Below are 41,830 nucleotides of genomic sequence, written 5' to 3' on the forward strand. Positions count from 1 at the left end.
GCCCGGCCCCCCCCCCCCACCACACGGCCGCGCCGGCCCCGGGGGTCAGACTCTACCTGGCCCCTCACCCCCCCCGCCCCGGACCCATTACAAACCCCCGGCGCGCGCCCGCTCGTGATTGTCAATCGAACACGGAGAGCCGGGGAAAACAGGTGAGCGAGAGCAAGGCGGACCAGCCCAACGAGACGGCGAAGCCGCGCCGCAGACAGGCACGCGGCGAGCGCCGGATCCAGCAGCTGCTCGACGCCGCCGCCAGCGTCTTCTGCCGCGCCGGCTACACCTCCGCGAGCACCAACGCCATCGCCCGCGAGGCCGGGGTCTCCCCCGGCACGCTGTACCAGTTCTTCCCGAACAAGGAGGCCATCGCCGTCGAGCTCGGCGAGCGCCTCAACCGCCGGATGCTGGAGACCCACGGGGTGGCCTTCACCCTGCGGAACGCCTCGCTGCCGCTGCGCGAACTGATCGATGCGGTCCTCGATCCGATGATCGAGTTCAACTGCGCGAATCCCGCCTTCCTGACCCTGCTCCAGTCCTCCGACGCGCCGGGCCACTTCCTCGAGGAGCACGCCACCCTGCACGACTCGATCCAAGACCGCATCGACGAGCTGATCGGCGTCCGCAACCCCGACCTCTCCCCCGAGCGCCGCACCCACACCGCGAACATGGCGTTCGCCGTGTTCAAGGCCGGACTGGTGCTGATCCTCGGCCATGAGGGCGCGGAACGCGAGGCGTACGTCGCGGAGTTGAAGACCGCCCTGTACGGCTACCTCGCCCCGGCGCTCGGCACCGAGGGAGTCCCCGCCCAGCCCTGACCCCCGCGCCGCACCCCGCCACCCGCCCTTCCCCCCCCCCTGGCCGCGGTGGGGTGCGCGCGGGTGCGCCGCACCCGTCACCGACCGGCGCACCACCGGCTTCCATCCATACCCCCTAGGGGTATAGAGTGGGTATTGCCAGGAGACGCTGAGGCATTCCGGCGCCTCCTGCGCACCGACCGTCACGCCCACCCCACACAGGAGAACCCCATGAGCTCCGAGGCAGTCACCACCGTCTACAAGGTGACCGGTATGACCTGCGGCCACTGCGAAGGCGCCGTCACCGAGGAGATCGGCGGCCTCGACGGCGTCACCTCCGTCAAGGCCGTGGCGTCCACCGGCCAGGTCACCGTGGTCTCGGCCGGCCCGCTGGACGACGAGAGCGTCCGCGCCGCCGTGGACGAGGCGGGCTACGAGCTCGCCGGCCGGGCCTGAGAGCCCCCACCAAACCCCCGCCGGACCGTGCCGCCCTGCTCATACAGTCGCCGTACGGCCCGGCCCTCCTCCCAGGAGACCAGACATGACCAGCACGGCACCCCCCGCCGGGTCCGCCGCCGAGATCACGGCGACGGCCGGTGGGCCCTCGCAGGTCGAGCTCGCCATCGGCGGGATGACCTGTGCGTCCTGCGCCGCCCGCGTCGAGAAGAAGCTCAATCGTCTCGACGGCGTCACCGCCACGGTGAACTACGCCACCGAGAAGGCCAAGGTGACCTACGACGAGGGGATCGAGGTCGCCGACCTGATCGCCACCGTCGTCAAAACCGGGTACACCGCCGAGGAACCGCGCCCCGCCGTGCCCGAGCCCCGCGCCCCCGAGGGCGCCGCCGCACCGGAGGCCGACCCGCGCGGCGAGGCCGCGCCGGACCTCCTGCGCCACCGCATGCTCGTCTCCATCGCGCTGTCCCTGCCCGTCGTGGTGCTGGCGATGGTGCCGTCCCTGCAGTTCGACAACTGGCAGTGGCTCTCGCTCACCCTCGCCGCGCCGGTCGTCGTCTGGGGCGGCGCGCCCTTCCACAAGGCCGCCTGGACGAACGCCCGGCACGGCGCGGCCACCATGGACACCCTCGTCTCCATCGGCACCCTGGCGGCCCTCGGCTGGTCCGTCTGGGCGCTGTTCTTCGGCCACGCGGGCATGCCCGGGATGCGGCACGGCTTCGACCTCACCGTCTCCCGCACCGACGGATCGTCCTCGATCTACCTGGAGGCGGCGGCCGGAGTGACCGCGCTGATCCTCCTCGGCCGCTATCTGGAGGCGAAGTCCAAGCGGCGGGCGGGCGCGGCGCTGCGCGCGCTGCTGGAGCTCGGCGCCAAGGACGTGGCCGTGCTGCGCGGAGGACGAGAGGTACGCATCCCCGTCGGCGAGCTGGCCGTCGGCGACCGCTTCGTGGTGCGCCCCGGCGAGAAGATCGCCACCGACGGCACGGTGGTCGAGGGCTCCTCCGCCGTGGACGCCTCGATGCTGACCGGCGAGTCGGTGCCGGTGGACGTGGGGGTCGGCGACGCGGTGGCGGGCGCGACCGTCAACGCGTCGGGCCGGATCGTGGTCGAGGCCACCCGGGTCGGCGCGGACACCCAGCTGTCCCGCATGGCCAAGCTGGTCGAGGACGCGCAGAACGGCAAGGCCGAGGTGCAGCGGCTCGCCGACCGGGTCTCGGGGATCTTCGTACCGATCGTGCTGCTGATCGCCGTCGGCACCCTGCTGGGCTGGCTGCTCACCACGGGCGACACGGCCGCCGCCTTCACCGCGGCTGTCGCCGTCCTGATCATCGCCTGCCCCTGCGCCCTGGGCCTGGCCACCCCGACCGCGCTCATGGTCGGCACCGGCCGCGGCGCCCAGCTGGGCATCCTGATCAAGGGGCCCGAGGTACTGGAGTCCACGCGCCGGGTGGACACCGTCGTCCTGGACAAGACCGGCACGGTGACGGCCGGGCAGATGCGGCTGCGCGGGGCCATCACGGCGCCCGGCGTGGACGAGCGGGAGCTGCTACGGCTCGCGGGCGCCCTGGAGCACGCCTCCGAGCACCCGATCGCGCGGGCCATCGCGGACGGCGCGGCCGAGCGGATCGGCGACCTCCCGACGCCCGCGGACTTCCGCTCCGAGCCCGGCCTCGGCGTCCAGGGCACGGTGGACGGCCACGCGGTGCTGGTGGGCCGCGAGAAGCTGCTGGGCGCCTGGGCCATCGAGCTGCCCGAGGACCTCGCGACCGCCAAGACGGCGGCCGAGTCCGAGGGACGGACGGCGGTCGCGGTGGCCTGGGACGGCGAGGCACGCGGCGTCCTCCTGGTGGCCGACGCCATCAAGGAGACCAGCGCCGAGGCGGTCGCCCAGCTGCGGGCGCTCGGCCTCGCCCCGATCCTGCTCACCGGCGACAACCGGCTGGTCGCCGAGGCGGTGGCCCGCGAGGTCGGCATCGACGACGTCATCGCCGAGGTGCTGCCGCAGGACAAGGTGGACGTGGTGAAGCGGCTGCGGGAAGAGGGCCGTACGGTCGCCATGGTGGGCGACGGGGTCAACGACGCGGCCGCCCTCGCCACCGCCGACCTGGGACTCGCGATGGGCACGGGCACGGACGCGGCCATCGAATCCGGGGATCTGACCCTGGTCCGGGGCGATCTGCGGGTGGCGGCGGACGCGATCCGGCTGGCGCGCCGGACCCTCGGCACCATCAAGGGCAATCTCTTCTGGGCCTTCGGCTACAACGTCGCCGCGCTGCCGCTCGCGGCGGCCGGACTGCTGAACCCGATGATCGCGGGAGCGGCGATGGCGTTCTCGTCCGTCTTCGTGGTGACGAACAGTCTGCGACTGCGGACCTTCACAGCATCCACATAGATTCACCAAGTCCCCATAAGCCGCACAACACCCATACGGCGGAGCCTCGATCTTCAAATCGAGGCTCTTGCCCTTTTATAGCCCTTATGGCAAGAGACGCAGATCACAGACAACCCAACGTAACCATTGAGGGGGGTCGCGAGTCTAATGGGACGGTGGGGATACGTCTTGGGGGACGGATCCTGCTACGCGTAGCCGGGACGACGTACTCGGGGAGCTTTGAGCGGCCCTCCCGTAGGTGCGCGTCCCGGCAGATCGCGTCACCATACGGCCCGCAAGGGCCCGTGGACACCCGGCCGGATCCCGTGGGGGGAATCCGCTCCGGGGCAAGGGAAGCGCCCCGCTCCGACCCGTGGGGGGATCGGCAGCGGGGCGCTTCTCGCTTGTTTTTTTGAGGCTCGGTTCGCCTCCGGGGCGCAAAAGTCTCCCCCAGCTACCGCTGGGAGGTGCCCCCAGCCGGAAGACCCGGGGAGCCGGAAGCTCTACGGCGACCGACTCAGCTCACACGAGTGCCCCCGACCCAAGCGGGACGGGGGCACCCGGAGACCGGAGAAACGAGGGTCAGCGCTCTTCGACCGGGACGAAGTCGCGCTCCACCACACCCGTGTAGATCTGGCGGGGGCGGCCGATGCGGGAGCCCGGCTCTTTGATCATCTCGTGCCACTGGGCAATCCAGCCCGGCAGCCGGCCGAGCGCGAAGAGCACGGTGAACATCTCGGTCGGGAAGCCCATCGCCCGGTAGATCAGACCGGTGTAGAAGTCCACGTTCGGGTAGAGCTTGCGCTCCACGAAGTAGTCGTCCGCGAGCGCGTGCTCCTCCAGCTTGAGCGCGATGTCGAGCAGCTCGTCGGACTTGCCGAGCGCGGAGAGGACATCGTGCGCCGCCGACTTGATGATCTTCGCCCGGGGGTCGAAGTTCTTGTAGACGCGGTGCCCGAAGCCCATGAGCTTCACGCCGTCTTCCTTGTTCTTCACCTTGCGGATGAAGGTGTCGACGTCGCCGCCCGAGGCCTGGATGCCCTCGAGCATCTCCAGCACGGACTGGTTGGCGCCGCCATGCAGGGGGCCCCACAGGGCGTTGATGCCCGCCGAGATGGAGGCGAACATATTGGCCTGCGAGGAGCCGACCAGCCGGACCGTGGAGGTCGAACAGTTCTGCTCGTGGTCGGCGTGCAGAATCAGCAGCTTGTCGAGCGCGGAGACCACGGTCGGGTCGAGGTCGTACTCCTGCGCGGGGACCGAGAAGGTCATCCGGAGGAAGTTCTCGACATAGCCGAGGTCATTGCGCGGGTAGACAAAGGGGTGGCCGACCGACTTCTTGTACGCATACGCGGCAATGGTCGGCAACTTGGCCAGCAGCCGGATCGTCGAGAGGTTGCGCTGCTTCTCGTCGAAGGGGTTGTGGCTGTCCTGGTAGAACGTCGACAGCGCGCTGACCACGGAGGACAGCATCGCCATCGGGTGGGCGTCCCGCGGGAAGCCGTCGTAGAACCGCTTGACGTCCTCGTGCAGCAGCGTGTGGCGAGTGATCTCCCCACGGAATGCCGCCAGTTCATCGACGGTCGGCAGCTCCCCGTTGATCAGCAGGAAGGCCGTCTCCAGGAAGGAGGCGCGCTCCGCCAGCTGCTCGATGGGGTAGCCGCGGTAACGCAGAATGCCCTGCTCACCGTCCAGATAGGTGATCGCGGATTTGTACGCGGCGGTGTTGCCGTAACCGGAGTCCAGGGTCACCAGACCGGTCTGGGCGCGCAGCTTGCCAATATCGAAGCCCTTGTCGCCGACGGTGCTGTCGACCACCGGGTAGGTGTACTCGCCGTCCCCGTACCGCAGTACTACAGAGTTGTCGCTCACGTCATCCCTCACCGACGTCTGGTTCTCTTCTTCGAGGTGCCCTGACTCCCCCCACCTTCCCCTACTCGGGTAGCGAATGTGCACTCGGGGTCGGCCGAAGGGCCTTTTGGCGGCACTCAGTGCCGCCTACACGGCCATCCTGCCCCGTTCGTCATCGTTCGGAAACCCATCTGACACGCTCGACTGTCACATCGCCGCCGAGTCGGTGATCCAGCGCGGTGCAGCGCCTGCCCGCCGAGACGGTGCGCACCGCCTGCCCCAGCGCGCGGCGCGAGCCGACCAGCACCACAAGGCGCTTGGCACGGGTCACGGCCGTGTACAGGAGGTTGCGCTGCAGCATCATCCAGGCCCCGGTGGTCACCGGGATCACGACGGCCGGGTACTCACTGCCCTGTGACCGGTGGATGGTCACCGCATAGGCATGAGCCAGCTCGTCCAGCTCGTCGAAGTCGTACGGTACCTCCTCGTCCTCGTCCGTCCGCACGGTCAGCCGCTGCTCATCGGTGTCGAGTGAGGTGACGACGCCAACCGTGCCGTTGAAGACCCCGTTGACCCCTTTCTCGTAATTGTTACGGATCTGGGTCACCTTGTCGCCGACGCGGAAGACCCGGCCTCCGAGGCGGCGCTCCGGGAGGTCCGGGCGGGCCGGGGTGATGGCCTGCTGAAGCAGTCCGTTGAGCGTGCCCGCACCCGCCGGGCCGCGGTGCATCGGGGCCAGAACCTGCACGTCACGGCGGGGGTCGAGGCCGAACTTCGCGGGGATGCGGCGGGCCGCGACATCGACCGTGAGCCGCCCGGCCTCCTCGGTGTCGTCCTCGACGAAGAGGAAGAAGTCGGACAGGCCCTGGGTGACCGGCGGCACCCCCTCGTTGATCCGGTGGGCGTTGGTGACCACTCCGGACTGCTGAGCCTGGCGGAAGATCCGGGTCAGCCGCACCGCCGGGACGGGGCTGCCGGGGGCCAGCAGATCGCGCAGCACCTCCCCGGCGCCCACGCTGGGCAGCTGGTCCACATCGCCGACGAAGAGCAGATGGGCACCGGGCGGGACGGCCTTGACCAGCTTGTTGGCCAGCAGCAGATCGAGCATGGACGCCTCGTCGACCACCACCAGGTCCGCGTCGAGCGGGCGGTCCCTGTCGTACGCCGCGTCCCCGCCGGGCTTGAGCTCCAGCAGGCGGTGGACGGTGGACGCCTCGGCGCCGGTCAGCTCGGACAGCCGCTTGGCGGCCCGGCCGGTGGGCGCCGCGAGCACCACCTTGGCCTTCTTGGCGCGGGCCAGCTCCACCACGGACCGCACGGTGAAGGACTTGCCGCAGCCCGGCCCGCCGGTGAGCACCGCGACCTTCTCGGTCAGCGCGAGCCGCACCGCCTGGCTCTGCTCGGGGGCGAGGTCGGCGCCGGTGCGGCCGGCCAGCCAGCCGAGCGCCTTGTCCCAGTCCACGTCCCGGAAGGCGGGCAGCCGGTCCTCCTCGGTGCGCAGCAGCCGCAGCACCTGGCCGGCGAGGGAGATCTCAGCGCGGTGGAAGGGCACCAGATAGACGGCGGAGACCGGCTCACCGTCCTCCGGGCCCGGGACCGGCTCGCGCACCACGCCCTCGTCCTCGGCCGCGAGCTCGCCCAGGCAGTCGATGACCAGGCCGGTGTCCACCTGGAGCAACTTGACCGCGTCCGCGATGAGTCGCTCCTCGGGGAGATAGCAGTGGCCCTGGTCGGCGGACTGGGACAGCGCGTACTGCAGACCGGCCTTCACCCGGTCGGGGCTGTCATGGGGGATGCCGACCGACTGGGCGATCTTGTCGGCGGTGAGGAAGCCGATGCCCCAGACGTCGGCCGCCAGCCGGTACGGCTCGTTCTTCACGACCGAAATCGAGGCGTCGCCGTACTTCTTGTAGATCCGCACCGCGATGGAGGTGGAGACGCCGACCCCCTGGAGGAAGACCATCACCTCCTTGATGGCCTTCTGCTCCTCCCAGGCGGCGGCGATCATCTTGGTGCGCTTGGGGCCGAGGCCGGGGACCTCGACCAGCCGCTTGGGCTCCTGTTCGATGACGTCGAGGGTGTCGACGCCGAAGTGCTCGGTGATCCGGTCGGCGATCCGGGGGCCGATGCCCTTGATCAGTCCGGAGCCGAGATAGCGCCGGATGCCCTGGACCGTGGCGGGGAGGACGGTCTGGTAGTTCTCGACCGTGAACTGTTTGCCATATTGCGGATGGGAACCCCAGCGGCCCTCCATCCGCAGCGACTCGCCCGGTTGGGCGCCCAGCAGCGAGCCGACGACGGTGAGCAGATCGCCGGAGCCACGGCCGGTGTCGACCCGCGCGACCGTATAGCCGTTCTCCTCATTGGCGTAGGTGATCCGCTCCAGGACCCCTTCCACCACCGCGAGTTTGAGCATGCCCCGACCGTACCGCCGGGAGCCGACAGGCGGTTCGGGCCTGTGGACAACGCCCGTGGGGAAGGAACGCGGGCGTGTGTCCGGTAGCGGAATATCACGATCCGGTTTCACCGGGGGCTGACCCCTTGCCTCCGTCTATGTAATCGATTCCAATCGCATGTAATCGATTCCACAAGGAGGTGGACGATGCCGGCCATCAAGGATGTGGCGCGGTGTGCCGGGGTCTCCGTGGCGACGGTCTCACGGGTGCTCAATGACCACCCCTCCGTCCGCGCGGACACCCGCGAACGGGTGCTCGCCGCGGTCGCCGACCTCGGTTATCGCCCCAACGCGGTGGCCCGCTCACTGCGCACCGATCAGACCCGGACCCTGGGCCTGGTCATCAGCGATGTGCTGAATCCCTTCTTCACCGAGCTGGCCCGTTCGGTCGAGGACGCCGCCCGCGAGCTGGACTACAGCGTGGTCATCGGCAACGCCGACGAGCGGCCCGACCTCCAGGACCACCATGTGCGTACCCTCATGGACCGCCGCATAGACGGACTGCTGGTCAGCCCCACCGACGGCGGCTCCCCGATGATGCTGGCCGCCGCCCGCGCCGGCACCCCCATGGTCTTCGTCGACCGCTGGATCGAGGGCGAGGGCCTGGACCGGGTGCCGGTGATCCGCACCGACGGGCGGGCAGCCATCCGCGCTCTGGTGGCCCATCTGTGCGCCCTCGGCCACCGCCGGGTCGCGATCATCGCGGGCCCCGCGGCCACCACGACCGGCCGCGAGCGAGTGGACGCCTTCCGCTCCGCGCTGCGCGAGTTCGGCCTGGAGCTGCGCGAGGACCACATCGGCCAGGGCGACTTCCAGGCGGACAGCGGCCGCCGGGTGACCGCCCGCTTCCTCGATCTGCCGCACCCCCCGGACGCGATCTTCGCCGCGGACAACCTGATGGCGCTCGGCGCGATGGACGAGATCCGCGCGCGGGGCCTGCGGGTGCCGGACGACGTGGCGCTCGCCGCGTTCGACGACATCCCCTGGTTCGTCCACACCGATCCGCCGATCACCGCCATCGCCCAGCCGACCGGGTCGCTCGGCCGTGTCGCCGTGACGGCACTGATCGATCTCGTCGAGGGGCGGCCCGCCGAGTCGGTGACCCTGTCCGCCCGTCTGGTCACCCGCCGCTCGTGCGGCGAGCCCGAAGGGAGCAAGCCATGACTTCCGAGCACGAGCCGTCCTCTCCCGGTGCCGCCGACGCGGCGGCGTCGGCGGCGTCGAACCCGGGCCCCACGCCCTCGGACGCCAAGGCCGGGGGCACGGGCGGCGCCGGGGCGGAGCTGCTGCGCATGGAGGGGGTCCGTAAGACCTTCCCCGGGGTGATCGCGCTGGACGGGGTGGACTTCGATCTGCGCCGGGGCGAAGTGCATGTGCTCCTGGGCGAGAACGGCGCGGGCAAGTCCACGCTGATCAAGATGGTCTCCGGCGCCCACCGCCCCGATGGCGGGCGGATCCTGGTCGACGGCGAGCCGGTGCGGATCAACAGCGCGCAGGACGCCGAGCGGCTCGGGATCGCCACCATCTACCAGGAGTTCAACCTCGTCCCGGACCTCACCGTGGCCGAGAACATCTTCCTGGGCCGTCAGCCGCGCCGCTTCGGCATGATCGACCGCAAGGCCATGGACGCGCGGGCCGCCGAGCTGCTGGCCCGCGTGGGGGTGGACGTCTCGCCCCGGACCCGCGTCCGCGACCTCGGCATCGCCCGGCTGCAGATGGTGGAGATCGCCAAGGCGCTGAGCCTGGAGGCCCGCGTCCTGATCATGGACGAGCCGACCGCCGTGCTCACCACCGAGGAGGTCGACAAGCTCTTCCGGATCGTGCGCACCCTGCGCGCGGACGGGGTGGGCGTCGTCTTCATCACCCACCACCTGGAGGAGATCTCCGCCCTGGGCGACCGGGTCACCGTGCTGCGCGACGGCCGCAGCGTCACCCAGGTCCCGGCGAGCACCGACCAGGACGAGCTGGTGCGGCTGATGGTGGGCCGCTCCATCGAGCAGCAGTACCCGCGCGAGCGCGGGGACGCCGGCGAGCCGCTGCTGAAGGTCCGGGGGCTCACCCGGAACGGCAGCTTCCGGGACATCGGCTTCGAGGTGCGGGCCGGGGAGGTGGTGGGCCTGGCCGGACTGGTCGGCGCGGGCCGTACGGAGGTCGTCCGGGCCCTGTTCGGCGCCGACCCGTACGACTCCGGCTCCGTCGAGGTGCTCGGCCGTCCGCTGCCCGGCCATGACGTGGTGGCCGCCATGCGGGCCGGGATCGGCCTCGTCCCCGAGGACCGTAAGGGCCAGGGCCTGGTCCTGGACGGCTCCGTGCAGGAGAACCTGGGCCTGGTCACGCTGCGCGCCGCCACCCGCGCCGGACTGGTCGACCGGGCCGCCCAGCGGCGCTCGGCGGCCGGTGTCGCCGAGCGGCTGACGGTCCGGATGGCCGGTCTCGACCAGCGGGTACGCACCCTCTCCGGCGGCAACCAGCAGAAGGTCGTCATCGGCAAGTGGCTGCTCGCCGACAGCAAGGTGCTGATCCTCGACGAGCCGACCCGCGGGATCGACGTGGGCGCCAAGGTCGAGATCTACCAGCTCATCAACGAACTCACCGCGTCCGGCCACGCCGTGCTGATGATCTCCAGCGATCTGCCCGAGGTGCTGGGGATGAGCGACCGGGTCCTGGTCATGGCCCAGGGCCGGATCGCGGGCGAGCTGACCGCGCGGGAAGCGACCCAGGACGCCGTGATGGCCCTGGCAGTGAAGGACGTCAAGGACGCCGACGAAGGGGTCGGCGGCAAGGAAAAGGAGGGCTCCCGTGGCCACTGACACGATTGACGCCACGAAGGACCCCGGGAGCTCGTCGGCACTGCGCCGCGTGCTGCTCGACAACGGCGCCCTGAGCGCCCTGGTGCTGCTGGTGGCCGCCATGGCGCTGCTGTCCGGCGACTTCCTCACCACCGACAATCTCCTCAACGTCGGTGTCCAGGCGGCGGTCACCGCGATCCTCGCCTTCGGCGTCACCTTCGTCATCGTCTCCGCGGGCATCGATCTGTCGGTCGGCTCGGTGGCCGCGCTGTCCGCCACCGTGCTCGCCTGGTCCGCGACCTCACAGGGGCTGCCGGTCTGGTTCGCGGTGCTCCTGGCGCTCACCACCGGTGTCGCCTGCGGTCTGGTCAGCGGGGCGCTGGTCTCCTTCGGGAAGCTGCCGCCGTTCATCGCCACGCTCGCGATGCTGTCGATCGGCCGCGGCCTGGCCCTGGTGATCTCCCAGGGCAGCCCGATAGCCGTCCCCGACTCGGTGTCCGGCCTCGGGGACACCCTCGGCGGCTGGCTGCCCGTCCCGGTGATCGTGATGGTCGTGATGGGCCTGATCACCGCGGGTGTGCTGGGCCGTACGTACCCGGGCCGGGCGATGTACGCGATCGGCGGCAACGAGGAGGCGGCCCGGCTCTCCGGGATCCGGGTGACCCGCCAGAAGCTGGTCATCTACGCCCTCTCCGGCGGTTTCGCGGCCGTCGCGGGCATCGTGCTCGCCTCCCGGCTGTCCTCCGCGCAGCCCCAGGCGGCGGTCGGCTACGAGCTCGACGCGATCGCCGCGGTGGTCATCGGCGGCGCCAGCCTGTCCGGTGGCGTCGGTAAGGCGTCCGGCACGCTCATCGGCGCGCTGATCCTCGCGGTGCTGCGCAACGGGCTCAACCTGCTGGAGGTGTCCGCCTTCTGGCAGCAGGTCGTCATCGGTGTCGTCATCGCGCTCGCGGTGCTGATGGACACGGTGCGCCGGCGCGCCGGGGCCGGACCGGGCGCGCCCGGGGCCGCGGCGGGCGGACCGTCCGGTGGCGGCCGTAAGAAGGCCGTCAACGCGGGCAAGTTCGCGCTGGCCGCCGTGGTCGTCGCCGCCATCGCCTTCGGCGCCTCCATGTGGCGCTCCGGCTCCTCCGGGGGCGCGGACACCAAGGTCGGCCTTTCGGTCTCCACCCTCAACAACCCCTTCTTCGTACAGCTGAAGGCGGGCGCCCAGGAGGAGGCCAAGCGCGCCGGGATCAGCCTTACGGTCACCGACGCCCAGAACGACGCCTCCCAGCAGGCCAATCAGATCCAGAACTTCACCAGCCAGAACATGAAGTCGATCATCATCAACCCGGTCGACTCCGATGCCGCGGGCCCGTCCGTCCGGGCCGCCGGCAAGGCGGGCATCCCGGTACTCGCCGCCGACCGCGGCGTCAACAAGGCGAAGATCGCGACCCTGGTGGCCTCCGACAACATCACGGGCGGCAAGCTGGCCGCGAAGACGCTCGCCGAGCGGCTCGGAAAGAAGGGCACGATCCTCGTGCTGCAGGGCACCCCCGGCACCTCGGCCTCGCGTGAGCGCGGTAAGGGCTTCGCGGAGGGCCTCAAGGCGTACCCGGACATCAAGGTCGTCGGCAAGCAGACCGCCGACTTCGACCGGGCCAAGGGACTGGATGTGACCACCAATCTGCTCCAGGGCCACCCGGGCATCGACGGGATCTTCGCCGAGAACGACGAGATGGCGCTCGGCGCGGTCAAGGCGCTCGGGTCCAAGGCGGGCAAGTCCGTCGCGGTCGTCGGCTTCGACGGCACCCCGGACGGACTGAAGGCCGTCGAGAACGGCACCCTCGCGGCGACCGTCGCCCAGCAGCCGAAGGAGTTGGGCCGGATGGTGGTGGAGAACGCCGTCAAGGCCGCCAAGGGGCAGAAGATCGACGGCACGGTGAAGGTGCCGGTGAAGGTCGTCACTGCGAATTGACATCCTCCCCTCCCTGAAGGGAGGGAATTCCTGGCTCAGGCTGCCTCCGGGAGCAGCGCTCCCGGAGGTCTTACGCCCTCGTCACCAGCCGGGTTGAGACCAGCCCGGACCAGCATCACGCGCGCGGAGTTCTTATCCCGAGGGGAGACGGCTCCGCACGCGGTGCAGGTGTAGGTACGTTCCGAAAGAGGAAGTGCGTGCTTGGTTCTCGCTCCGCACGACGCGCAGTCCATCGTGGTGTGCGCGGGATGCACGAGGCGGACGTCCCGCCCGTGCTTGCGGCCCATCTCAACCAGGGCCGTTTTGGTGGCGCCGATCGCCGCGTCCGCGGCTTTGCGGGCCATGGAGGTCTTCGCGAGGAATTTCGGCCGGAAGTCCTCGACGGCGATCGCGTCGTGGCCCCGGACGACTTTCTTGGCCCTTCCCCAAGCTCTCGGCTCCGCTCGAGCAGGGGAGACCCCATTGCGGGCGGTGTCCTGCCGCTGCCGGGCGATCTTCGCGTAGACCTTGGCGCGCGACTTTTTGGCTTCGCGGTGGCCCTTCGAGGACGCCTGTCCTTTCTTCGGTTTGCGGCGGGCGACCGTCCGGTCATACCGCGACAGCTTGGCCTGGGCTTTCCGCCCATGCTGTGGGTGGGGGAGGTCGTGGGTGTCGCTGGTGGTGGCGGTCTCCTTGACACCCCAGTCCACGCCGAGGACACGGCCCGTCTCCGGCAGGGGCTGCACCTCGGTGGCGACGACGAACGACGCATACCAGTGCCCGATGCTGTCTCGGTACACCCGTACCGACGAGGGAGCGGACGGGAGTTCGCGCGACCACACCACGGTCAACTCAATGCCGCACGCGAGGTGGAGACGGCCGTCTTTCAGCCGGAACCCGCGCGTCGTGTAGTTCAGCGTGGGCAGCGCTTCGCGCTTCTTCTTCGGCCGGGGCATGCCCGCGCGCTGCCGCATGGGCAGTCGCTTCCCGATGTCCTTCAGGGCTTTGGAGCGGGACTTGGCGAAGTCGCGGATGATCTGCTGCTGCGGCACCGACGCGCCTTCACGCAGCCATGGCAGCTTGGCACGGGCTTCGGTCAGCATCGTGTCGAGCTGGGCCGGGCCGCACGTCAGCTTGTCGTCGGGGTGCGCGCGGTTGTGGGCGTGCACGGCGCGGGACTTGGCGACACATTCGTTCCAGATCCAGCGGCAACGGTCCCACTCTGCGAGCAGGGCTGTGCGGGCGGTCGACGACACGCGAAGTCGGTAGGTGTACCGGGCGTACCCGACGCCCTCCGATACCTGTGGTGTCGCCATGTCACCATTTCTACCACTACAGTTATGGATATAGATCAAAAATGCGCATCACGCTCAGGCTGCCCGCCGACCTGCATGAGTGGCTGGTCTCCGAAGCCAAGTCCGCCCGCAGGTCCCTCAACTCCGAGATCCTGCACCGGCTTGAGGTCGGACGCGGCGACGACTCGCCAGACGACCAATCGCTCTGAAGGCGATTGCTCTTTCCTTCCCCTGCTCCGCAGGAGTCCGATTCCTCCCCCGCCTGAAGGCCGGGGCATCCTCGGAGGACTCAGGTGACAAACGAAAGGACGTGCGGATGCACGACTACGACCTGCTGGTCGTGGGGTCGGCCAATGCCGATCTGGTGATCGGAGTCGACCGCCGCCCCGGGGCCGGGGAGACGGTCCTCGGGTCCGACCTGGTGGTCCACCCGGGTGGCAAGGGCGCCAACCAGGCCGTCGCCGCCGCCCGGCTGGGGGCCCGGACGGCCCTGCTGGCCCGGGTCGGCGACGACGACTACGGCCGGCTGCTGCTGGACGCGCAGCGGTCGGCCGGGGTCGACACGGTGGGCGTGCTGGTCGGCGGCGCGCCTACCGGGGTCGCGCTGATCACGGTGGACCCCTCGGGCGACAACAGCATCGTGGTCTCCCAGGGGGCCAACGCCCGGCTGACCCCCGGCGACGTCCGGGCCGCGGCGAGCCTGCTGGCCGCGGCGCGGGTGGTCTCGGTGCAGCTGGAGATCCCCCTCGAGTCGGTCGCCGAGGTGGTCCGTACGGCGGCCGCGGGCTTCGGCGGCCGCCCCGGGCCGCGGGTGGTGCTCAACCCCTCGCCGGTCGCGCCGCTGCCCACCGATGTGCTGGCCGTCTGTGACCCCCTGGTGGTCAACGAGCACGAGGCGCGGTTCCTGCTGAGCGACGATCAGGTGGGCTCCTCCGACAACCCCGAGGAGTGGGCCGACGCCCTGCTCTCGCGCGGTCCGCGCTCGGTCGTGGTGACCCTGGGCGGCGAGGGCGCGCTGGTCGCCGACGGCGACCGTACGGTGCTCGTGCCCAGCCCCGCGGTGACGGCCGTGGACACCACGGGCGCCGGGGACGCCTTCACCGGCGCGCTCGCCTGGCGCCTCGGCGTCGGCGACGACCTGGTGACGGCGGTGCGGTTCGCGGTACGCGTGGGCGCGGCCGCGGTGACCCGCGCCGGGGCGCAGGCGTCCTTCCCGAGCGCCGAGGAGGTGGCCGCCCTGTGAAGCGGTCCGGGATCCTGAACCGCCATCTGAGCGCGGGCATCGCCCTGTTGGGTCACACCGACACGGTGATGGTGTGCGACGCGGGCCTGCCGATACCGGACGGGCCGTTCGTGGTGGACCTCGCCTTCACGGCCGGGGTGCCGTCCTTCGAGCGGGTGCTCACCGGGCTGCTGGACGAGCTGGTGGTCGAAGGGGCCACGGCGGCGCGCGAGGTGCGCGACCACAACCCCGGGGCGACCGCCCTGCTCGACCGCCTCTTCCCGGCTCCCGCGCTGGATCTGGTCCCGCACGAGGAGCTGAAGACGCTGACGGCGGGGGCGCGGCTGGTGGTGCGTACGGGCGAGGCGCGGCCGTACGCGAACGTGCTGCTGCGGTGCGGGGTGCCGTTCTGAGGGTGTGATATTTCGAGGGGCCCGGCCGTGGTCCGGGCCCCTCGTTTTCCCCTCCCAAGGCTTCCTCTCGAATCCCCCCCGGATCCCCCCAGGAAGCCCGATGCCAGGTACGACCCGCCAAGGGCCGGAACGGTTGCACGGTCAACCGCGAAAGATTTTTGCGGGGCGCGACAACCTCGGGTGGGGCCGCACGTCTGGTGGGTTGAAGGCGGGCTCCGGAACGGGTCCTCAGGTCCTCGTGGCCCTCGGATCCTCGGCGCGCGCCTCGCCCATCAGCGTTCGCTCAATTCTTTCGGGAGTCGTTCCGTATGCAGCACGTCCGCGCCAAGAAGCCGAACCGCCGTCTGCGCCCCTGGATCGTGGGGTCGGCCGCAGGAGTCGCCCTGATCGTGGGTGGGGGCATCGCCGCCCAGGCGGCCACCTCCGACCACTCCCGCCCGGCCAAGCCGGCCCCGACGGCGACCTCGAAGCCGGAGCCGACCAAGCCGCCCACCAGCAAGCCGGAGCCCACCAAGCCGCCGACCGGCAAGCCCGAGCCCACCAAGCCCCCCACGAGCAAGCCCGAGCCCACCAAGCCGCCCACCAGCAAGCCCGAGCCCACCAAGCCGCCCACCAGCAAGCCCGAGCCCACCAAGCCGCCCACCAGCAAGCCCGAGCCCACCAAGCCGCCCACCACGACCAGCCGCTAGCCCGACCACGGGTGGGGCGGGGCCGGATCCGGAGCCGGTCCCGCCGCACCGATGAGGTGAACGAGGACGATGCAGCTCACTCTTGTCCTGCCCTGGTGGGCCCGGCTGCTCCGCCGTGCCCGGACGACCGCCTCGACACCGCCGGTGGAGACACCGCGCGCCGGGCGGCGGCTACGGGCGCTGCGGTCGGTGGGTGGCCGGGGCGACGGGGAGCCCGGCCCCACGCTGGCCGATCTGTACCAGGCCCGGCGGCTGGACATGATCCGGCTGGCGGTCTTCCTCGTGGACGACCTGCACACCGCCGAGGATGTCGTCCAGGACGCCTTCGCCGCCGTCTGCCGCCGCCACGGCTCAAAGCTGGACAGTCTCCAGGACGCCCACGCCTATCTGCACACCGCCGTGGTCAACGCCGCCCGCTCGGTGCTGCGCCGACGGCGTACGGCGCGCGCGTACACCCCGCCGTACCAGGGGCCGGGGGCGCCCGTGGACGAGCCGCTGCTGCTCGCCGAGGAGCACCGCCAGGTCCTCGACGCGGGGGGGGGGGGGGCCCCCCCCCCCCCCCCGGGGGGGGGTGGGGGGGGCCTGGTGTGCGCGGGGCCGAGCGCCGAAGAGCCGCGGGTCGCGGGGGCCGCCCCGCGGGGGCTCGCGGGGGCCCACCCCCTGGCCCGCTAGGGGTGGGGGCGCCCCCCCCCGCCCACGCGCGAGGTGCTGGTGCTGCGCTACTGGTCGGAGCTGACCGAGGCCCAGATAGCCGAGGCGCTGGGGGTCTCCCGAGGCACCGTGAAGTCGACCGCGAGCCGTGCGCTCGTCACCCTGGAGAAGCTGCTGGAGGCGGCCCGATGAGCACTCCCTCCCCCACCGAGGAACGGCTGCGCGCCGCGCTCGACGCCCGCGCGCGGCTCATCGACGCCCACGACCTGTCCCCCCACCGGCCTCCCACCGGCCCGGCCTGGGGCACGCGGCGGATCCGGCGGGTCGTGTCCGCCGTCGCCGTGACGGTGGCGGCAGCGGCGGCCGTGGCCTTCCTGCTGCTGTCCGGCTCCCCGGAACGCCCACACCCAACCCCGCCCGCACGGGACCCCCGCACCTCCCCTCCGGCCAGCTCGGTCCCGTCGACGCACGGCTCGCCCACGTCCAAGCCCTCCCCAACCTCCCCGCCCGCCACCCCGCCCGCGACCTCGACCTCCGTCCCCACCCAGCCCTGATCCGGCCCAACGCCGGTGTGGAGGGCGTCAAACGATGGGTGCTCTTCGCCCTGTGGTGTCGGTGGCTACAGAGTCCAGCGGTGGACCCGCCCGTCCGGTGCCGTGTACCTCACGGTCTGCTCGGCGCGGGTGGCCTCGATGGTGAACCACTCGCGGCGGGGCCGATTGAGTTCTTGCCACAGCTTGTGGGCGGCCTCGATCGGTTCCCACAGGTTGCGCGGCCCGCTGTTGATGACCATCGGCGGCCCGTCAGGCATGTCGTCGACGCGCGTCGCCGAGCCGTCGGCTGGGTCGTACAGAGTGGTGACGTGTAGCCCGTTGTCGTTCTTCCCGTAGGTGCGGATGAGGTCGGGGTCCATGTGGAGCTGGGCGAAGAACGAGAACGTCCAGTCGTCGAGGATGCGGGCCGAGAGGTCGGTGTCCCCACCGGGACCCTCCCGGACGACGGGCACCTGTGTGGGTGTCCCCGTGTCACTCTTGAGCGGCATGAACGCGGCGGGCGTGTGCAGGATGTAGCCGACAGCGGCGCCGTCCGCAAGCTTCGTGAGGCGGGCGACCATCCCACCGGCGAGCGGGCCCTTGATGGGGACGACCATGATGCCGCCGGGGCGCAACCGCGCCAGCCACGCGGGCGGGATGCGGCGTACGGACGCCGTGGCGATGATCCGGTCATACAGCGTGTCGGCGGGGAAGCTCCGCGCCCCGTCACCGTGGATGACGAGCGGGGCGAAGCCGATGGCGCCCAGCCGCAGGCGGGCTTTGTCCGTGAGCGATTCAGTGCGGTCGACAGTGGTGACGTGTTTGTCTCCGGCGAGGAAACACAGCGCGCCAGCGTTGTAGCCCGTACCGGTCCCGGCTTCGTAGACATCGTGTCCCTCATCCACGTCGAGGGCGTCGAGCATGTCCGCCATCAGGCTCGGCGCCGTCGAAGACGAGGTAGGGACCCCGGTAAGTCCGTCGAGGCTCGCTTCCTCGGCGTGGACGCCTTCCACTTCGGTGATTAGGGAGTCGTCCGTGTAGACGGCATCGAGCCACGCGCCCGCGTCGCCGTCGGTGATCCGCCACGGGACGAACCGCTCGCCGTCGCGACGATAGAAGACAGGCACGAAGGGATGCCGGGGAACGTTGAGGAAGGCGCCTGCCAGTCGCGAGGACAGCACCACGCTTCCGCGGTCGATCTGTTGTGTAAGGGCAACGCGAGCGGCGAGGATGCGCTGTTCGTCGTCGAGGATGTTCGTCACTGGCCGGTTCCTTCCAGGTAATCGCAGATCGCGGCCGTGATCGGCAGTTCGGTCGCCTGCTCGATGAATCCGTACTGTCCGCCCGGATTCACTTCCAAGAATCGCCATTCCCCTTCTGTCACCACGAAGTCGAAGGCTCCGTACGGCAATCCGAGGCGGTCGAGCATCCGCAGGGCTCCGGCCGCCACGTCGGGCGGCGGCTCGCAGATCTTGTATGTGTGGCTGTCGTAGTCGCTGTGCCAGTCGATGTGACCGGCATCGGAATCGGCGTGGATCTCGGCCGCGAAGATCCTGCCGCCGATGGCGGTCAGCCGGACCTCGTGCGCCTTGGGTACCCACTCTTGGAATAGGTGGGCGGTGGTTGCGATGTCCGGGTGTGACAGGTCATCGGGTTGGACGACGTTCGTGCGACATCGGTCGGCAGGATGCCGCCCGTCGCCGGGACCGGTACGAGGAAGCGGAACGCGAACGGCGACGACCCGTCGCCCTCGCGCAGCTCCGGCATGGCCGCGGGGCCGTCGGTGCTCAGCGGCAACCGCAGTTCCGGCACGTCGAGCGCCACGCCGACGGGGCGGCGCTCTTCAATCTGAGTGGTGGGCATTGCTTTCCCTCTCTCGATGCATGGAAAGTGCTCGTTCTTCCCCACTCGCGCGGAGCGGGGAGGTGTGCGGCGTCACTGACCCTCCTGACGGGCCTGCTCGCGCTTGTCGATGAGCTGTGCGAACTGAATGGCGTACAGCTCCACCTGGCCGGGAGTGAAGATCAGCACCGATTCCGTGGTCCGGCCATCGGCGTGGTGCAGTTCGACGCCGATGGCAGCCTGCTGGGCACGGTGGTCGTACATCGCATCCCGCTTCAGCGGAGTCGCGTGTGTGACCGACGCCCACACCCCCTCAGCCGCCGGGGTCTTCTGCTTCATGGCGCTCGCTCCCGGGGTGCACTGCGACCCGCTCGCTGCGGGCCGTCCTGGCCTTTGAGGACACCGCAGCTCGGGTGGCGGCGGGAGGTGTAGCCGTCGGGGGCGCACACGGGTTACACGCGGCGCAAAGGGTGTGCAACGCACTGTAATGGCGACGAGTTCGGCGGAACAATAGGTCCCCATAGGAGATGACTTGTTGTGGATGGCACACATTCGATCTGGCGCTCAGTCGCCATGCGTGATGCCCTCGTCCGCCGTGACGCCGGGGCGATCGTCCGGTTGGCCCGCCGCGCGTCCGACATCACGCTGGCCCAACTCGGAGCGGCCGTCGGCTACACCGCCGCCTCGCTGTCCCGGATGGAACGCGGCAAGCAGCCCATGCGCGATGTACAGCTGTTACGGCAGGTTGCCGAGTATCTGGACATCCCGCCCGACCTGCTGGGACTCGCGCCCCGACACGAGCAGGCGACATCCCGCGGATACGTCGATGCGCGCCTCTCCGGCACCACTAGGGTGGGCCCGCACGCCCTGTTCGGCGAAGAGGGGGACGACCCAGTGCGACGCCGCAAACTCCTGACCGGTCTGGCCGGAGCGACCTCCAGTGCGGTCCTGGGGCCCACCCCGGCCACCGCCCAGTCTCCGGCGCGGCCGGTCCTGGCGGGTCTGGAGGACCTGCTGCTGCACCGGCAGAGCAGCCCGCCGCTCGGCACCGACCCCACCCCGTCCACGGTCCTCGCGGCGGTCGACGCCTCCCGACGTGACTTCAGCGCCTGCCGCTATGACGCTCTTGCCCGCGGCCTGCCGTCCCGGATCGCGCTCGCCCAGGCCCTCGGCGCCGAGGGGCATCCGCGGCAGGCGGCGACCCCGGTCGCCGACCTCTACACCGTTGCGACCAGGCTGTGCATCAAGCTCGGCGAGGACGGCCTCGCGGCGGTCACCGCCGACCGGGCCCTGACCGCGGCCCTGGGTGGCGCGGACGCGCTGACCGTCGCCGAGGCCCATCGCATGGTTTCCAGCGCTTGGCGCCGCCAGGGCCACTACGCCCGCGCCACTGATGTCGCCGTGACCGCAGCCCAGCAACTGGCCGGCGACCGCGCCACGGACATGGCCGAACGGCTGTCCGTCCAGGGCAACCTGTACGCCACCGCCGCCTACACCGCGGCGAAGCAAGACGACCGGCACACCGCGCAGGCGCTCATCACCGAGGCACAGGCCACCGCCGGCCGACTCGGCCACGGCGAACTGCTGCGCGGCACCGTCTTCGGCCCCAGTCAGGTGCTGCTCCACCAGATCTCGATCAGCTACCTGCTCGGCGACGCCGGACAAGCCATCGAGCACGCCCGCCGTGTCGACACCGCCGCCCTGCCCACCAGCGAACGCCAGGCCCGCTACTGGATCGACGTCGCTCGCGCCTTCGACCAGTGGGGCAAACCCGACCGCTGCTACCGCGCGCTGCTGGCCGCGGAGCGCGCCGCACCGCAGGAGGTCCGCCGCGGCTCCGTGCGGACGATGGCCACCGGGCTGATGCGGCACGACCGCGCCCTTCCCGGCGTACGTGGGTTCGCTCAGCGCGTCGGCGCCCTCGCATGACGCTGCCAAGCGGCGCCGGGCATGGTTCAGCGGGTCTCAGGGCTCCCCGCGCCGGGGTGCGTTCGGCTGCATGGACATTCGCCTGCCTCACACACCCCGAAGCAGCCGCTACAACACCAGCGTCCGGTACCGGTCGGCGACCTCCGCCAGGACCTCCGCGCCGTCCCGGGCCCACAGGTCCGGGTTGAAGATCTCCACCTCGATCGGGCCGGTGTAGCCCGTCGCGTCGACCTGCTCGCGGAACCAGCGGAAGTCCACCGAGCCGTCGCCGAGTTGGCCCCGGCCCAGCAGGACGCCCTCCGGGAGCGGGGTGACCCAGTCGGCGAGCTGGAAGGCGGCGATGCGGCCGCCCGCGCCCGCGCGGGCGATCTGGTCCGCCACGGTGTCGTCCCACCACAGGTGGTACGTGTCCACGACCACGCCCACCTGCTCCGCCGGGAAGCGTGTCGCCAGGTCGAGGGCCTGGGCGAGGGTGGAGACCACGCAGCGGTCGGACGCGTACATGGGGTGCAGGGGCTCGATGGCCAGGCGGACGCCGTGGTCGGCGGCGTACGGGGCGAGCTCCCCCAGCGCGTCGGCGATCCGCTCGCGGGCGGCGAAGAGGTCGCGGCTGCCGTCCGGCAGGCCGCCGGAGACCAGGACCAGGGTGTCGGTGCCCAGGGTGGCGGCCTCGTCGATGGCGCGGCGGTTGTCGGCCAGGGCCGTGGCGCGCGCCTCGGGTTCGCTCGCGGTGAAGAAGCCGCCCCGGCACAGGCTGGTGACGGTCAGGCCCGCGCCGCGCACCAGCTCGGCGGCCGCCGCCACGCCGTATTTCTGAACCGGCTCACGCCACAGGCCCACGCCCGTGACGCCCGCCTTGGCGCAGCCCTCCGCCAGCTCGGGCAGCGACCATTGCTTGATCGTTTCTTGGTTGAGGCTCAGCCGGGACAACGCGCTCATCAGGCCACTCCGTACACGGACAGCAGGTGTTTCATACGGGATTCGGCCAGCGCCGGATCCGGGAACAGGCCCAGCCCGTCCGCCAGTTCGTACGCCCGCGCCAGATGCGGCAGCGAACGGGCCGACTGCAGGCCGCCGACCATGGTGAAGTGCGACTGGTGGCCCGCCAGCCAGGCCAGCAGCACCACGCCCGTCTTGTAGTAGCGGGTCGGGGTGTGGAAGAGGTGGCGGGAGAGCTCCACCGTCGGGTCCAGCAGGCCCCGGAAGGCGGCGGTGTCGCCGGTGTCGAGCCTGCGCACGGCCTCCGCCGCCAGCGGGCCCAGCGGGTCGAAGATGCCGAGCAGGGCGTGGCTGAAGCCCCGGTCGTCGCCCGCGATCAGCTCGGGGTAGTGGAAGTCGTCGCCCGTGTAGCAGCGCACTCCGTCCGGCAGCTTGCGCCGCAGGTCGATCTCGCGCTGGGCGTCGAGCAGGGAGACCTTGATGCCGTCGACCTTGTCGGGGTGGGCGGCGATCACCTCGAGGAAGGTACGGGTGGCGGCGTCCAGGTCGGTGCTGCCCCAGTAGCCCTCCAGGGCCGGGTCGAACATCGGGCCGAGCCAGTGCAGGATCACCGGCTCGGCGGACTGGCGCAGCAGATGGCCGTAGACCTCGAGATAGTCCTCGGGGCCCTTGGCCACGGCGCACAGGGCGCGCGAGGCCATCAGGATGGCCTGGGCGCCGGACTCCTCGCAGACGGCCAGTTGCTCCTCGTAGGCGGCCCGGACCTCGTCCAGGCCGTACGGGTAGCCGATCTCGGTGGCGGAGAGCTGGTCGGTGCCGACACCGCAGGCGATCCGGCCGCCGACCGCCTTGGCCTCGGCCGCCGAGCGGCGGATCAGCTCGGCGGCGCCCGCCCAGTCCAGACCCATACCGCGCTGGGCGGTGTCCATGGCCTCGGCCACGCCCAGCCCGTGGGACCACAGGTGGCGGCGGAAGGCCAGGGTGGCGTCCCAGTCCACGGCGGCCGGGCCGTCGGGGGTCACATCGGCGTACGGGTCGGCCACCACATGCGCGGCCGAGAAGACGACGCGGGAGGTGAAGGGGGCCCCGGGGGTCGGCGACAGCGGCTCGGCGCGGGGCTCGTAGGCGCGGGTCGTACCGCCCGGCGCGGGAAGGTGGATGGTCACAGGCTCGGCTCCGGTACGTCCAGGCGATGGATGGTCACAGGCTCAGCTCCGGTACGTCCAGCCGGCGGCCCTCCGCCGACGACTTCCATCCCAGCTCGGCGAGCTGGACGCCGCGCGCGCCGGCCAGCAGGTCCCAGCGCCAGGGCTCGTCGAGCGCGACATGGCGCAGGAAGAGCTCCCACTGCGCCTTGAAGCCATTGTCGAACTCCTCGTTGTCCGGCACCTGCTGCCACTGGTCGCGGAACGCCTCGGTGGCGGGCAGATCGGGGTTCCAGACCGGCTTGGGGGTGTGCGAGCGGTGCTGGACGCGGCAGTTGCGCAGGCCCGCGACGGCCGAGCCCTCGGTGCCGTCGACCTGGAACTCCACCAGCTCGTCGCGGTTCACCCGGACCGCCCAGGAGGAGTTGATCTGGGCGATGATGCCGCCCTCGAGCTGGAAGACGCCGTAGGCCGAGTCGTCGGCGGTGGCCTCGTACGGCTTGCCGCGCTCGTCCCAGCGGGTCGGGATGTGGGTGGTGGCCTGGGCCTGGACGGTGCGCACGGGGCCGAACAGCTCACGCAGCACGTAGTCCCAGTGCGGGAACATGTCGACGACGATGCCGCCGCCGTCCTCGGCGCGGTAGTTCCAGGAGGGCCGCTGGGCGGCCTGCCAGTCGCCCTCGAAGACCCAGTAGCCGAACTCCCCGCGCACGGAAAGGATTCTGCCGAAGAAGCCGCCGTCGATGAGGCGCTTCAGCTTCAGCAGCCCCGGCAGGAAGATCTTGTCCTGGACCACCCCGTGCTTGACGCCCGCCGCCTCGGCGAGCCGGGCCAGCTCCAGGGCGCCCTCCAGACCGGTGGCGGTCGGCTTCTCGGTGTAGATGTGCTTGCCCGCCGCGATGGCCTTCTTGATGGCCTCCTCACGGGCGGCGGTGACCTGCGCGTCGAAGTAGATGTCGACGCCGTCGTCCGCGAGCACGGCGTCCAGGTCGGTCGAGACGTCCGCGACCGGGTCGAGGCCGTGGTGCTCGGCGATCTCCTTGAGCGCGTGCTCCCGGCGGCCGACGAGCAGCGGCTCGGGCCAGAGCACGGTGCCGTCGCCGAGGTCCAGGCCGCCCTGTTCGCGAAGGGCGAGGAGAGAGCGGACGAGGTGCTGGCGGTAGCCCATCCGGCCGGTCACACCGTTCATGGCGATCCGCACTGTCTTGCGTGTCACGTGGGTTCTTCTCCTCACCGCGAGTGATAGTAAGCGCTTTCTAAGCATCCACGCTAACCGCCCCGCCCCACCCCTGTACAGAGGACCGAACACAGGGGGCGGGGGCGGTCAGCGCTTCAGCGCAGGGTCAGCCGGTAGCGCAGCGGCGAACGCCCGGTGATCAGGACCCGCTGCCCCGCCGGGGTCAGATCGCCGCCCATCCAGCCGTAGCGCTCGCCGGAGTCCACGACGGCGGGCTGGCGCGGGCCGCTGCCGTTGCCGGGCCCGAAGGTGATCACGTCATCGCCGGCCGTATAGGTCCCGTACCCCTTGACCAGCTGATACGTGTCCTTCTGGCCGGGCACGGGGTCGACCCCGGTCAGCTTTCCGCCACTGCGGAAGCACAGTTCGAGGGCGAGCGGAACCTCGGACTCGCCGATCTCGAGGTCCAGGTTCCAGCCGCCGTCCGCCTCCGCGATCCGCACCTCGGTGCGCAGGGTGCGCCACTCCTTGGGGCGGTGCGGAAAGTCCATCGCGGACCAGAACCGGCCGTCGTCGGTGAGTGGATACCGCCCGTCGGGGCGGCGGTGCTGAGACGGCAGCGGAAGGTGGAATCCGGCCCGCACCTCGGCCCACAGCCGCCAGCCGTCCGCCGTGCGCGCCACGTCCTCGGCCCGGAAGTGGCCGAGCGAGAAGAACTGCGGGGACAGCCGGAGCGAGTCCAGGATGGCGGCGCCCTTGCGCCACTTGAAGAACGTCGGGTTGGTGGACAGACCCGAGGAGATCGCGTGGACATCGGGGAAGTCGGTGCCGCCGAAGATCGTGGTCCGCGTCCGCCCCTTCGCGATCCGGACCAGCCCGCAGTCCTTGTCGCGCCAGGTGAACTCGTCCGGAGCCGCCGTGGCCTCGGGCAGCGGCGCGGCCAGCTCCGGATGGTCCAGCACCTCGGCGAGGAAGTCCCCGAGCGGGGTCTCGTCGAAGGTCTGGTCCGCCCCGCGCCGCTGGATGGTGGCGGCCACGTCCGCGAACCTCCCGTCCCGCTCCCGGAGCGCCAGGGCCCGGAACTGCAGCCAGTACTCGGACAGATGCTTGACCGTCTTCTGGTCCTGGCGGCGCGAATGCACCGTCTCCACCTCCCCGTCGGGCTCCAGGAGGTGAAGGGTGGCGTCCAGGTTGCGGCGTACGTGCTCGTAGAGGGCCGGGCGCTCGGTGAGCCGGGCCAGGGTCAGCAGCGAGGGGTTGGTGACGATGGGCGCGTAGGTGGCGCTGCGCTCGCTGTACTGGCCGCTGTCGTAAGCGTCGATGCCCTCGGCCAGCCAGGCGTCGATACGGCGGGTGTAGCCCGGGTCGGGCCAGAAGGAGTTGATCCGGGCCAGCGCGGCGCACACCTTCCAGCGGTGGTTGGGGGTGTGCACCCCGCCGGTGGACAGGCCCTTGCCCGCCTTGAGCAGGATCTTCTTCAGGGTGGCGCGGATCGCCCGGGTACTGGTGTGGCCGTCGGCGTCCAGCAGCCCGTACACCAGGCCCAGATCGACGATCGAGAAGGCGGTGTCCGGGGGCGAGTGGACCGCGCCCTGGTCGTAGAGGCCGTCGTCGAACTGGGCGGCGGCCAGCGCGTCCACGAGCCGGGTCATCGGCGCGATCAGCGCGCCGTCGTGGTGGTGGGCGGCGTCTCCCCAGACGTGGACGGAGGTGAGCAGCCGCAGGCTACGGGCGGCGGGGCGGGCCTGGCCGAGGTTGTTCAACTGGCCCAGGACCGTCTCGAGCCCGTCCACCACCTCGGCCACCCGGGCGTCGGCCGCCTCGGTGAGCAGGTCCAGGAACGGCTTGTCGACCCGGCCCTCGGCCGAGGGCCGGCCCTCGGCCGAGGCGCCACCCGGGGCGCCGACGGCCAGCAGTCCGCCCGCCGCGGCGGTCCCGGCGAGCACGTGACGGCGGGGCAGAGGTGTCACAGGTGGTGCTCCGTGGCTCGGGCCGCCAGGGCGAGGGGGCCGGGGACGAGGAAGGCCAGCGGTGGATAGGCCCAGGCGCAGACGGCGGCGGTGGCCACGGCCAGCAGCAGGACGAGGCTCGCGCGAGGCGTGCGGACACTGGCGTACGCCGCCGAGCGCAGCGCGACGCGCCAGCTCGTCGCCGATTCGGGGCGGGCGCAGGCCCGCAGCAGGACGACCGTGAGCAGCCCGGCCACGACGAGCAGCGCGGGCCGGAAGGCGACCGCGCCGGGCAGACCGGCCCCGGACGCGAGCGCGTTGAACAGCAGCAGCGCGCCGCCGGCCAGCATCCCGGCCCCGCCCAGCAGATCGCCGGTGCGCAGCCGGGCCCGCAGGGCGCGGAGGTAGCCGCCCGCGGTGGCGGGGGCGTCCTCCCGTACCCGCCGGTCGAGGACGGCGCAGGCCGTGGACATGGCGGCGGGGGCGGTGATCAGCGGCAGCGAGGCGGCGGCGGTGGCCAGGCCCACCGCCAGGACGTCGGCGAAGAGGGCGAAGCGCGGGCCGGTCAGCTCGCCCGGTTCACGGGTGGTCGCGGAGGACGGCATGGCGTCTCATCCCTTGATTCCGGAGTTGGCCATGCCCTCGACCAGGAACCGCTGGAAGGCGAGGAAGAAGAGCACGATGGGCAGCAGCGCGAAGACCGACATCGCGAACATCGGGCCGAAGGCCGACTGGCTGGAGGCGTCCACGAAGGACCGCAGGGCCAGGGTCAGGGTGAACTTCTCCGGCTCGAAGAGGTAGATGAGCTGGGTGAAGAAGTCGTTCCAGGTCCAGATGAAAGTGAAGATCGCGGTGGTGATCAGGGCGGGCCGGGTCAGCGGCAGGATGACGCTGAAGAACGAGCGGAACGGCCCGCAGCCGTCGATCCGCGCCGCCTCCTCCAGCTCACGCGGCAGCCCGCGCATGAACTGCACGATGAGGAAGACGAAGAAGGCGTCGGTGGCCAGGAACTTCGGCAGGATCATCGGCCAGTAGGTGTTCACCATGCCGAGCTGGTTGAAGATGATGTACTGCGGAATGAGGATGGCGTGGTGCGGCAACATGATCGTCGCGATCATGAACGCGAAGAGCGGACCACGCATCCGGAACCGCAGCCGCGCGAAGGCGTACGCGGCGAGCGAGCAGCTGATGACGTTGCCGAGCACCGCGCCGCCCGCGATGAGCAGCGAGTTCCACAGCAGCCGTCCGACGCTGACCTCGTTGACCCCGTCCAGCGCGGTGGAGTAGTTGCCCCATTCGAAGTGGCTGGGCAGCAGCTTGAGGCTGGCGATGACCTCGTCGGCGGGTTTGAACGAGGTGGCCAGCAGCCAGGCCAGCGGATAGAGCATCACCAGCAGCACGGCGATCAGGCAGATGTGCAGCACGATCCGGCCGGTGGGACGCCGCCGCGCCGCCGGGGCGGTGGTGATCGGGGCGGTGGTCATCGGGCCCCCTCGTTGTTGTCGTTGGCGTAGAAGACCCAGGCCCGGGAGGTGCGGAAGAGCACCGCGGTGACGACCCCGATGGCCAGCAGCAGCGCCCACGCCATGGCGGAGGCGTAGCCCATGTGGGAGGCGGTGAAGCCCCGGTCGTAGAGGTAGAGCGTGTAGACGAGCGTGGAGTCGGCGGGTCCGCCCTTGCCCGCGCTGACCGCGAAGGCGGGGGTGAAGACCTGGAACGCCTGGATCATCTGGAGCACCAGGTTGAAGAAGAGCACCGGCGAGAGCATCGGGATGGTGATCGAGCGGAACTGCCGCCACCAGGAGGCCCCGTCCACCGCGGCCGCCTCGTAGAGCTCGGCGGGTATCTGCTGGAGCCCGGCCAGGAAGATCACCATGGGGGCGCCGAACTGCCAGATGGTGAGCAGCGCGACGGACAGGATGGCCCAGCCCGGTTTGTTGATCCAGCCGCCGATGTCGATGCCCATGCCGGAGAGCAGGTTGTCGACGGAGCCGCCGTCGTTGAAGATCGCCCGCCAGACCAGGGCGATGGACATCGACGCGCCGAGCAGCGAGGGGGCGTAGAACGCCGAGCGGTAGAAGCCCTTGCCGCGCTTGACCGACTTCAGCGCGATCGCGACGGCCAGCGCGAGCAGGAGCTGCAGCGGTACCGCGATCACGACGTAGGTCAGGGTGGTGATGACCGACCGCCAGTAGCGGGGGTCCTCGGTGAACATCTGGGTGTAGTTGCGGAAGCCGATCCACCGGGGCGCGTCGAACATGTCGTAGTCGGTGAACGACAGATACAGGGACACGGCCATGGGCAGCAGCGTCAGCACGGCGGCGCCGAGCACCCATGGGGACAGGAACACCCAGGCGGCCCCCTGCCGTTCGCGCTTGCGAGCCCGCTTGCCGCCGGTGGCGGGGGGCGCGGCGTCCGGGGGGCGGGTCGCGGTCGCGGTCATTGCCTCAGCTCCGCCTTCGCCTCGGTGATGTAGTTCTCCGCCGCCTCACGCGGCGACATGCGCTCGTAGCTGACCTGGTCGTAGTCGCGCGAGAAGGTGGACTGCAGGGAGGCGTCACCCTTGGGCGGCGCGGGCGGCGGGTCCTTGAGCCTGCCCTCGAACTGCTTCTGGTAGGTGGAGATGACCTGGTCGAAGCCCTCCAACTTGGGCAGTACGTCCTGCCGGATGGCGTCGTTGGCCGGGATGCCGCGGGTGGCGCCGAGGATGGCGCCCGCCTTCTTGTCGTTGAGCAGGAAGTCGATGAACTGGGCCGCCTGCTTGGGGTGTGCGGTCTCGGCCGAGGCGCCGAAGAACATCGACGGTTTGAAGTACTGCCCCGGGGTGCCGTCCTCGCCGACCGGGAACGGTGCCAGCTTCAGCCCCTCGCCGACGATGGGCGCGTAACCGCTGGTGGGCGCGTCCCAGTTGAAGTCGGAGACGGACTTGAGCCGGCCCAGCGGGGTGTTCTCCACCGTCCCGTCCATCTGGCTGGTCTGCTCGGCGGGCACCACCGCGCCCTCCTTGCGGAGCTTGGTGCACCACTCCCAGTAGCGGGTCAGATCGTCGGCGGTGAAGCCGAGCTTCTCGTCCTTGGTGTAGAGGGCCTTGCCCTGGCTCCGCAGCCAGATCTCGAAGACGTCCTCGCTCTGGCCCGGGTCGGTGGAGCCGAGCCGCCCCTGTGTCGCCTTGGACGCCGAGAGCTTGCGCATGGCGTCGGCCCAGTCGTTCCAGGTCCAGGTCAGGGTGGGCGCGGGGACGCCCGCCTCGCGCCACAGCGCGGCGTCGTACGCCACCGTCTCGGTGCCGCGGGCCACCGGCAGCGCGTACTGCTCGCCGTCGACCACCCCGGTGGCCAGCAGCCCCTTGTCGATCTCCGAGGTGCGCAGCTCGGAATGTTCGCCGAGGTTCAGCAGGATGCCGGAGGTCGCGTACTGGTTGATCTGCCGGTAGTCCAGCTGCATCACATCGGGGGCGTCACCGCCCGCCGCCTGGGTGGCCAGCTTCGCCTTGTAGGTGTCGAAGCCCGCGAAGGACGTCGCGATGTCGATGTCGGGGTGGCGCTGCTCGAAGAGCTTGACGGCCTCCTCGGTGCGGGCGGCCCGGTCGGGGTTTCCCCACCAGGTGAACCGCAGGCTGACCTTGCCGCCCGAGCCGCCGCCGCCATCGCCACCGCAGCCCGTGAGGGTCCCTGCGAGCGTGAGCACAAGGGCCAGGGCGCAGGACGTCGTTGTCCTGTTTCCGCGCATACCGGAGCCGACCTCCCTCCATGATCATTTAGTTGAGTGTGCGTGGTGGTGCCTAAGCTCTGCTGGAAGTGTCGCAATGGGTCGTCGGCCGGCCGCGGCGCCGTCGTGGCTGGTCGCGCGCGCGGCGGAGCCGCATATCGATACAGCCCCGCGCCCCTTCGGGGCGCCTCCAGCGGTAGCTGGGGGCGCCGTGCCAGGCGTCGCGAGCCCGCGAAGGTCCGCCGGACATGGCCCACGACTATTCGCCGTAGTACGGGAGCGTGACACCGGGCAGTTCGTACTCGTCCCGGCGGCCGCACATGCCGTAGCCGCCCCGGCGGCTGGGCCCGGTCGCGGTGACCCGCGCCTCGGCGAGGTGCCCGGCGTCGCCCGCGGCGAGCGCGGTGAGCTGCTCACCGGTGCGCCGCGCGGCCGCCAGCGCCCCGTCCCGCCAGCGCGGCTCCCAGTCCTTCACCTTGGGCGCCACGATCCGCGCCGCCGCCTCGTGGAAGGCGCGCAGCGGTGCGTCGTCGCCCTTCTCGGCGGCGGCCCGCAGCGTCAGATAGCCCTCGATCGCGAGGTCCCGGCGGCGCCGGGCGGCCGCGTCGGCCTCCGGCCCCTCCTTGGCGGGCAGCGTGGCGGCGGCCGCGTAGCGCTCGGGGTCGGCCAGCACCTCGGGCGGGAAGGTGAAGACGGCGTCCCCGGCCTCCGGCAGCCCGCTGTTCTGCATCAGCACGGTCACCTTGAGGCCGCCGCCCTGCACCATGCGGTGGATGGTGCCGGGGGTGAACCACACCACCGAGCCCGGCTCAAGCGGGGTCTCGGTGAAGCCGTCCGCGAGGGTCAGGGTCTGTACGGCGCCGCGTCCGGCGGTGACCACATACGCCTCGGTGCAGGCGAGGTGGAGATGGGGGCTGCCGCCGCACACCCCGTCGGCGGCCTCCCACTCGTACGCGCTGATGTGGGAGAGGCCCACACCGCCCGGCAGTGGGGCGGACATGGCGGTCAATTTCCTCACCACCCGTGGTTCTTGAGGTAGTTCTCGGCGTGCGCCCGGTCCCAGGCGCCGTCGGCGACCACCACCCGGTAGCGGTAGCCGAAGGACTCCCTGGGCTCCAGCTCGAACTCCTCGAAGAACGCCCAGGAGGGGGCCACCGAGGGGATCGGCTCGGAGCGCACGAACCAGTGGGAGGCGTGGATGGCTTCGGCGTTCTCCGGGGCGTGGGCGAACAGCAGTGTGGAGTGCCCGTCCACGTCGTCGTGCTCACCGGTGAAGGCGACCCAGGGGGCATCGGCGGCCGGGGTGCCCATCAGGTCCGAGGCGCCCTTCTCGCCGTCGCCGCCGCGCCCGTCCGGGCCGATGACATCGCCGCCGGTGAAGTCGCGCGGGCCGCGCCAGTTGAGCCCGGTGTACCCGGCCATCTCCCGGCCCGCGGTGGTCGGGGAGCCGAAGTGCAGGGCCTCGCCGCGGATGTTGGTGAGGTGGATGGACCAGTCCAGGGCCCAGGTGCCCTCCTCCGGCTCCACCGAGTGGAGTTCGATGGTGCGCCGCTCCCGTGCCCACTCCTGGCCGCCGCTGTGTTGTACGGAAGGATTGGCGACCCAGGTGAGGGTCTCCACGAAGCGCAGCCGGTCGTCGGCGACGGTGAACTCCTCGAAGCCGTCGTGGCGCATCGAGCCGACGCGCTCCTCGACGTGCTGGTAGCCCTGCTCGGGGCCGAGGTAGGAGTTGCCGCCCCAGAAGTTCTGGCCGGACAGATGGCTGGAGGTCATCTGCAGGCCCTTGTGCCAGCGATGGTCGTTCGGCCGGTAACCGGAGACCGGGTTCCCGGCGAGGGTGCGCAGCGGGTGGGCGTAGGGCTTACGGGCCTCGAAGGCGTCCGGGTCGGGCCGGTAGACGTAGGCCATCAGCTCGACGCCGGCGGCGGCGACCGAGATCTGTTCGCCGTGGGTGTGGGTGACGGTGATGCGCTGGGTCATGGCGGCCTCAGCTCTCCTTCGTGGTGGCGGTCGCTGCCTTCGGCGCCCATGCGGGGTGGTCGCCGTGCATGGCGTCGTAGTACGGGTCCCCGGGCACGATCTCGCCCGCGCGCACGGGCCGCCCGGTGAAGGCCGCCTTGTAGAGCGCGGCGATGAACTCGAGGGTGCGGCGGGCGTCCTGCCCGCTCCCCGGCGGCCGTACACCGTCGCGCATCGCGTCCAGCAGCCCGGTCAGCTGGGCCCCGTGGGAACTGGGCAGATCGGCGGCCGGGGTGCGCCAGCGCCGCTGCCGGGCGGGGTCGTCGCGGACGTGCGGGGCGGGGGTGTAGACCCAGTCGTCGTTGCGGTGGCCGTAGAGGTGGGTCAGCTCGACGGTGGCGTCCGCGCAGTCGACGCGGATCCGGCTGACCTCGTCGGGCGAGAGCACGCTGTTGACGACGGTGGCCATGGCGCCGCTCTCGAACCGCACCAGCGCGGTGGAGACGTCCTCGCTCTCCACGGCGTGGACCAGCCGTCCGGCCATGCCGCGGATCTCGGTCCAGTCGCCGAGGAGGTGGAGCAGCAGATCCATCTGGTGGATGCCGTGGCCCATGGAGGGGCCGCCGCCCTCGGTCTCCCAGCGGCCGCGCCACGGCACCGCGTAGTAGGCGGTGTCGCGGTGCCAGGTGGTCTGGCAGTGGGCCACCAGCGGCCGGCCCAGGGCGCCCTCGGCCAGCAGCTCGCGGGCGTGGACGGCGCCCGAGCCGTAGCGGTGCTGGAAGACCACCGAGGCGTACGGGCCGCCCGCCTCCCGCTCGGCCCCGGCTATCTCGTCGTACTCGGCGAGCGTGAGGCACAGCGGCTTCTCGCACAGCACCCAGGCGCCGGCCTCGAGGGCGGCCACCGTCTGCTCGCGGTGCAGGGAGGGCGGGGTGCCGATGAGGACCAGGCCGGGGCGCTCGGCCTCCAGCATGGCGGCCACATCGGAGTAGCCGGTGACGTCGAAGGTGCCGCCCTCGGCCGCCGCGGCGCGGAAGGCGTCGAGCCGGTCCGCGGCCACGTCGACGGCGGCGACGAGGTCCACCCGGTCGGCGTGATCACGCAGTGCAGGCAGATGGCTGCCGCTGACGATTCCTCCGGTGCCGACCACTGCGGCACGGATACGGGCGGTGGCTGCTGCGGCCATGGGCTGAGGTCTCCTCGCCGTCGCCTGGGGTAAGCGCTTGCTGGGGAGGACCCTAGGCATGGTCCGGATGACAGGACAAGACCCTGGAGTGCAGAATCGCGCCGCTCATGGGGTGAGAGCATGGAGGCGCCCAACCAGCGCGCACGGTGTACCAGAAGGTGACCACCCAACGGAGGAAATATGGCAGTGACCCTGGCCGATGTGGCGGCACGGGCTCGGGTCTCGGCGGCGACCGTGTCGCGCGTCCTGAGCGGCAACTACCCGGTCGCGGAGTCGACCCGGACCCGGGTGCTGCGTGCGGTCGACGAGCTGGAGTACGTGGTCAACGGCCCGGCAAGCGCTCTCGCCGCCGCCACGTCCGATCTGGTCGGGGTGCTCGTCAACGACATCGCGGACCCCTTCTTCGGGATCATCGCGGGCGCCGTGCAGGCCGAAATGGTCACCCCGGCCGGGGAATCGGGCCGGGGCGGCGAGAAGCTCGCGGTCATCTGCAACACCGGTGGCTCGCCCGAGCGCGAGCTCAACTACCTCACCCTGCTGCAGCGGCAGCGCGCCGCCGCCGTCGTGCTCACCGGCGGCGCGGTCGAGCACCCCGCCCACGCCACCGCCGTGGCCGCCAAGGCGTCCCGGCTGGCCGCGTCCGGCACCCGGGTGGTGCTGTGCGGCCGCCCGCCGATCGAGGACGCCACCACCCTCACCTTCGACAACCGCGGCGGCGCCCGCCGGCTCACCGAACATCTGCTGACCCTCGGCCACCGCCGGATCGGCTATGTGGCGGGCCCCGCCGAGCGCACCACGACCCGCCACCGGCTGGAGGGCCACCGGGCGGCGCTGGCCGCCGCCGGGGTGGACCAGGACGCGGAGCGGCTGACCGTCCACGGCCTGTACGACCGCGCCTCCGGCTATGACGCCACCCTCGAACTGCTGCGCCGCGACCGGACCCTGACGGCCATAGTCGCCGCCAACGACACCATCGCGCTCGGCGTCTGCGCCGCCCTGCGCGACCAGGGGCTGCGCATCCCCGAGGACGTCTCGGTCGCGGGCTTCGACGACCTCCCGTTCAGCGCGGACGCCGTCCCGGCCCTCACCACGATGCGGCTGCCGCTGTACGAGGCGGGCGCGCGGGCCGGGCGGCTGGCCCTGGGCCGCGAGCCGCAGCCGCCGGGCGGGGTGGCGATGGTCCGGGCCGAGCTGATGGCCCGCGCCTCCACGGCGCCGCCGCGCGGCTGAGCCCTACCGGACCACCGCGCGGCCGACCCCTGCCGGACCGCCGCGCGACTGACCCCTGCCGGGCCGCCGCGCAGTCGGCCCCTACCGCGCGACCTCGGACGGCACATGGTCCAGCGGCCGCTGGTACCGGGAGCGGATCTCCTGCGGGGACAGGTCCTCCCGGCCGGTGAGGTCCACCTCGGCGTACTCGAAGCGGAACGCGTAGCCGCCCTTCGGCAGATGGCAGATCTCCCACCAGTTGCCGTCCAGGTCCTGGAGGTAGAAGGAGTAGGTGCCGTGCTGGCGGACGGGCTTGGTCAGCTTCCTGATCGCGTACTCGTCCTTGACCCGCTGCAGCGCCTCGTACGCCTCCCGGACCTCCTCCTCGCTCGCCAGGTCCAGCCCATTGTGGTTCATCAGCGGCATGTCCTGGCCGGAGCCGGGGGTCTCGACGACCGCGTAGCAGTGGTTGCCGCCCAGCCGTACGAACAGCGCCATGGGCGCCTGCTGCGCCACTTCGAGGCCGAGCACCTCCTCGTAGAAGCGCCGGGTGGCGGCGATGTCCCGGCACTCCAGGGTGCCGTGTGACAGGAAGCGGGTCATCAGCAGCGGTGGCTTGGTGGAACGGTGGGTGATGCCGGGCATGGTCCGTCTCTCCTCGTGAGCGTTGGGTGGCTGTCTCCCGCGCCTCAGGACACGGCATGCGGGACGGGCGGTGGGCGGCCGGCGGGCCACGTCCTCGGCGGCGACGATCCGGTCGGCGACGGCCAGATCGCTCAGTCCTCCGTGATCCACAGCGCCCGCATCGGGCAGCTGCGCACCGCTTGGCGCACGTCGTCCAGCAGGTGGGGCGGCGGCGTCTGGTCGAGTATGACGAGATCGCCCCGCTCATCGAGGTCGAGGACTTCGGGCGCGAGCCCGGTGCACATTGCGGTGACCTGGCAGGCTTCGCGGTCCACATGCAGTTTCATCGTGATGCTCCTTGTGCGGTGTCGCGGGCACTGCCGTGAGCGGTTTCGCGGGCGGTGCCGGTGGCGGTTTCGCGGGCGGTGACCGGATTGCGGAGTCGGCCGAGGTGCCCGATGGTGATCTCCACCGTGTCCCCCGGGTGCAGGAACCTGTCGCGGGGCAGGCCGACGCCGGCCGGGGTGCCGGTCGCGAGGATGTCGCCGGGCTGGAGGGTGATCAGAGTGCTGGCGGCCGCGATCAGCTCCGGCACGCTCTGGATCATCTCCCTGGTATTGCTCACCTGTTCCTCGTGGCCGTTGACGGTGAGCCGGATGGGCAGATCGTGCGGATCGGGCACCAGCCACGCCGGGGTGACGCCGGGACCGGTGGGGCAGAAGGTGTCCTGCCCCTTGGAGGCCAGCCAGTCCCAGGCGAAGGGTTCGGCGAAGGCGTCCGCCCGGTGGTGCGGTCCGCGGGCGGAGATGTCGTTGACGATGGTGTAGCCGGCGATGTGCGCCGCTGCCCGGTCCGTGGGGATGTCACGCCCCGCCCGCCCGATCACGACGGCGAGTTCGGCTTCCCAGTCCACCTTCTGGCTCTCGTCGGCCGGGATGACGATGGGGTCGTCGGGCCCGATGACGGTGGTGGTGGGAGGCTTCAGGAAGAAGAACGGGCGCACCCGGGTGGCACCGTCGCCCGTCATCTCCGCCAGATGATCGCGGTAGTTGGCTCCTGAGCAGAGCACGGTCCGCGGGTAGCGGACGGGGGCCAGCAGCCGGGCGCCGCGCACCGGGGCGGCCTCCCGCGGATCGTACGCGCGCAGGCCCGGTGCGAGGGCAGCCCAGTCCTGAAGGGCCTCGAAGGCCCCGGGATATCCGCGCAGGGCGGGCACTTCCCGTATGCCGTCCTCGCCGAGGGCCGCGCAGAAGCTGCCCCGGTCGGCGGTGTGGGCGGTGACCAGCGACCACGTCGTGAGGGTGGGGGTCGACTCGTGCCTCGCCATGTCTCCATTCGAGGCCGTCGGGACCGGGGCGGTCCAACACTCTTGAGCGGCCGGTGACAGTCATCTACTGTTACCGACTCGTGGACTTGGACTTACGACTCGTGCGGTACGCGGTCGTCCTGGCCGACGAGCTGCACTTCGCCCGCGCGGCCGCGCGGCTGCTGATCGCGCAGCAGACCCTCTCGTCGCAGATCAGCCGGTTGGAGAGCCGGCTCGGCGTCACGCTGTTCCTCCGGGACCGGCGCCATGTCGAGCTGACCCCGGAGGGGGAGCTGTTCGTCCGCCGCGGCCGGGAACTGCTCGCGGACGCTTCGGACCTGCTGGGTGAGTTGAGGCGCAGCGCGCCTCCGCTGCGCGTCGATGTGATCACCGAGGGGCTCACCTCGGGTGTCATCGCGCGGGAGCTCCGGCCGCGGCTGGCCGATGTGACATTGGAGGTCATCCAGGGACAGGGGTTCGCGGGAACGGTCTCGGCCCTGGCCGAAGGGGTGGTGGACCTCGCGTTCGGCCGGATCAACGGCACCGGGGAGCCGCTGCCCCGGTCACTGCGGTACCAGCTGGTGCGCCTGGAACCCATGGGGATCGTTCTCCCCGCCGGGCATGAACTGGCCCACCGGGCGCGGGTGCCGATGGCGGAGCTCGCCGCGTACCCGCTCCTTCTGCACACGGCGCAGGAGGCGGCCGAATGGCTGGACTGGAACCAGGAGCTCGCCGCCGCGTTCGGCCTGCGCGTCGGACGGCGCCTGCACGGCCACGGCCGGGGGGCGGCCAACGCGGCCGTACTGGCCTACCGGGCTCCCTCGTTCGGGCCGCTGGAGGCGCCCATGCCGGACGGCGTGGTGGTCAGACCCGTGGTCGACCCCGTGCCCCTCTACCCGTTCTCGGTGATCTGGCGGGCCGGGAGCAGGTCCATCCCGCTTCGCCATGCCATCACCACCATCCACGACATCGCCACCGAACGCGGCTGGCTGGTACCGCCGCGGGACGACTGGTGGCTGCCGGCCGCCGACCGATGACGTTCGTTCCGGCGGGCTGCCCCACGCGTTCGCCAACCCGATGCCTCTTCCCAAACACTTGACCTGGCGCAACTATGTGGTCAAGCGAATCGCATCGACCACAGGGTACGGAGGGGTGCCGGATGGAGCCGCGCGACGATCTTGACCTGGCCGTGGACGAGGTACGCGACTTCAACCGGATGTACACCCGGCTGATCGGCGTCCTCGACTACCCCGGGCAGCTCAACACCCCGTACACACTGGGCGAGGCCCGCATCCTCTACGAGCTGGCCCAGCGCGAGCGCACCCATGCCTCGGCGCTCCGGGAGCACCTGGGGGTCACCGCCGCGCATCTGAGCCGGACGCTGAGCCGGTTCGAGGAGCGCGGGCTGGTGACGCGCGAGCGCCACCAGCGCGACGCCCGCTTCCAGGAGGTGCTGCTCACCACGGCGGGCCGGGCGGCGGCGGAGGATCTGGACCGGCGCTCACGCGAGGCGGTGACCGGGCTGCTGGCCAAGGTCCCCCGGAACGAGCTGGGGCGGCTGCGGGAGGCGCTGGCCAACGCCCGCGGCGTGTTCACCGGCCCGGCGGAGCCCGAGGTGCGGCTGCGCGGACTGGCGCCGGGGGACCTGGGCTGGATCGTGCAGCGCCACGGCGCCGTGTACGCCCGGGAGTTCGGGTGGAACGCCGAGTTCGAGGCCCTGGTGGCCCGGATCGTCGGGGAGTTCGGCGCGGGCCACGACCCGGCCCGCGAACGGGCGTGGATCGCGGAGCTCGACGGCCGCCCCGTCGGATCGGTGATGTGCGTACGGGACGAACAGCCCGATACGGCCCGGCTGCGGCTGCTGCTCGTCGAACCGGAGGCGCGCGGGCGGCGGATCGGCGAGCGGCTGGTGGGCGCGTGCGTCGACTTCGCGCGCGAGGCGGGCTACCGCGATCTCGTGCTGTGGACCAATGACGTCCTGACCTCCGCCCGCCGGATCTATGAGCGGGCCGGGTTCGAGCTGATCGCCGAGAAGCGGCACAGGGGCTACGGCTCACCCCTGGTCGGCCAGGACTGGCGGCTTGCGCTGCGGGACGCCGCACGGGGGTGAGGGCGCGGCCCGATGTGACGCGGATCACCGGCAGCGCGGCGGGCGCGGCGGACAGGGAGGAGTGTGGAGACTTCACTGCGCGCCCGCGTGCGGGCCGGAGATCCGGATGCCTTCGGGCAGCTCTTCGACGAGTACGCCTCGGTGATCTACCGGCACGCCGTCCGGCTGACCGGCAACTGGGTCATGGCCGACGACATCGTGTCGCTGACCTTCCTGGAGGCATGGCGGCTGCGCGAGCGGCTGCTTCCGGGTGACGGCAGCCTGCGCCCGTGGCTGCTGGGGATCGCGACGAACGTCACGCGCAACACCGCGCGGGCGGCCCGAAGACACCAGGCCGCGCTCGCCAAACTGCCACCCCCGGACCCGGTGCCTGACTTCGCCGACGAGGTGACCCAGCGCCTGGCCGACACCGAGGAGCTGGCCGCCGCGCGGCGGGCGCTGCGCACGATGCGCCGCGGGGAGCGCGAGGTGTTCACGCTCTGCGTGTGGGAGGGCCTGGACGCCGCCACGGTGGCCGAGGCCCTGGGCGTGGCCGTCGGCACCGTACGGGCCCGGCTCTCACGCGCGCGAAAGCGCCTGCGCAAGCTCACCGAACTCGAGCTCATCGGCGGCGATGGCGGCACGGGCGGCGACCAAGGCGCGGACGGCGGCGCCGGGCAGGACGCGGTGCAACGCGCGGCCACGGTCGGACAGTTACCGGTCAGCCGCCATCAGGCGGCTCGGTCCACGCAGGAGAAGAAACGATGAACACCAACCCGCGACGACCCGATCAGCCGGTCGACCACCAGGATCTGGCCGAGTTGCTGCCCGCACCGGGCCGTCCGGTGCTCCGGCGGGACCGCCACCGCGTCCTGAGGGAACATCTGATGGAACAGATCAGCAGCGAGACCGTCTACGAGCTGGCGGGTACGACGGACACCTCACCCGCGCTTCCGGCACCCCGGCGCCCCCGGCGGCGCCTCGTCCTCATCGCGGCGCCGCTGGCTCTGGCCGCCGCCGTGGTCGTGGGAGCGGTGGCGGTCGACGGCGTACGGGACGGCAAGGGCGGCGCCACCGCCACCGGCGTCAGCGGTGATCCCAGGGCCGAGCACCGGCAAGCCGTGCAGTTGCTGGACCGGATCGCCGTGGTGGCGGCCGACCGACCGGCGGTCACGGTCCGCGACGACCAGTACATCTACACCAAGTCCCAGGGACCCTCGGCCATGTGGGGCGGTCCCTCGAAGCCCGTGCGGGACTCCAAGGGGGATATCACGGGCACCAGGAGGTACAAGGGGAATGTCCAGAGCGACGAGTGGCAGCCCGTGCCCGGCAAGCGGGACGGTCTCCGCCGCCTCACCGCGCTGTCCCCGAACGGCGAACCCGACCCCTCCCAGACCCAGGACATCGCCATGTCGCCGGGCGGGATTCCGAGCTTCCGGCAGCTCCAGGCCCTCCCCACCGACCCCGACGCGTTGCTGAAGAAGCTCACGAGCGGCAGCGGGGTGGTGAAATCGCGGCTGACCGAGACGGTCTTCGAGAACGCCGGAGCCATTCTCGACCAGGCCACCCTGCTGCCCGATCTCAATGCCGCGCTCTACCGTGCCATGGCCAAGCTGCCGGACGTCCGCGTCGTGGAGAACGTCAAGGACGGCGCGGGCCGGACCGGTATCGGCCTCACGTACACCAACCGCCGGAACCCCTCGAAGACCACGAGCGGCTATTGGGTCTTCGACGCGAAGAGCCTGGCCTACCTCGGGACGGACAGGAGCGCGCTCCTGGACGTCGCCGTCACCGATGACAAGGGGAAGGTGACGGCGGTCGGCGCGTCCTGAGCCAGCCGTCAAGCGGTCACAGGGCGCCCGCCCCGGCGGGCGCCCTTCTCCGCTGAATCATTGACGCGGCGTCACCCCGACCGGAAAACCGCTCGCGCGGAGGGCCCGGTACCGCAAGGATCAGCGCACACACACCGGCCCGTACGGCACACGGGCACGGCACAAGAGCAAAGGGCGTACCTCTGAGTACCGAGCAGGTCATCGAGTGGACCGAGGACGGCCGGATCCATACCGCCCAGTGGCGCTCCGAGAGCGGCGCGCCGCCGCCCCGGCGGGTCGCGATCGCGGACGACCGGATGCCCGCCGACACCGCCCACCGCCTCGTCTGCGAGGGCACCGCGCTGCTGTGGCGCGGCGACTACCAGGGCGCCCGTCAGCTGCTGACCGCTCTGGCCCGCCGGATCGACCGGGGCCCGCGCCGGGCGAAGGAGCGGCGGCCACCGGCGGCGTCCCCGGCCGAGGCGTTCCACCGGCACCGCCAGGCCCAGTCCCGGCGGGCCCGGCTGCTGGGGATGGTGCTGGTGCCGCTGGACGCGGACTTCGGGGTCCCGCTGCGCCGGGCGCCGGACGTACGGCAGGCGTGCACCGAGGCGTACGGCCCGGCGCGGGACCCCTCGGTGGTCTCGCTCCGCGAGTTGCTCGGGCTGATCGGCGCGCATGAGTGGCGGGAGAAGGGCGTCAAGGTGCGGGCGCTGGGCGGGGACCGTATCCATCCGCACTACGGGGTCTTCTCGCCGGTGCGCGGCGAGTACGTCGACCTGGTGGCCGAGGCCCCGCTGCCGTCGCACGAGCTGGCCTTCGACATCGGCACCGGAACCGGCGTCCTGGCGGCCGTCCTCGCCCGGCGCGGCATCGAGCGGGTGGTGGCCACCGACCAGGACGCGCGGGCGCTGGCGTGCGCCCGGGAGAACGTGGCCCGGCTGGGCCTGTCCGGGCGGGTCGAGGTGGCCGAGGCCGACCTCTTCCCGCCGGGCCGCGCCCCGCTGGTGGTCTGCAACCCGCCCTGGGTCCCGGCCCGGCCCTCCTCACCGCTCGAATACGCCGTCTACGACCCGTCCGGCCGTATGCTGCACGGCTTCCTGAACGGGCTCGCCGGGCATCTGACCCCCGGCGGAGAGGGCTGGCTGATCCTTTCCGACCTCGCCGAACACCTGGGACTGCGGCCGCGCGCCGAACTGTCGGCCGCCTTCGACACGGCGGGCCTGACGGTCCTGGACCGGCTGGACGTCCGCCCCGTCCACCCCCGCGCCTTCGACCCCACCGACCCCCTCCACTCGGCCCGCGCGGCGGAGGTGACGTCGTTGTGGCGCCTGACGGCCGGGTGAGCGGACCTCAGCCACCAGGGGGAGGCGTCGCCCGGACGGGCGCACCGGCGGCTCGCGGGTCCGCGGATCTTCCCCCTCCCCGCCCCTTCCCGGCACCTGACGATATGCGGCTCCGCCGCGTGGGGGGCTCCGCCCCAGACCCGGGGTCCAAGG

The 41,830-nt window shown here is 71.4% G+C and carries 39 protein-coding genes and 1 pseudogene; 19 read left to right on the forward strand and 21 right to left on the reverse strand.

What is annotated here, in order from left to right:
- Positions 1 to 152 precede the first annotated feature (152 nt).
- The 3 genes from ACFXB5_RS20195 (at position 153) to ACFXB5_RS20205 (ending at position 3,642) form a co-directional block, all read left to right on the forward strand.
- Positions 153 to 812 (forward strand): TetR family transcriptional regulator, encoded by a 660-nt coding sequence (locus ACFXB5_RS20195; RefSeq protein ID WP_385209626.1) that lies wholly within the window; start codon positions 153 to 155, stop codon positions 810 to 812.
- Between the two features lie 210 nt (positions 813 to 1,022).
- The gene (locus ACFXB5_RS20200) at positions 1,023 to 1,247 is read left to right on the forward strand and encodes a heavy-metal-associated domain-containing protein (protein WP_385209628.1); all 225 of its coding nucleotides are present in this window, start codon (positions 1,023 to 1,025) and stop codon (positions 1,245 to 1,247) included.
- An 85-nt stretch (positions 1,248 to 1,332) separates the two neighbouring features.
- On the forward strand, positions 1,333 to 3,642 hold the full coding sequence (locus ACFXB5_RS20205; protein ID WP_385209630.1) for a heavy metal translocating P-type ATPase: 2,310 nt from the start codon (positions 1,333 to 1,335) through the stop codon (positions 3,640 to 3,642).
- 561 nt (positions 3,643 to 4,203) lie between these two features.
- Here the strand turns inward: ACFXB5_RS20205 and ACFXB5_RS20210 are convergent.
- Together ACFXB5_RS20210 and ACFXB5_RS20215 are read right to left on the reverse strand one after the other, a co-directional pair.
- Positions 4,204 to 5,493 (reverse strand): citrate synthase, encoded by a 1,290-nt coding sequence (locus tag ACFXB5_RS20210; RefSeq protein WP_043237162.1) that lies wholly within the window; start codon positions 5,491 to 5,493, stop codon positions 4,204 to 4,206.
- A gap of 151 nt (positions 5,494 to 5,644) precedes the next feature.
- Complete coding sequence (locus ACFXB5_RS20215) at positions 5,645 to 7,888, reverse strand: ATP-dependent RecD-like DNA helicase (RefSeq protein WP_201849274.1); 2,244 nt, start codon at positions 7,886 to 7,888, stop codon at positions 5,645 to 5,647.
- Positions 7,889 to 8,074: 186 nt separating this feature from the next.
- On the opposite strand from ACFXB5_RS20215, the gene ACFXB5_RS20220 reads away from it, so the two are divergent.
- From ACFXB5_RS20220 to ACFXB5_RS20230, 3 genes are all read left to right on the forward strand, one after another.
- Positions 8,075 to 9,091, forward strand: coding sequence for a LacI family DNA-binding transcriptional regulator (locus ACFXB5_RS20220; protein WP_385209632.1), 1,017 nt, complete (start codon positions 8,075 to 8,077; stop codon positions 9,089 to 9,091).
- A gap of 128 nt (positions 9,092 to 9,219) precedes the next feature.
- Complete coding sequence (locus ACFXB5_RS20225) at positions 9,220 to 10,737, forward strand: sugar ABC transporter ATP-binding protein (protein ID WP_385209708.1); 1,518 nt, start codon at positions 9,220 to 9,222, stop codon at positions 10,735 to 10,737.
- A complete protein-coding gene (locus ACFXB5_RS20230; protein WP_385209634.1) occupies positions 10,727 to 12,676 on the forward strand; it encodes a substrate-binding domain-containing protein in 1,950 nt (649 codons plus the stop codon). Before ACFXB5_RS20225 ends, ACFXB5_RS20230 begins: the two co-directional genes overlap by 11 nt.
- Before the next feature lie 35 nt (positions 12,677 to 12,711).
- Here ACFXB5_RS20230 and ACFXB5_RS20235 read toward each other — a convergent pair whose 3' ends face one another.
- Positions 12,712 to 13,971, reverse strand: coding sequence for an RNA-guided endonuclease InsQ/TnpB family protein (locus ACFXB5_RS20235; protein ID WP_385209636.1), 1,260 nt, complete (start codon positions 13,969 to 13,971; stop codon positions 12,712 to 12,714).
- A 41-nt stretch (positions 13,972 to 14,012) separates the two neighbouring features.
- Here ACFXB5_RS20235 and ACFXB5_RS20240 point away from each other — a divergent pair, with 41 nt between their 5' ends.
- The 6 genes and pseudogenes from ACFXB5_RS20240 (at position 14,013) to ACFXB5_RS20265 (ending at position 17,479) form a co-directional block, all read left to right on the forward strand.
- Positions 14,013 to 14,159, forward strand: a complete 147-nt coding sequence (locus ACFXB5_RS20240) for an Arc family DNA-binding protein (RefSeq protein ID WP_385209638.1) — start codon at positions 14,013 to 14,015, stop codon at positions 14,157 to 14,159.
- 107 nt (positions 14,160 to 14,266) lie between these two features.
- Complete coding sequence (gene rbsK, locus ACFXB5_RS20245; protein ID WP_385209640.1) at positions 14,267 to 15,193, forward strand: ribokinase; 927 nt, start codon at positions 14,267 to 14,269, stop codon at positions 15,191 to 15,193.
- Positions 15,190 to 15,585, forward strand: a complete 396-nt coding sequence (rbsD, locus tag ACFXB5_RS20250; protein WP_137978030.1) for a D-ribose pyranase — start codon at positions 15,190 to 15,192, stop codon at positions 15,583 to 15,585. The genes rbsK and rbsD overlap by 4 nt, the downstream gene beginning before the upstream one ends.
- Before the next feature lie 308 nt (positions 15,586 to 15,893).
- Positions 15,894 to 16,274, forward strand: a complete 381-nt coding sequence (locus ACFXB5_RS20255) for a hypothetical protein (protein ID WP_385209643.1) — start codon at positions 15,894 to 15,896, stop codon at positions 16,272 to 16,274.
- A gap of 69 nt (positions 16,275 to 16,343) precedes the next feature.
- Positions 16,344 to 17,117, forward strand: a pseudogene (locus ACFXB5_RS20260) (RNA polymerase sigma factor).
- On the forward strand, positions 17,114 to 17,479 hold the full coding sequence (locus ACFXB5_RS20265; protein WP_385209645.1) for a hypothetical protein: 366 nt from the start codon (positions 17,114 to 17,116) through the stop codon (positions 17,477 to 17,479). Before ACFXB5_RS20260 ends, ACFXB5_RS20265 begins: the two are co-directional and overlap by 4 nt.
- 65 nt (positions 17,480 to 17,544) lie before the next feature.
- On the opposite strand, the gene ACFXB5_RS20270 is transcribed toward ACFXB5_RS20265, so the two are convergent.
- From ACFXB5_RS20270 to ACFXB5_RS20285, 4 genes are all read right to left on the reverse strand, one after another.
- Complete coding sequence (locus ACFXB5_RS20270) at positions 17,545 to 18,720, reverse strand: protein-L-isoaspartate(D-aspartate) O-methyltransferase (protein ID WP_385209648.1); 1,176 nt, start codon at positions 18,718 to 18,720, stop codon at positions 17,545 to 17,547.
- Entirely contained in the window at positions 18,717 to 18,887 is a 171-nt protein-coding gene (locus ACFXB5_RS20275) for a hypothetical protein (RefSeq protein ID WP_385209649.1), read from the reverse strand. The genes ACFXB5_RS20270 and ACFXB5_RS20275 overlap by 4 nt, the downstream gene beginning before the upstream one ends.
- A gap of 140 nt (positions 18,888 to 19,027) precedes the next feature.
- Positions 19,028 to 19,321 carry a hypothetical protein gene (locus ACFXB5_RS20280; protein WP_385209652.1) on the reverse strand — a complete coding sequence of 98 codons (294 nt, stop codon included), beginning with the start codon at positions 19,319 to 19,321 and terminating at the stop codon, positions 19,028 to 19,030.
- Positions 19,322 to 19,393: 72 nt separating this feature from the next.
- On the reverse strand, positions 19,394 to 19,639 hold the full coding sequence (locus tag ACFXB5_RS20285) for a hypothetical protein (RefSeq protein ID WP_385209655.1): 246 nt from the start codon (positions 19,637 to 19,639) through the stop codon (positions 19,394 to 19,396).
- A gap of 234 nt (positions 19,640 to 19,873) precedes the next feature.
- On the opposite strand from ACFXB5_RS20285, the gene ACFXB5_RS20290 reads away from it, so the two are divergent.
- Complete coding sequence (locus ACFXB5_RS20290; protein WP_385209658.1) at positions 19,874 to 21,229, forward strand: helix-turn-helix domain-containing protein; 1,356 nt, start codon at positions 19,874 to 19,876, stop codon at positions 21,227 to 21,229.
- 108 nt (positions 21,230 to 21,337) lie between these two features.
- Here the strand turns inward: ACFXB5_RS20290 and ACFXB5_RS20295 are convergent, their stop codons facing one another.
- The 11 genes from ACFXB5_RS20295 to ACFXB5_RS20345 form a co-directional block, all read right to left on the reverse strand.
- Positions 21,338 to 22,168, reverse strand: a complete 831-nt coding sequence (locus ACFXB5_RS20295) for a sugar phosphate isomerase/epimerase family protein (protein ID WP_385209660.1) — start codon at positions 22,166 to 22,168, stop codon at positions 21,338 to 21,340.
- Positions 22,168 to 23,334 carry a dihydrodipicolinate synthase family protein gene (locus tag ACFXB5_RS20300; RefSeq protein ID WP_385209663.1) on the reverse strand — a complete coding sequence of 389 codons (1,167 nt, stop codon included), beginning with the start codon at positions 23,332 to 23,334 and terminating at the stop codon, positions 22,168 to 22,170. Before ACFXB5_RS20300 ends, ACFXB5_RS20295 begins: the two co-directional genes overlap by 1 nt.
- A 34-nt stretch (positions 23,335 to 23,368) precedes the next feature.
- Positions 23,369 to 24,529 carry a Gfo/Idh/MocA family protein gene (locus ACFXB5_RS20305; protein ID WP_385209666.1) on the reverse strand — a complete coding sequence of 387 codons (1,161 nt, stop codon included), beginning with the start codon at positions 24,527 to 24,529 and terminating at the stop codon, positions 23,369 to 23,371.
- Between the two features lie 116 nt (positions 24,530 to 24,645).
- Complete coding sequence (locus ACFXB5_RS20310; RefSeq protein ID WP_385209668.1) at positions 24,646 to 26,460, reverse strand: hypothetical protein; 1,815 nt, start codon at positions 26,458 to 26,460, stop codon at positions 24,646 to 24,648.
- Positions 26,457 to 27,044 carry a hypothetical protein gene (locus tag ACFXB5_RS20315; protein WP_385209671.1) on the reverse strand — a complete coding sequence of 196 codons (588 nt, stop codon included), beginning with the start codon at positions 27,042 to 27,044 and terminating at the stop codon, positions 26,457 to 26,459. The genes ACFXB5_RS20310 and ACFXB5_RS20315 overlap by 4 nt, the downstream gene beginning before the upstream one ends.
- Positions 27,045 to 27,050: 6 nt before the next feature.
- Positions 27,051 to 27,923 carry a carbohydrate ABC transporter permease gene (locus ACFXB5_RS20320; protein ID WP_385209674.1) on the reverse strand — a complete coding sequence of 291 codons (873 nt, stop codon included), beginning with the start codon at positions 27,921 to 27,923 and terminating at the stop codon, positions 27,051 to 27,053.
- A complete protein-coding gene (locus tag ACFXB5_RS20325; protein WP_385209677.1) occupies positions 27,920 to 28,882 on the reverse strand; it encodes a carbohydrate ABC transporter permease in 963 nt (320 codons plus the stop codon). Before ACFXB5_RS20325 ends, ACFXB5_RS20320 begins: the two co-directional genes overlap by 4 nt.
- A complete protein-coding gene (locus ACFXB5_RS20330; RefSeq protein WP_385209679.1) occupies positions 28,879 to 30,168 on the reverse strand; it encodes an ABC transporter substrate-binding protein in 1,290 nt (429 codons plus the stop codon). The genes ACFXB5_RS20325 and ACFXB5_RS20330 overlap by 4 nt, the downstream gene beginning before the upstream one ends.
- A gap of 238 nt (positions 30,169 to 30,406) precedes the next feature.
- Complete coding sequence (locus tag ACFXB5_RS20335; RefSeq protein WP_385209680.1) at positions 30,407 to 31,147, reverse strand: cupin; 741 nt, start codon at positions 31,145 to 31,147, stop codon at positions 30,407 to 30,409.
- A gap of 14 nt (positions 31,148 to 31,161) precedes the next feature.
- Positions 31,162 to 32,127, reverse strand: a complete 966-nt coding sequence (locus ACFXB5_RS20340; RefSeq protein ID WP_385209683.1) for a PmoA family protein — start codon at positions 32,125 to 32,127, stop codon at positions 31,162 to 31,164.
- A 7-nt stretch (positions 32,128 to 32,134) separates the two neighbouring features.
- Entirely contained in the window at positions 32,135 to 33,292 is a 1,158-nt protein-coding gene (locus ACFXB5_RS20345) for a Gfo/Idh/MocA family protein (protein ID WP_385209685.1), read from the reverse strand.
- Positions 33,293 to 33,472: 180 nt separating this feature from the next.
- Between ACFXB5_RS20345 and ACFXB5_RS20350 the strand changes: the two genes are divergently transcribed.
- Entirely contained in the window at positions 33,473 to 34,522 is a 1,050-nt protein-coding gene (locus ACFXB5_RS20350) for a LacI family DNA-binding transcriptional regulator (protein ID WP_385209688.1), read from the forward strand.
- An 81-nt stretch (positions 34,523 to 34,603) separates the two neighbouring features.
- On the opposite strand, the gene ACFXB5_RS20355 is transcribed toward ACFXB5_RS20350, so the two are convergent.
- The 3 genes from ACFXB5_RS20355 to ACFXB5_RS20365 form a co-directional block, all read right to left on the reverse strand.
- Positions 34,604 to 35,146 carry a VOC family protein gene (locus ACFXB5_RS20355; protein ID WP_385209691.1) on the reverse strand — a complete coding sequence of 181 codons (543 nt, stop codon included), beginning with the start codon at positions 35,144 to 35,146 and terminating at the stop codon, positions 34,604 to 34,606.
- Between the two features lie 131 nt (positions 35,147 to 35,277).
- On the reverse strand, positions 35,278 to 35,472 hold the full coding sequence (locus ACFXB5_RS20360) for a ferredoxin (RefSeq protein WP_385209694.1): 195 nt from the start codon (positions 35,470 to 35,472) through the stop codon (positions 35,278 to 35,280).
- On the reverse strand, positions 35,469 to 36,452 hold the full coding sequence (locus ACFXB5_RS20365; protein ID WP_385209695.1) for a fumarylacetoacetate hydrolase family protein: 984 nt from the start codon (positions 36,450 to 36,452) through the stop codon (positions 35,469 to 35,471). The genes ACFXB5_RS20360 and ACFXB5_RS20365 overlap by 4 nt, the downstream gene beginning before the upstream one ends.
- An 80-nt stretch (positions 36,453 to 36,532) precedes the next feature.
- Between ACFXB5_RS20365 and ACFXB5_RS20370 the strand changes: the two genes are divergently transcribed.
- The 5 genes from ACFXB5_RS20370 (at position 36,533) to ACFXB5_RS20390 (ending at position 41,677) form a co-directional block, all read left to right on the forward strand.
- On the forward strand, positions 36,533 to 37,468 hold the full coding sequence (locus ACFXB5_RS20370) for a LysR family transcriptional regulator (protein WP_385209698.1): 936 nt from the start codon (positions 36,533 to 36,535) through the stop codon (positions 37,466 to 37,468).
- Positions 37,469 to 37,590: 122 nt separating this feature from the next.
- The gene (locus ACFXB5_RS20375; protein ID WP_385209700.1) at positions 37,591 to 38,541 is read left to right on the forward strand and encodes a GNAT family N-acetyltransferase; all 951 of its coding nucleotides are present in this window, start codon (positions 37,591 to 37,593) and stop codon (positions 38,539 to 38,541) included.
- Positions 38,542 to 38,604: 63 nt separating this feature from the next.
- The gene (locus ACFXB5_RS20380) at positions 38,605 to 39,288 is read left to right on the forward strand and encodes an RNA polymerase sigma factor (RefSeq protein WP_385209702.1); all 684 of its coding nucleotides are present in this window, start codon (positions 38,605 to 38,607) and stop codon (positions 39,286 to 39,288) included.
- On the forward strand, positions 39,285 to 40,352 hold the full coding sequence (locus tag ACFXB5_RS20385; RefSeq protein ID WP_385209704.1) for a CU044_5270 family protein: 1,068 nt from the start codon (positions 39,285 to 39,287) through the stop codon (positions 40,350 to 40,352). The genes ACFXB5_RS20380 and ACFXB5_RS20385 overlap by 4 nt, the downstream gene beginning before the upstream one ends.
- Positions 40,353 to 40,648: 296 nt before the next feature.
- Entirely contained in the window at positions 40,649 to 41,677 is a 1,029-nt protein-coding gene (locus tag ACFXB5_RS20390) for a methyltransferase (protein ID WP_385209706.1), read from the forward strand.
- The last annotated feature ends 153 nt before the right edge of the window (positions 41,678 to 41,830 follow it).

The organism is Streptomyces sp. NPDC059455, from assembly GCF_042750115.1.
Taxonomy (GTDB): Bacteria; Actinomycetota; Actinomycetes; order Streptomycetales; family Streptomycetaceae; genus Streptomyces; species Streptomyces endocoffeicus.

Excerpts from the sequence above, each read along its gene's own strand:
- ACFXB5_RS20390 (WP_385209706.1), top strand. The coding sequence starts at position 40,649 with ATGCCCGCCGACACCGCCCACCGCCTCGTCTGCGAGGGCACCGCGCTG.
- ACFXB5_RS20385 (WP_385209704.1), top strand. The coding sequence starts at position 39,285 with ATGAACACCAACCCGCGACGACCCGATCAGCCGGTCGACCACCAGGAT.
- ACFXB5_RS20325 (WP_385209677.1), bottom strand. The coding sequence starts at position 28,882 with ATGACCGCGACCGCGACCCGCCCCCCGGACGCCGCGCCCCCCGCCACC.
- ACFXB5_RS20320 (WP_385209674.1), bottom strand. The coding sequence starts at position 27,923 with ATGACCACCGCCCCGATCACCACCGCCCCGGCGGCGCGGCGGCGTCCC.
- ACFXB5_RS20205 (WP_385209630.1), top strand. The coding sequence starts at position 1,333 with ATGACCAGCACGGCACCCCCCGCCGGGTCCGCCGCCGAGATCACGGCG.
- ACFXB5_RS20225 (WP_385209708.1), top strand. The coding sequence starts at position 9,220 with ATGGAGGGGGTCCGTAAGACCTTCCCCGGGGTGATCGCGCTGGACGGG.
- ACFXB5_RS20235 (WP_385209636.1), bottom strand. The coding sequence starts at position 13,971 with ATGGCGACACCACAGGTATCGGAGGGCGTCGGGTACGCCCGGTACACC.
- ACFXB5_RS20340 (WP_385209683.1), bottom strand. The coding sequence starts at position 32,127 with ATGACCCAGCGCATCACCGTCACCCACACCCACGGCGAACAGATCTCG.
- ACFXB5_RS20335 (WP_385209680.1), bottom strand. The coding sequence starts at position 31,147 with ATGTCCGCCCCACTGCCGGGCGGTGTGGGCCTCTCCCACATCAGCGCG.
- ACFXB5_RS20360 (WP_385209694.1), bottom strand. The coding sequence starts at position 35,472 with ATGAAACTGCATGTGGACCGCGAAGCCTGCCAGGTCACCGCAATGTGC.
- ACFXB5_RS20295 (WP_385209660.1), bottom strand. The coding sequence starts at position 22,168 with ATGAGCGCGTTGTCCCGGCTGAGCCTCAACCAAGAAACGATCAAGCAA.
- ACFXB5_RS20280 (WP_385209652.1), bottom strand. The coding sequence starts at position 19,321 with ATGCCCACCACTCAGATTGAAGAGCGCCGCCCCGTCGGCGTGGCGCTC.
- ACFXB5_RS20255 (WP_385209643.1), top strand. The coding sequence starts at position 15,894 with ATGCAGCACGTCCGCGCCAAGAAGCCGAACCGCCGTCTGCGCCCCTGG.
- ACFXB5_RS20265 (WP_385209645.1), top strand. The coding sequence starts at position 17,114 with ATGAGCACTCCCTCCCCCACCGAGGAACGGCTGCGCGCCGCGCTCGAC.
- ACFXB5_RS20315 (WP_385209671.1), bottom strand. The coding sequence starts at position 27,044 with ATGCCGTCCTCCGCGACCACCCGTGAACCGGGCGAGCTGACCGGCCCG.
- ACFXB5_RS20365 (WP_385209695.1), bottom strand. The coding sequence starts at position 36,452 with ATGGCGAGGCACGAGTCGACCCCCACCCTCACGACGTGGTCGCTGGTC.
- ACFXB5_RS20215 (WP_201849274.1), bottom strand. The coding sequence starts at position 7,888 with ATGCTCAAACTCGCGGTGGTGGAAGGGGTCCTGGAGCGGATCACCTAC.
- ACFXB5_RS20220 (WP_385209632.1), top strand. The coding sequence starts at position 8,075 with ATGCCGGCCATCAAGGATGTGGCGCGGTGTGCCGGGGTCTCCGTGGCG.
- ACFXB5_RS20330 (WP_385209679.1), bottom strand. The coding sequence starts at position 30,168 with ATGCGCGGAAACAGGACAACGACGTCCTGCGCCCTGGCCCTTGTGCTC.
- ACFXB5_RS20275 (WP_385209649.1), bottom strand. The coding sequence starts at position 18,887 with ATGCTCGACCGCCTCGGATTGCCGTACGGAGCCTTCGACTTCGTGGTG.
- ACFXB5_RS20375 (WP_385209700.1), top strand. The coding sequence starts at position 37,591 with ATGGAGCCGCGCGACGATCTTGACCTGGCCGTGGACGAGGTACGCGAC.
- rbsK (WP_385209640.1), top strand. The coding sequence starts at position 14,267 with ATGCACGACTACGACCTGCTGGTCGTGGGGTCGGCCAATGCCGATCTG.
- ACFXB5_RS20355 (WP_385209691.1), bottom strand. The coding sequence starts at position 35,146 with ATGCCCGGCATCACCCACCGTTCCACCAAGCCACCGCTGCTGATGACC.
- ACFXB5_RS20200 (WP_385209628.1), top strand. The coding sequence starts at position 1,023 with ATGAGCTCCGAGGCAGTCACCACCGTCTACAAGGTGACCGGTATGACC.
- ACFXB5_RS20350 (WP_385209688.1), top strand. The coding sequence starts at position 33,473 with ATGGCAGTGACCCTGGCCGATGTGGCGGCACGGGCTCGGGTCTCGGCG.
- ACFXB5_RS20345 (WP_385209685.1), bottom strand. The coding sequence starts at position 33,292 with ATGGCCGCAGCAGCCACCGCCCGTATCCGTGCCGCAGTGGTCGGCACC.
- ACFXB5_RS20285 (WP_385209655.1), bottom strand. The coding sequence starts at position 19,639 with ATGAAGCAGAAGACCCCGGCGGCTGAGGGGGTGTGGGCGTCGGTCACA.
- ACFXB5_RS20240 (WP_385209638.1), top strand. The coding sequence starts at position 14,013 with ATGCGCATCACGCTCAGGCTGCCCGCCGACCTGCATGAGTGGCTGGTC.
- ACFXB5_RS20290 (WP_385209658.1), top strand. The coding sequence starts at position 19,874 with ATGCGTGATGCCCTCGTCCGCCGTGACGCCGGGGCGATCGTCCGGTTG.